50 protein-coding genes are annotated in these 51,368 nt (G+C 67.5%); 16 read left to right on the top strand and 34 right to left on the bottom strand.

Annotated elements, in window-relative coordinates; genetic code table 11:
* Positions 1–259: 259 nt before the first annotated feature.
* From GVL03_RS12170 to GVL03_RS12140, 7 genes are all read right to left on the bottom strand, one after another.
* Entirely contained in the window at positions 260–655 is a 396-nt protein-coding gene (locus tag GVL03_RS12170; protein ID WP_159501269.1) for a type II toxin-antitoxin system VapC family toxin, read from the bottom strand.
* Complete coding sequence (locus GVL03_RS12165; RefSeq protein WP_159501268.1) at positions 652–903, bottom strand: type II toxin-antitoxin system VapB family antitoxin; 252 nt, start codon at positions 901–903, stop codon at positions 652–654. Before GVL03_RS12165 ends, GVL03_RS12170 begins: the two co-directional genes overlap by 4 nt.
* 111 nt (positions 904–1,014) lie before the next feature.
* On the bottom strand, positions 1,015–2,685 hold the full coding sequence (locus GVL03_RS12160) for a hydantoinase B/oxoprolinase family protein (protein ID WP_159501267.1): 1,671 nt from the start codon (positions 2,683–2,685) through the stop codon (positions 1,015–1,017).
* Positions 2,682–4,691 (bottom strand): hydantoinase/oxoprolinase family protein, encoded by a 2,010-nt coding sequence (locus tag GVL03_RS12155; protein ID WP_159501266.1) that lies wholly within the window; start codon positions 4,689–4,691, stop codon positions 2,682–2,684. Before GVL03_RS12155 ends, GVL03_RS12160 begins: the two co-directional genes overlap by 4 nt.
* A 119-nt stretch (positions 4,692–4,810) precedes the next feature.
* On the bottom strand, positions 4,811–5,347 hold the full coding sequence (locus GVL03_RS12150) for an Lrp/AsnC family transcriptional regulator (RefSeq protein ID WP_306770334.1): 537 nt from the start codon (positions 5,345–5,347) through the stop codon (positions 4,811–4,813).
* Between the two features lie 43 nt (positions 5,348–5,390).
* Entirely contained in the window at positions 5,391–6,104 is a 714-nt protein-coding gene (locus tag GVL03_RS12145; RefSeq protein ID WP_159501264.1) for an LLM class flavin-dependent oxidoreductase, read from the bottom strand.
* On the bottom strand, positions 6,101–7,075 hold the full coding sequence (locus GVL03_RS12140) for an LLM class flavin-dependent oxidoreductase (RefSeq protein WP_159501263.1): 975 nt from the start codon (positions 7,073–7,075) through the stop codon (positions 6,101–6,103). Before GVL03_RS12140 ends, GVL03_RS12145 begins: the two co-directional genes overlap by 4 nt.
* A 144-nt stretch (positions 7,076–7,219) precedes the next feature.
* Between GVL03_RS12140 and GVL03_RS12135 the strand changes: the two genes are divergently transcribed.
* Positions 7,220–7,981: an SDR family NAD(P)-dependent oxidoreductase gene (locus tag GVL03_RS12135; protein WP_159501262.1), complete on the top strand. Its 762-nt coding sequence runs from the start codon at positions 7,220–7,222 to the stop codon at positions 7,979–7,981.
* Positions 7,978–8,724, top strand: coding sequence for an SDR family NAD(P)-dependent oxidoreductase (locus GVL03_RS12130; RefSeq protein ID WP_159501261.1), 747 nt, complete (start codon positions 7,978–7,980; stop codon positions 8,722–8,724). The genes GVL03_RS12135 and GVL03_RS12130 overlap by 4 nt, the downstream gene beginning before the upstream one ends.
* Positions 8,725–8,766: 42 nt before the next feature.
* Here the strand turns inward: GVL03_RS12130 and GVL03_RS12125 are convergent, their stop codons facing one another.
* The 9 genes from GVL03_RS12125 to GVL03_RS12085 are packed head-to-tail and all read right to left on the bottom strand — an operon-like array spanning position 8,767 to position 17,767.
* Entirely contained in the window at positions 8,767–10,011 is a 1,245-nt protein-coding gene (locus GVL03_RS12125) for a Xaa-Pro peptidase family protein (RefSeq protein ID WP_159501260.1), read from the bottom strand.
* Positions 10,008–10,472, bottom strand: a complete 465-nt coding sequence (locus tag GVL03_RS12120) for a DUF4440 domain-containing protein (RefSeq protein WP_159501259.1) — start codon at positions 10,470–10,472, stop codon at positions 10,008–10,010. Before GVL03_RS12120 ends, GVL03_RS12125 begins: the two co-directional genes overlap by 4 nt.
* A gap of 37 nt (positions 10,473–10,509) precedes the next feature.
* Complete coding sequence (locus tag GVL03_RS12115) at positions 10,510–11,370, bottom strand: TIGR03619 family F420-dependent LLM class oxidoreductase (RefSeq protein ID WP_235038145.1); 861 nt, start codon at positions 11,368–11,370, stop codon at positions 10,510–10,512.
* A gap of 28 nt (positions 11,371–11,398) precedes the next feature.
* Positions 11,399–12,154, bottom strand: a complete 756-nt coding sequence (locus GVL03_RS12110; protein ID WP_159501257.1) for an ATP-binding cassette domain-containing protein — start codon at positions 12,152–12,154, stop codon at positions 11,399–11,401.
* Positions 12,154–13,005 carry an ABC transporter ATP-binding protein gene (locus GVL03_RS12105; RefSeq protein ID WP_159501256.1) on the bottom strand — a complete coding sequence of 284 codons (852 nt, stop codon included), beginning with the start codon at positions 13,003–13,005 and terminating at the stop codon, positions 12,154–12,156. Before GVL03_RS12105 ends, GVL03_RS12110 begins: the two co-directional genes overlap by 1 nt.
* On the bottom strand, positions 13,002–13,862 hold the full coding sequence (locus GVL03_RS12100) for an ABC transporter permease (RefSeq protein WP_159501255.1): 861 nt from the start codon (positions 13,860–13,862) through the stop codon (positions 13,002–13,004). Before GVL03_RS12100 ends, GVL03_RS12105 begins: the two co-directional genes overlap by 4 nt.
* Positions 13,859–14,935, bottom strand: coding sequence for an ABC transporter permease (locus tag GVL03_RS12095; RefSeq protein ID WP_159501254.1), 1,077 nt, complete (start codon positions 14,933–14,935; stop codon positions 13,859–13,861). Before GVL03_RS12095 ends, GVL03_RS12100 begins: the two co-directional genes overlap by 4 nt.
* Positions 14,932–16,518, bottom strand: coding sequence for an ABC transporter substrate-binding protein (locus tag GVL03_RS12090; RefSeq protein WP_159501253.1), 1,587 nt, complete (start codon positions 16,516–16,518; stop codon positions 14,932–14,934). The genes GVL03_RS12095 and GVL03_RS12090 overlap by 4 nt, the downstream gene beginning before the upstream one ends.
* A gap of 37 nt (positions 16,519–16,555) precedes the next feature.
* A complete protein-coding gene (locus tag GVL03_RS12085; protein ID WP_159501252.1) occupies positions 16,556–17,767 on the bottom strand; it encodes a pyridoxal phosphate-dependent aminotransferase in 1,212 nt (403 codons plus the stop codon).
* Between the two features lie 143 nt (positions 17,768–17,910).
* On the opposite strand from GVL03_RS12085, the gene GVL03_RS12080 reads away from it, so the two are divergent.
* The 3 genes from GVL03_RS12080 to GVL03_RS12070 are packed head-to-tail and all read left to right on the top strand — an operon-like array spanning position 17,911 to position 20,841.
* Complete coding sequence (locus GVL03_RS12080; protein WP_159501251.1) at positions 17,911–18,648, top strand: HpcH/HpaI aldolase/citrate lyase family protein; 738 nt, start codon at positions 17,911–17,913, stop codon at positions 18,646–18,648.
* Between the two features lie 19 nt (positions 18,649–18,667).
* Positions 18,668–19,870, top strand: a complete 1,203-nt coding sequence (locus GVL03_RS12075) for an amidohydrolase family protein (protein WP_159501250.1) — start codon at positions 18,668–18,670, stop codon at positions 19,868–19,870.
* Positions 19,867–20,841, top strand: a complete 975-nt coding sequence (locus GVL03_RS12070) for an ornithine cyclodeaminase family protein (protein WP_200847161.1) — start codon at positions 19,867–19,869, stop codon at positions 20,839–20,841. The genes GVL03_RS12075 and GVL03_RS12070 overlap by 4 nt, the downstream gene beginning before the upstream one ends.
* Before the next feature lie 145 nt (positions 20,842–20,986).
* Here the strand turns inward: GVL03_RS12070 and GVL03_RS12065 are convergent, their stop codons facing one another.
* The 5 genes from GVL03_RS12065 to GVL03_RS22040 all read right to left on the bottom strand — a co-directional run bounded on the left by GVL03_RS12065 (position 20,987) and on the right by GVL03_RS22040 (position 26,223).
* Positions 20,987–22,147, bottom strand: coding sequence for an LLM class flavin-dependent oxidoreductase (locus tag GVL03_RS12065; protein WP_159501249.1), 1,161 nt, complete (start codon positions 22,145–22,147; stop codon positions 20,987–20,989).
* Positions 22,148–22,232: 85 nt separating this feature from the next.
* Positions 22,233–23,468, bottom strand: coding sequence for an acyl-CoA dehydrogenase family protein (locus GVL03_RS12060; protein WP_159501248.1), 1,236 nt, complete (start codon positions 23,466–23,468; stop codon positions 22,233–22,235).
* Positions 23,469–23,481: 13 nt separating this feature from the next.
* The gene (locus tag GVL03_RS12055; RefSeq protein ID WP_159501247.1) at positions 23,482–24,522 is read right to left on the bottom strand and encodes an ABC transporter substrate-binding protein; all 1,041 of its coding nucleotides are present in this window, start codon (positions 24,520–24,522) and stop codon (positions 23,482–23,484) included.
* A gap of 82 nt (positions 24,523–24,604) precedes the next feature.
* A complete protein-coding gene (locus tag GVL03_RS12050; RefSeq protein ID WP_235038143.1) occupies positions 24,605–25,369 on the bottom strand; it encodes an ABC transporter ATP-binding protein in 765 nt (254 codons plus the stop codon).
* The gene (locus tag GVL03_RS22040) at positions 25,366–26,223 is read right to left on the bottom strand and encodes an ABC transporter permease (RefSeq protein ID WP_200847160.1); all 858 of its coding nucleotides are present in this window, start codon (positions 26,221–26,223) and stop codon (positions 25,366–25,368) included. Before GVL03_RS22040 ends, GVL03_RS12050 begins: the two co-directional genes overlap by 4 nt.
* A 372-nt stretch (positions 26,224–26,595) precedes the next feature.
* Here GVL03_RS22040 and GVL03_RS12045 point away from each other — a divergent pair, with 372 nt between their 5' ends.
* A complete protein-coding gene (locus GVL03_RS12045) occupies positions 26,596–27,990 on the top strand; it encodes a hypothetical protein (RefSeq protein ID WP_159501245.1) in 1,395 nt (464 codons plus the stop codon).
* A 180-nt stretch (positions 27,991–28,170) separates the two neighbouring features.
* Positions 28,171–28,596, top strand: a complete 426-nt coding sequence (locus tag GVL03_RS12040) for an FAD-dependent oxidoreductase (RefSeq protein WP_200847159.1) — start codon at positions 28,171–28,173, stop codon at positions 28,594–28,596.
* Here the strand turns inward: GVL03_RS12040 and GVL03_RS12035 are convergent.
* A complete protein-coding gene (locus GVL03_RS12035) occupies positions 28,523–29,029 on the bottom strand; it encodes an acyl-CoA dehydrogenase family protein (RefSeq protein WP_159501244.1) in 507 nt (168 codons plus the stop codon). The genes GVL03_RS12040 and GVL03_RS12035 overlap by 74 nt on opposite strands.
* A complete protein-coding gene (locus tag GVL03_RS12030) occupies positions 29,026–30,402 on the bottom strand; it encodes an NtaA/DmoA family FMN-dependent monooxygenase (protein ID WP_159501243.1) in 1,377 nt (458 codons plus the stop codon). Before GVL03_RS12030 ends, GVL03_RS12035 begins: the two co-directional genes overlap by 4 nt.
* On the opposite strand from GVL03_RS12030, the gene GVL03_RS12025 reads away from it, so the two are divergent.
* The gene (locus GVL03_RS12025; RefSeq protein ID WP_235038142.1) at positions 30,360–30,710 is read left to right on the top strand and encodes a PLP-dependent transferase; all 351 of its coding nucleotides are present in this window, start codon (positions 30,360–30,362) and stop codon (positions 30,708–30,710) included. The genes GVL03_RS12030 and GVL03_RS12025 overlap by 43 nt on opposite strands.
* Before the next feature lie 77 nt (positions 30,711–30,787).
* On the opposite strand, the gene GVL03_RS12020 is transcribed toward GVL03_RS12025, so the two are convergent.
* From GVL03_RS12020 to GVL03_RS12005, 4 genes are all read right to left on the bottom strand, one after another.
* Complete coding sequence (locus GVL03_RS12020; protein WP_159501241.1) at positions 30,788–32,044, bottom strand: HipA domain-containing protein; 1,257 nt, start codon at positions 32,042–32,044, stop codon at positions 30,788–30,790.
* A complete protein-coding gene (locus GVL03_RS22725) occupies positions 32,037–32,276 on the bottom strand; it encodes a helix-turn-helix domain-containing protein (RefSeq protein WP_373683842.1) in 240 nt (79 codons plus the stop codon). Before GVL03_RS22725 ends, GVL03_RS12020 begins: the two co-directional genes overlap by 8 nt.
* Before the next feature lie 417 nt (positions 32,277–32,693).
* Positions 32,694–33,134 carry a MarR family winged helix-turn-helix transcriptional regulator gene (locus GVL03_RS12010; protein WP_159501239.1) on the bottom strand — a complete coding sequence of 147 codons (441 nt, stop codon included), beginning with the start codon at positions 33,132–33,134 and terminating at the stop codon, positions 32,694–32,696.
* The gene (locus tag GVL03_RS12005; protein ID WP_159501238.1) at positions 33,131–33,415 is read right to left on the bottom strand and encodes a hypothetical protein; all 285 of its coding nucleotides are present in this window, start codon (positions 33,413–33,415) and stop codon (positions 33,131–33,133) included. Before GVL03_RS12005 ends, GVL03_RS12010 begins: the two co-directional genes overlap by 4 nt.
* 538 nt (positions 33,416–33,953) lie before the next feature.
* On the opposite strand from GVL03_RS12005, the gene GVL03_RS12000 reads away from it, so the two are divergent.
* From GVL03_RS12000 to GVL03_RS11990, 3 genes are all read left to right on the top strand, one after another.
* Positions 33,954–34,445 (top strand): flavin reductase family protein, encoded by a 492-nt coding sequence (locus GVL03_RS12000; RefSeq protein WP_159501237.1) that lies wholly within the window; start codon positions 33,954–33,956, stop codon positions 34,443–34,445.
* Between the two features lie 27 nt (positions 34,446–34,472).
* Positions 34,473–34,967, top strand: a complete 495-nt coding sequence (locus tag GVL03_RS11995; protein ID WP_159501236.1) for an NADPH-dependent FMN reductase — start codon at positions 34,473–34,475, stop codon at positions 34,965–34,967.
* 191 nt (positions 34,968–35,158) lie between these two features.
* A complete protein-coding gene (locus tag GVL03_RS11990; protein WP_159501235.1) occupies positions 35,159–35,899 on the top strand; it encodes a GntR family transcriptional regulator in 741 nt (246 codons plus the stop codon).
* On the opposite strand, the gene GVL03_RS11985 is transcribed toward GVL03_RS11990, so the two are convergent.
* The 7 genes from GVL03_RS11985 to GVL03_RS11955 all read right to left on the bottom strand — a co-directional run bounded on the left by GVL03_RS11985 (position 35,838) and on the right by GVL03_RS11955 (position 43,947).
* A complete protein-coding gene (locus tag GVL03_RS11985) occupies positions 35,838–37,127 on the bottom strand; it encodes a CynX/NimT family MFS transporter (RefSeq protein WP_159501234.1) in 1,290 nt (429 codons plus the stop codon). The genes GVL03_RS11990 and GVL03_RS11985 overlap by 62 nt on opposite strands.
* A gap of 18 nt (positions 37,128–37,145) precedes the next feature.
* The gene (locus GVL03_RS11980; RefSeq protein WP_159501233.1) at positions 37,146–38,480 is read right to left on the bottom strand and encodes an NtaA/DmoA family FMN-dependent monooxygenase; all 1,335 of its coding nucleotides are present in this window, start codon (positions 38,478–38,480) and stop codon (positions 37,146–37,148) included.
* Positions 38,481–38,547: 67 nt separating this feature from the next.
* Positions 38,548–39,318, bottom strand: coding sequence for an ABC transporter ATP-binding protein (locus GVL03_RS11975; protein WP_159501232.1), 771 nt, complete (start codon positions 39,316–39,318; stop codon positions 38,548–38,550).
* A gap of 1 nt (position 39,319) precedes the next feature.
* Positions 39,320–40,186, bottom strand: a complete 867-nt coding sequence (locus tag GVL03_RS11970; RefSeq protein ID WP_159501231.1) for an ABC transporter ATP-binding protein — start codon at positions 40,184–40,186, stop codon at positions 39,320–39,322.
* 60 nt (positions 40,187–40,246) lie between these two features.
* A complete protein-coding gene (locus GVL03_RS11965; protein ID WP_159501230.1) occupies positions 40,247–41,878 on the bottom strand; it encodes an ABC transporter substrate-binding protein in 1,632 nt (543 codons plus the stop codon).
* Positions 41,879–41,941: 63 nt separating this feature from the next.
* Positions 41,942–42,814, bottom strand: coding sequence for an ABC transporter permease (locus GVL03_RS11960; RefSeq protein WP_159501229.1), 873 nt, complete (start codon positions 42,812–42,814; stop codon positions 41,942–41,944).
* Positions 42,811–43,947 (bottom strand): ABC transporter permease, encoded by a 1,137-nt coding sequence (locus tag GVL03_RS11955; protein ID WP_200847158.1) that lies wholly within the window; start codon positions 43,945–43,947, stop codon positions 42,811–42,813. Before GVL03_RS11955 ends, GVL03_RS11960 begins: the two co-directional genes overlap by 4 nt.
* A 378-nt stretch (positions 43,948–44,325) precedes the next feature.
* On the opposite strand from GVL03_RS11955, the gene GVL03_RS11950 reads away from it, so the two are divergent.
* The 5 genes from GVL03_RS11950 to GVL03_RS11930 all read left to right on the top strand — a co-directional run bounded on the left by GVL03_RS11950 (position 44,326) and on the right by GVL03_RS11930 (position 51,054).
* Positions 44,326–44,514, top strand: a complete 189-nt coding sequence (locus tag GVL03_RS11950) for an SDR family oxidoreductase (protein ID WP_159501271.1) — start codon at positions 44,326–44,328, stop codon at positions 44,512–44,514.
* 97 nt (positions 44,515–44,611) lie between these two features.
* The gene (locus GVL03_RS11945) at positions 44,612–45,382 is read left to right on the top strand and encodes an SDR family NAD(P)-dependent oxidoreductase (protein WP_159501228.1); all 771 of its coding nucleotides are present in this window, start codon (positions 44,612–44,614) and stop codon (positions 45,380–45,382) included.
* Between the two features lie 810 nt (positions 45,383–46,192).
* Positions 46,193–46,885: a hypothetical protein gene (locus GVL03_RS11940; protein ID WP_159501227.1), complete on the top strand. Its 693-nt coding sequence runs from the start codon at positions 46,193–46,195 to the stop codon at positions 46,883–46,885.
* Positions 46,886–47,251: 366 nt separating this feature from the next.
* Entirely contained in the window at positions 47,252–48,826 is a 1,575-nt protein-coding gene (locus GVL03_RS11935; RefSeq protein WP_373683841.1) for a sugar transferase, read from the top strand.
* A 605-nt stretch (positions 48,827–49,431) separates the two neighbouring features.
* The gene (locus GVL03_RS11930) at positions 49,432–51,054 is read left to right on the top strand and encodes a hypothetical protein (protein ID WP_159501226.1); all 1,623 of its coding nucleotides are present in this window, start codon (positions 49,432–49,434) and stop codon (positions 51,052–51,054) included.
* Positions 51,055–51,368: the final 314 nt, after the last annotated feature.

The raw sequence follows: 51,368 nt of genomic DNA, 5'->3' as shown, positions 1-51,368 counted from the left end.
CGCCAATCAGGGTCGTCAAGGCAGACTGGTTGTGGGTCATCGTGGGATCACTTCTTTGCTTCTTGCCGGAAACAACTGGGGCTCCCACGATGGCTCCTCTACGTCAACGACGACGAGAGCCCCGCGGGAAGTAACACCACGCTATGAGACTCACCCACCAGTTCACGCTCGATCCCCGACAGGTGCCGTTCATCTCAGACTCGAACTGACCTCGTCGCGGGGACGCGGGTCGATCCGCGGAGATCACGCCCAGGCGCGTTCAGCCGAGCGCGGATCGGACGTCGGTCTCGGCGAAGTCGTCGCCGACGTAGAGCAGCGTGTCCCTGGTGACGGTCGCCAGAGCGTAGCTGTAGCAGTCACCCAGGTTGAGGCGGGCAGGATGACCGGAACCGCGGCCGTAGTCGCGATACGCCTGCTGCGCGACACGCGCCTGCTCTGCATCGAACGGCACGATCTCGACTCCCCAGTCGTGCAGCTTCCGATCCACGATCGCGTGCGCCTCCGGCCGTCCATACCTCATCAGCACCGCGGTGAGCTCCACGACCGTCGACGCGGATATGGCGACCTTCGACGCCGAGGCGATCCGGTCTGCGACACCGTCGGCATACTCTTCGTCATCGATCACCGCGACGATCGCGGACGTATCGAGGATCATCGGGGAAGCCCCCACTCGTCATACAGATCGTCGTCGATCTGCTGCCGCGTGGGGCCGCCCCGCAGCCTCTCTCGAATCTCGACCAGATCACGCCGGATCTGCTCGCGCCGCACATCATCGCCCGCCTGCTCGCGCGCGAGCTTCTCACGCAACGCGACCTCCAGCGCGCCCACCTGCGAGGTACCCAGCAGCCGCGCCAGGTCACGGGTGAGCTCCAGTACCGCAGGATTCTTGATGTTCAGGCTCATGGCACCATGGTACCGCCCGGCAGCCACCCTTATACCTACCGCTGCAGGCGCCGCGCCCAAGCCCATCGGTGAATCCAGGCTCTGGGACCGATGTGTGGCGAGGCTCTCACATCACGCCGTGTAGCCGTGGGAGCGGTCGTGCTCCGCGAGCCGCGGGTCCCTCTCCTCGGCCGGTCCGTATCCTCCCCCGCCACCTGTCTTGATCGTGACGCGTGAGCCTTTCGGCAGAGGCAGCTGGTTCACTTTCAGGATGCGCTCGGGGCCATCGCCCCGATCCAGCTCCACATCGGTCGGCGCGCCGGCCCCACCGCCGAAGAGACCCCAGGCAGGGGTGTTGCCGCGCTCGAACCACAGCGAGACCGTGATGCGTTCGGCGAGCGTCTCATACTCGCGCCACACGCCGAGCCCACCCCGGTGTTTGCCTACGCCGCCCGATCCCTCGCGCAGCCCGTAGCCGTGGATCCGGATGGGGTATTTGGCCTCGAGCACCTCGATCGGAAGGTTCTTGAGGTCGCCTCCGCCATAGTTGATCTCTCCGTCCGCTCCGTCCAGACCGCTCATCGCGCCCCATCCGACGGCAGTCGCCTCACCATAGAAGAAGCGTTCATCACTGTCATCGGGCATGCCCGTGAAGAAGATGTTCATCGAGTCGGCCGGCTGGCCTGCCGCCACGGCATCGGGCAGGGCAGGCGCGAGAGCCTTCAGAATCAGGTCGATCATCATGCCCAGATGCGGATAGTAGAACTGGCAGGCGGCGGGCTCGCGCGCATCGAAGACGGAGGCCGCATCGGTCTTGATCGACAGGTAGCGGAATGTGCCGTCGGTCGCCGCGAGGTCCGGCCGGATGAGGAACTTGAACGCCAGACGGGCCGCCGACACGGTCTGCGGATAGCCGCAGTTCATCGAGCCGGGGGTCTGCGGGCTCGATCCGCGCAGATCCAGCTCGATGGTCTCGTCCGCGACCGTGATCTTCACCTTGACCGGCACCGGGTCACCGCCGGGTCCCCAGGAGTCGAGTGCGCCCTCCGCTTCATAGACACCGTTCGGGATCGTCCGTACCGCCTCGATGTCGAGCTGCTCGCACTGACGGAAGATCTCCTCCGCGGCAGCCTCGATCCTCTGCTTTCCGAAGCGGTCGTACAGCTTCGCCATCAGCACCTCACCGGTGTGCGCGGCCACGACCTGGGCGTGCAGGTCGCCGTGGACTGACCGCGGCATCCGGCTGTTTCGCAGCAACAGGTCGATGATGCCGTCTTGACGCACCCCCTCGCGGTAGATGTGCGTGGGTCCGAGTCGATAACCCTCTTGATAGATGCTCCGCGAGTCCACGGCCTGACTCGGGTCCTTGGCGCCGATGTCGATCCAGTGCGCCTTCGAGGCCCCGAAGCCGACGAGCTCACCGTCGTAGAACAGCGGCGAGAACACGGACACGTCGTTGAGGTGGCTGCCGACCAGATAGCTGTCGTTCACGGCATACACGTCGCCCGGTTTGAAGATGTCGTAGCCGATGCCGAAGTGCGCGATGGTCGCGTCTATGGCGGCATTGAGCGCGCCGAGGAAGATGGGCAGGCCGGTCGACTGCCCGAGCAGCCTGCCCTTCGCGTCGTACAGAGCGACGGCGCAGTCCTTCATCTCGTAGATGAGGGGCGTGTAGGCCGAGCGGATGAGGTTGTTGTTCATCTGCGCCGCGATCGACTCGAAGGCGTTGCGGATGACCTCGACGCTGACCGGGTCGACGGTCTCGGTCGCAGCGGATGAGGTGACGATGGCGGCGCTGTTCAACTCGCGTTCCTTTCGAGGATGAGGTGGCCGGCGGCGGACGGCGTCGCGGCCCAACCGGGCGGCACAAGGATGGTGCATCCGGACTCGAGCACGATGGCCGGTCCGACGACGACGCGGCCGGCGGGGATGGTGCCCCGATCCACCACCGGTGTCATGACGCTCGAACCGGCGAAACGCACCTCTTGCTCGCCGAGCACGACCGGCTCGGCCTCCGCCGCGACGGCGGCTGCGGCGGGACGCGCCGTCACACCCGTTGCGACCAGTCGCACGGCCACCATCTCGACGTCCTCTGACGGGTTGTTGTGCCCGAAACGTTCCTGGTGCTCGTCGTCGAACGCCGCCCGTGCGGCATCCACGTCGTGCGCTGCGCCCAGCGGAACCGACAGGGTGTATTCCTGACCCGCGTAGCGGAGGTCGAGCACGGGCAGCAGGCTCATCTCGTCGACGGCGAATCCATCGTCGGCCAGAAGCTCGCGTCCGCGCTGCTCAAGGCCCTCGATGGCGGCTTCGAGCTCGCCCGCGTCGAGCCGGCTCAGCTCCGACCAGAGCGAGCGCACCAGGTCGTAGCGCGTGTCGGTGTGCACCATGCCCCACGCCGACAGCACACCGGGGTTGGCGGGCACGATCACCCGCTCGATCTCCAGCTCGTCTGCGAGGCTCGTAGCGTGCAGGGGCCCTGCGCCGCCGAAGGCGACAAGGGCGAAGTCGCGCGGATCGATGCCGCGCGCGACCGTGATCTCACGGATCGCATTGGCCATCGCAGCGTCGGCGACCTCGATGACTCCGAGCGCCGTGCGCTCGACGCTCAGTCCCAGAGCGTCGCCGACCGCCGCGAGCGCCGACGCGGCAGCGGCCTCATCGAGGGTGAGCGAGCCTCCGAGAAGCGCGACACGCGGCAGCCGTCCGAGCGACACGTTCGCGTCCGTCACGGTCGGCTCGATCCCCCCGCGGCCGTACGAAGCGGGGCCGGGCACGGAGCCCGCCGAACGCGGGCCGACGCGCAGAGCGCCGCCCATCACATGGGCGACGGAACCGCCACCGGCCCCGATGGTGTGCATGACGACGCTCGGCGACAGGAGCGGGTGCCCCTCGATCTCCGAATGAACGGCGATGTCGGCCATGTGGTCGATGACGAGGCTCACGTCGAACGACGTGCCACCCATGTCCACGCAGATGAGCCGGTCGATGCCGAGGTCGTCCGCGATCGCGACACCGGCCATCGTGCCGCCGACCGGCCCCGAGAAGAGCGTCTGAATCGCGTTGCCCCGAGCCTGAGAGATGGGCATGGTGCCGCCGTTGGACTGCATGACCTTCACATCGCCTTCGAAGCCGACGCCGCGCAGTCTGCCCTCGAGCTCGTCGAGGTAGCCGCGAACGATCGGGGCGACGTACCCGGAGATGGCCGTGGTGCTCGTCCTCTCGTACTCCCGCCACTCGGGTGCAGTCTCGTTTGAGATCACGACCGCCAGATCGGGGGCCACGTCGGCGAGGATGTCGCGCACCGCCCGCTCATGCACCGGATTCCGATAGGCATGCAGGAGGACGACGGCGACGGCCTCGTATTCGGCAGCGAGCCTCACCGCGAGCTCGCGTACGGCGCCAGCATCGAGCGGCTGCACGACGCGGCCGTCCGCTCCGAGCCGTTCGTCGATCTCGAAGACGTCACGCCGGGCGATCAGCGGCGCGGGCGCCACGTAGCGGAGGTTGTACATGTCGGGCCGGCTCGCGCGCCCCAGCTCGTACACATCGCGGAAGCCGCGCGTGGTCACCAGAGCCATGCGAGCGCCTCGACGCTCGAGAAAGGCGTTCAGTCCGGCGGTCGTCCCGTGGATGAATGCCTCGATTCCGTCGGGCGGCACCCCGAGCAACCCCACCGCGTTGAGCACGCCGTCAGCCAGCGCGCCCGGCGTCGAGAGAGCCTTCGCCGTGCGCACCTCGCCTTCGGACGAGACCGCGACCGCATCGGTGTATGTGCCGCCGATGTCCACGCCCACCCGGAACTTCATGTGACTCTCCCGCCTCGTACGGATACCACCTATTAGGCAATGTACGAGCCTGCTGTGTCACGCGTTAGTCCGTAGTGTTACAAGAATGCTAAGTGTAAAGAAATCACGAACAATACTTATCAGTCGTTCGCAAGCTTCTCGTTCGAGTCGCTCATCGACAGTACTCGGCGCGTATAGCTCTCGGACACGAGGCTTCCGAGGCTCAGCATCGTTTCGATCCGTTTGACGTTCGGGATCTGCCAGAGGCGATCCAGCAAGAGCTCGCGCAGATGCCCGTGGCCGCTCAGCCGGAACCTGGCGAGCAGGTCGTATTGCCCGGTCGTGACAGTCAGCTCCTCGAGCTCCGCGATCTGCCGAAAGCCCTCGAGGGTGGGCGCGAGGTCGCTGCCCGAGTCCAGCGTGATCGGCATGTACACGACCACGTCGAATCCGAGCCGATCCCAATCGACCTCGACGCTGTACCCCTTGATCACACCCAGTCGCTCGAGGCGCGCGATGCGCTCGGCCACCGCGGGCGCCGACATATTGATCTGTCGCGCCAGTGCCCGTTGAGACAGACGCGAGTCCGCGGCCAGCTCACGCAGCAGTGCCATGTCGGTCTCATCGAGGGTGATCGGGTCTTGGGGGCGATCAAGGGCGCCGACCAATGCGGCCATTGGACTGCGTTTGGGCACGATCAGGGTTCCTTCGACTCGTCGTTCAGAGCACCGGCGGGTGCTCTGGGATGGGACCTGCGGACGGCCAGGCCGACTCCGCGACGATACGCGGGAAACCGGGCATGGCGGCCTCCGGAATAAGGTAGCGCGCGACAAAGCGCTCCACGGCCAGGCCGCGAGGAATCGTCACGATGGCGAGTCCGACACCCGTTGCGGCGAGGCGCACGATCTCGCCTCGGTCGCGCTCGAGGTCTCCGCTGATCGTGAGGCGAACGGCGTCCGCCGTGGCGAGCCGACCTTTCTCGGAGTCGGCGGCGACGATGGTGTCCCAGATCGGCAGCACCAGCTGCGCAGGAGCCGGCGTCACCGCGACCCGCACGGGGTCACCGATGCGCCAGCGCGCGGGCAGATCCACCCACCGACCCGACCACGCCGCCTCGAGCACGCTGCGGTCCTCAGCCGCTGCATCCTCGTCCAGCCCGCCATTCGTGACGACCGCGACGACGCGTCCGCCCGAGATGTGGTCGACCACCGAGAGCTCTTCAGCGAGGGTGGTGGGATTGTCACTGCCGAGTACGACCGGAACGAGGATGCGCACGTCGCGCGTCACCGCCGCGATGGCTGCCGCGAAGGCAGCCTCCCCTCCGGCGAGCGCGGGGATCGCCACCGCAGCGACACCCGCCCGATCGGCCTCGGCCGCAACGTCGAAGGCGTCGGTGCTTTCGTCAGACGCATCCAGAGCGATCGCGATCCTCATGCGGCGACGAGCCCTTCGGCGGCCGGCAACACGGTGTCGGACATGCGCGCGAGCATGGCGCGCACGACGGGCGCCGGCGCGCCCTCGATCGCGCAACGGAACACCACGTCGTCGACCCCTGCGTCCGAGACCTCGTGGAGCGCGTCGACGACCGCGGCGGCCGAGCCCACCACAGAGGTAGCCACCGCGTCCGCGAGAGCCTGGTCGGCGTTCGCGACGAAGTCCATGCTGCGCGTCGAGTCCCGCTCGGAAACGCTCCAGCCGAGCCCTGCGTAGAGCACGTAGCTCGCGCGTTGCCAGTCGAGCACGGCCTCGCGCTCACGCAGATCGTCGGTCACCCAGAAGTTTCGAAGGGCCGCGACGCGAGGTCGTTCGCCGCCGGGGCGTCCCGCCGATTCCCATCCGGCACGGTGCGCGGAGGCGAGCTCGCGGACGAGCGGGAGAGGGTTCGCCCCGGAGAGAAGGATGCCGTGTCCCCGGGCGCCCGCCCGCGCGACTCCTTTGGGTGTGGCCGAGCCCGCCCACACCATGGCCCCTTCGGGGACGGCACGCTCGACCATCAGGCGGGTACCCTCCCGGTGAAGCTTCACGCGATCGGTCATCGCGATGCCCTTTCCCTCGAATTCGATCTGCCGGTATCCGAGCCCGAGTCCGATGTCGAGGCGGCCCTCGTAGCGACGGGCGATCTGAGCGGCGACGCGTGAGGCGCGGTCCGCTTGGTGCAACGGCATCAGCATCATCCCGGTGCCCAGACGCAGAGTGCGGGTCGCCGAGAGGGCCGCCGCGGCCGCGGGCAGCAGCGCCGGGCAGTAGCCGTCGTAGAAGAAATGGTGTTCGCTCAGCCAGAGGGACGAGTAGCCGTACGATTCGATCGCCCGCGCGTCTTCGAGGAAGTCCCGGTAGGTACGACTGTGATGTCGCGGCGCAGTCGCCGTGGCCTGCAGGCACCATAGGCCGGCTCCGAATCTCACGTTGCGACTCCTCCCGCCGCCCGCGCGGCCGTTCTTTCAGGCGATATGCACGATACGCATGATCCGTTACATTCATGTAAACACAGGGGGCATTCGACCTATCGAACGCAAGGTTCTTCCGAGTCGACGTGTCAAGATCGGCACATGGCAGAGATGGATGCGCCCGTCCGCGGCACCGCCCTGGTCACCGGTGGCGCCGGCGGCCTCGGCTTCGCGATCGCTCGCCGACTCGCCGTCGGAGGAGACCGCGTCGTGATCGCCGACATCGACGAGACGGCGGCGGCAGCAGCAGCCGCCGCGCTCGCAGAGAACGGCACGGAGGCGACGGGGGTGCGGCTCGATGTCACCGACGAGGCGGACGTGGTCGAGGTCATCGCGCGAGTCGATGCCCGATGGCCGCTCACCACGGTCGTCAACAATGCGGGTGTGGCTTTCAGCGAGCCGCTCGTCGAGACGACCGCAGCACAGTTCGAGCGGCTCTTCGCCGTCAACGTGACGGGCACTTTTCTCGTTCTGCGCGAGGCCGTGCGCCTTATGACGCCCCGCGCGGCGGGCGCGATCGTGAACATCTGCTCGACATCTTCGTTCACCGCCTCGACCGGCCCTATGGCCGCTTACGACGCCTCCAAGGGCGCCCTCGCGATGCTCACCCGCGCGACGGCGCGCGAGTGCGCGCGCACCGGCATCCGGATCAACGGCGTCGCGCCGGGCACGATGGACACCGCGCTCGTACGTGGACTCGGCGAGAGCACCGAGCTGCTCGCCCGACTCGCCGAGACCCGCATCCCGGTGGGCCGGCTGGGCGAGACCGACGAGGTCGCCGCCGCCGTCGAATGGCTGGCCTCTCCGGCTTCGAGCTATGTGCTCGGTCATATCCTCGTCGTCGACGGCGGATGGCTCGCATGAGCGGCGCGGCTCTCGTCACGGGTGCAGGTGCCGGCATCGGCCGGGCGACTGCGCTGCGGCTCGCCGAGTCCGGCTGGGCCGTCGCCTGCGTCGATCGCGATCCTGACGCAGCGGATGCGACTGCGCGATTCATCGCCGAGCAGGGGGGCCGAGCATCCACGCACGGGGCCGACGTATCGGATGCCGACGCCATCGACGCCGCCGTGCGCGATGCGACCTCGAGGCTCGGCGCCCTGACCGGGTGCGTCGCCTGCGCCGGCATTGAGCTGACCGGACCTGCACACGAGCTGTCGGCCGACACGGTGCGCCGCGTCGTGGAGGTCAACCTGCTCGGGGCGTTCTTCACGGCAGCCGCGGTTGCCCGGCCTGCGATCGAGGAGGGCACGACGGCGTCCATCGTGCTCGTCGCGAGCGTGAACGGCCGCACGGCTTTTCCCGGACAGTCCGCGTACACCGCGTCCAAGGGCGGAGTCATCGCGCTCGCGACGGCCCTCGCCGTCGACTGGGCCGCGCACGGCATCCGAGTGAATGCCGTTGCGCCGGGCGTCACCGACACATCGATGTCTGCGAGTTCTCTGGGTGACGACACCAAGCGGCGGACGCTGCTCGCCCGTGTCCCGCTCGGTCGCCCCGCCCAGCCCGAGGAGATCGCCGACGCCACGGTCTTCCTGCTTTCCCGCGCGGCGAGCTACATCACCGGACAGACCCTGAACGTCGACGGCGGGTGGTCGTCGCTGGGCTGACGCTCGGCGCGACCACCCGCCCCGCGAAGGGCTACTCTGCGGTCAGTCGTTGGCCACCATGTCGTTCGAGAGCTCGTTGATCTTCACCGTCGCCCCCGCGTCCGTGAGCAGGAACACGTCCTCGACCCGCACGCCGACGCGTCCTGGCCAGAAGACGCTCGGCTCGATCGTGAACATCATCCCGGGTTCGAGCGGAGTCTCGTCTTCGTCGGAGAGATACGGCAGCTCGTGCACGTCGAGTCCGATGCAGTGACCCGTACGGTGCCGGAACCAGTCGCCGTATCCGGCTTCCTCGATGACGGCCCTCGTGGCACGGTGGACCTCGCCACCCGTGGCGCCCGGGACCGCGGCCGTGCGGCCGGCCTCCTGCGCAGCCATGACGATCTCGTACACGCGCTCGTACTCGTCGCTGGGCTGCCCGATGTGGATGGTCCGCCCGAAATCCGAGCAGTAGCCGTCGACGATGGCCCCGAAGTCGAAGTTGACTCCCGCGCCGCCGGGCAGCCGCTGCAGCGACAGACGCATGCTCGCGTCGCGGTCGAGGCCGTGGCCCATGGCCCAGACGGCCGTGTCGAAGCTGGCGCCGGGCGAGCCGAGCTTGCGGATCCTCAGGTCGATCTCGGCCGCCAGGTCGAGCTCGGTGACACCGGCCTGCACATGCGGAGTGACCTCCGACATGACCTGGTCGACCACGAGTGCGGCGCGCCGCATGCGCTCCACCTCGTCGTCGTCCTTGATCCGGCGGATGCGGTTGATCAACCGGTCGGCGACCACGAGGTCGGCGTCGGGCCGGTGAGAGCGCAGCTGCACGGTCGTCTCGGCCCAGGTACGACCGCTGACGGCGATGCGCTCGATCGCGTCGCTCTCGTGCGCGCACGACTCGGCCACCGGCCGCGCACCGATGGCGATGCGCGCGGGGCGCTGGGCGAACGCGTCAAAGGCGCGCCGGAAGACCTCCTGTCCGTCGTCGTGCTCGGTCGCCGTGATGATCTCTCCGACGACGCCACCAGGAAGATGGAACTCCTGATGGTGCTTCGTCAGCACGAACAACGGCTCCTTGCCGGGCGCGAAGAAGGCGCCCGAGATCCAGTGGTTCGTGTACCCCACGTTGCCGAAGGTCGGGATCGGCCTGCTCAAACCGGTGAAGTACTCGAGGTCCGTCTGCGACGCCGGCAGGAAGAGCACATCGACACCCGCGGAATCCAGCTGTTCGTTGAGCTGGGCGCGGCGCCCCGCGTAGTCCGGCGCACCGGTCAGACCGAGCTCACCGGGAAGATCGCGGGTCACGCGGCCACCTCGACGTCCCGCTCGCGGATGATGTCCTCGTGGCTGTGGACGATCCACCACTCGCCGTCCTTCTTCTGCCATTGGAGGGTGCAGCGCAACGTCCTTGCCACGCGGCGGCCGTCGGGCAGCTCGTACACAACGGTCACCCGGTGCCGGCCGAGCGCGATGTCGCCATGGATGGTGATGATCGGGTCCTCGGTCACCATCGACAGGGCGCGCGGCACGTCGATCCCCGCCGGGCGGGCGGCGCGCACCAGGGCGAATTCCTCGTGGCCGTTGGCGATCTTCTCGGTCTCCCAGTCCCAGATCGTCGCCTCGGGCGCGATGCGGTGGTCGACGCGATCGGGGTTCCCCGCGAGAAAGCCCGCGTAGATCGCCTTCTGCTCGTCCCAGATCTCCTGCTGGTCGGGATCGAACTCGGATGTGTCGGCCAGGTCGGTGATGCCTTCGTTCGCGGTCATGCGACTTCCTTCCTTGTCTTCACGCGGTGAGTCGTTCTCACACGTCGGAATGGCTTCCCGCGGAGGGAAGCGCAAGCGCTGCGGCGGCGTCTGCCAGGCGGGCCGGGTCGAGGTCGGTGGGGGGATCGACGATGAGCTCGTCCACCCCGAGTGCGGCGAGATCCGGCATGATCTCGGCCACGGCATCGAGAGCGTTCGCGGTGCCGACCAGCCGCAGCAGGATGCGCGGATGCCGCCCGCCCGCGTGCCGGCGCAGTTCGTCGATCGAGCGTCCGAGGTCGGCGAGGTCCAGGCGCGCGAACGCCTCGTGCGCCATCCATCCGTCGCCGAGCGTTGCGGCGCGTCGGAGCGCGGCCCCGCTCGTGCCGCCGATGACGATCTCGATGTCGTTCACGGGAACGGGTCTGCTGTGCATCGGCACCTTTGCGGGATACGACCTGTTCACCCCCGCAGGGACGCTGCCGCTCCACGCGGTGCGCACGGCGCGAACCCAGTCATCGGTGAGCGCACCCCGGCGACGGAAGTCGACACCCATGGCGTCGAACTCCTCTGCGAGCCACCCCGCACCGATCCCCAGCACCAGGCGACCGGGGAAGAGCCGGTCAAGACTCGCGAACTGTCTCGCCACGACATACGGGTGCCGGATGGGCGCGATGAGGATGGCGGTGCCGAGCACGATCTGCTCGGTGGAGGCAGCGACGAGCGCCAACTGAACGACTGGGTCGTACCAGTCCCCGTCCATGGACCAGTCGGCGCGGCCGTCGGCGCTGAACGGATACGCGCTCTGCGACTGGGCGGGAAGCATGATGTGATCGCTCACCCAGAGCGATCCGAAGCCGGCGTCTTCGGCCGCGCGCGCCCACGATCGTAGCTTCCGATGACCGCTCGGGGTGGGCATCCGCACGCCGACCCTCATGAGCGGCGCCTCATGAGGACGCCTCGATGAGCACCCTCGCGTGCTCCGACCGCGGATTGCCGCATACCTGATCCGTGTCGCCCCGTTCCACGATGTCGCCCCGGTACATGACGACCATCGAGTCGGAGATGTGCCGGACCACGGCGATGTCGTGGCTGATGAACAGCATCGCGATGCCCAGACGCTCCTGCAGTTCGAGAAGGAGGTTCAGCACCTGGGCCTGCACAGATACGTCGAGCGCCGATACCGCCTCGTCGCACACGAGAAGGCGCGGCTCGAGAGCGAGCGCGCGCGCGATGTTCACACGCTGCAGCTGGCCACCCGACAACTGGTGGGGCAGACGCTCCGCGATCTCGGGCGAGAGCCCGACGTGGTCGAGAAGCTCGAGGACGCGAGCGCGTCGGGTGTCGACGTCGCCGATGCGGTGGATGACGAGGGGCTCCGCCACCGACCATCCGATGACGCGTCGGCTGTCGAGCGCGAGCAGCGGCTGCTGGAACACCGCCTGCACCTGACGTCGCAGGCCTCGCTGGTCGCGTCGGAGCCAGTCCTGCACATCGCGCCCCGCGAACGACACGGTTCCCGAGTCCGGCTTCTGCAGCCCCAGGACGAGGTTGGCGATCGTCGACTTACCCGATCCCGACTCGCCGACCAGGCCTACGATCTCGCCCTCGCCGACGGCCATCGTGACGCGATTGGCCGCAACCGTGCGACGGTCTCCCGAGCCGAACGTCTTCTCCACATCCGTCAGCTGCAGCAGCGCCATCACGAGCCTCCCACCGGAGACGATCCCAGCACGATCTCGGGATCCCACGCGACGTTCGTGGCGAGGGGCACCTTGCGCGGACCGGTCATACCGATCGATGCGGCGAGGAGTGAGGTCGTATAGGGGTGTGTGGGCGACCCCGTCACCTCGGCTGCCGGGCCCTGTTCCACGACCTTGCCACGGAACATGACGACGATCGTGTCGGCGAGTCGCGCAACGACATGCAGGTCGTGGCTGACCAGCAGCAGGCCGAGGTCACGCTCCCGCCGCAGCTCGTCGAGCAACGCGATGAGCTCGAGTTGAACCGACGCGTCGAGCGCGCTCGTGGGCTCGTCCGCCACCATGATCCGCGGATCGTGCAAAAGCGCGCCGGCGATCATGAACCGCTGCAGTTGGCCGCCGGAGAGCTGATGAGGGTACCGGTCGACACGGTCGCCCGGCGCGGTGATGCCGACGCGGTCGCACAGGGCGATGAGCCGTTCCCTCGCGGCGGCGCGCGCCGCCCGGGGCGTCGTCTCGAGCAGCTGGGCGCTGATGCGGCGCGTCGGATTCCAGGAGGCGGTCGGATCCTGGAATACGACGCCCAGCGCGCGGCGGCGCATCAGACGCAGCTGCAGAGGGGACGAGTGCAGCAGCGACTGCCCCTCCAATTGGAGTCGCTCGGCCCGCACGTCCGCCGTCTCGAGAAGCCCCACAGACGCCATCACCGAGCTGGTCTTGCCGGATCCCGTCTCGCCCACGAAGGCGACGCACTGCCCGGCGGCGAGACGGAAGGAGACGCCCGAGACGGCATCCGTCTCCTGCCCCGGATAGCGGACGGCGAGTTGCGCCACGTCGAGCAGCACGTTCATGAGCTCCCCCTCGAAGAGCGCGGCGAACGCGAGAAGCCGTCGCCGAGCCACACGCAGACCGCGACCACCGCGAGGATGAGGAACCCCGGCAGGACGGGATACCACCATGCCGACAGCGCATAGTTCTTCGCGGTGGCGATGATGAGTCCCCACTCCGCGTCCGGCGGCTGAGTCCCGAGTCCCAGGAACGACAGACCGGTGAACGCGACGAGCACGTAGCCGACGTCCAGCGTCATGCGCACGAGCAGCTGCGGATAGCTGTGCGGGACCACGTGCCATCGCAACAGCTGCAGCGACGACGCACCCAGGGTGCGAGCCGCCGTCACCGACAGCTCGTTGCGCTGCGTACGCACGATGGTTCGGACCAGCCGGGCATAGGAGGGCCACCAGACGATGATGAGAGCGAGAACAGCCGACCAGGTGCCACGGCCGACAGCCGACGAGATCGCCATGGCGAGCACGAGATACGGAAAGGCCAGGAAGACGTCGGTGAACTTGCTGAGAACGGTGTCGATCCATCCCCCGAACCACCCGCCGACCGCTCCGAGCAAGACGCCGATCGCGGTGGCAGAGAGCACGACGACGAGCGCTGCGCCGATGGAGACCCGAGCACCGAGCATCATGCGCGAGAAGATGTCACGCCCGGCCTCATCGGTCCCGAACCAGTGCGTGGGCGACGGAGGCTGGAAGCGGCCGCCCACGTCGACGGCGTTCGGCTCGGCGATCACGAGAAGATCCGGCCAGACGAGGAGAACGAGCAGGATCACGCCGATGACGGATCCGACGATCATGCGCGCGGTCAGGGGTCGGCGACCGCGGCGCGTGTCGGGTGCGGGCAGTACGGCTGCTGCGGTCATCGGGCCTGCCCCACTCTCGGATCGAGCCATCGGTTCACGACATCGGTCAGCTCGTTGACGATCACGAACACCGCGGTGATGATCAGGGTTATCGCAAGGATCGAGTTGTAGTCGAACGTGCGGAACGCGTTGTAGGCGAACAGGCCCAGACCCGGCCACGAGAAGATGACCTCGACGATGATGGTGCCGCCCAGGAGCCACCCGAACTGCAGGCCGAGCATCGTGACGACAGGCGCCAGCGAGTTTCGCAGGACGTCCGCCAGGAGCACGTGCCGCTCGGTGTTGCCCCGCGCCCGCGACGTGCGCACGTAGGGCCGTTCGAGCTGTTCCGACACCGTCGATCGGGTGAGGCGCATCGCGACGCCGAGCTGCGACAGCACGAGCACGGTGACCGGCAGGACGAGGCGCGTCGCCGCGTCCGCGAGCGCGTACGAGTTGCCGCCGAGCAACGAGTCGAGCAGCGTGAACCCGGTGAGGCGCTGCAACCCGTATGCCCCGTAGTCGAGGGATCCCGAGACGGGCAGCCAACCGAGCCCGGATGCCAGGGACAGTTGCAGGACGAGAGCGACCCAGAAGACCGGCAGACCGGCGCCGAGTACCGAGAGGACGTTGAGGCACGACGAACGGACGCCAGGCGGGAGCGTGGCCCAGACGACTCCGAGCCCGACGCCGACGAGCGCGTACACGAGCATGGCCAGGAGGACGAGCTCGAGGGTCGCGGGGAGGAATCGCACCACGTCGTCGATCACGGGCTGACGTGACTGAATCGAGTCGCCCAGATCGAGACGCACGATTCCCGCGATGTAGGTGACGTACTGCTCCCAGACCGGCAGGTCGAGGCCGAGCTGCCGGCGCACCTCGGCGACCTGCTCCGGCCCGGCGTCCAGGCCTGCGGCCAGCCGGGCGGGGTCGGCGGGGATGACGCGACTGAGCAGGAAGGTCAGGCTCACGGCTGCCCACACCACGACCAGGATCCAGCCGATCCTCGTCGCGATCCCGCGGAGGATCGTACGCGCGCGATGGGGCACCTCCCCGGCGCGCTGCACACCCTCCTGCTCAGTCGCAACGGTCATGACCCGGTGGACCTCGCGTAGAAGAACCGCACGACGTAGTTGTAGTCCATCGGCTCGTAGGCGACCTTCCACGTGTCGAGCACCGGCTGAGCGAGCGACGGCTGCGTGCCGTAGATCGCGAGGAACTCGCTGTTGATGAGGTCGACGGTGTCGAGCACCGCCTGCTGGCGCTCGCCTTCATCGGTGATCGATGACAGCGCCTGTATCGCCGCGTCCACCTCGGGGTTCTGGTAGTACGACCAGTTGTAGCCGCCGTTGGGTGCGATGTTCGTCGAGAGGTAGGACTGGGCGAGCATCGCCGAAGGATCGTCCGAGACGGCAGACATGTCCAGGAAGGTGATGTCGGCAGCGGACTCGGGGTTCGACTGGATCTCCACCATCTGCGGCCACGGGACCATGTTCAGCTCGAGGTCGATGCCGATCTCTCCGAGATTCTGCTCGAGCAGCGTCGCAGCGAACTCCTCGTACGACAGACCCGAGATGCCCATGAAGGTGAGTGAGAGGCCGTCGCCGTATCCGGCCTCTTCGAGCAGCTGGGTCGCCCGCTCCACGTCGCGTTCCTTCGGTGCGAGGTCTTCGAGACCACCGCCGAAACCGGAGGGCAGTGGACCGACTGCTGTCTGCGCGAAGCCCTGGTAGTACTCGTCGAACGCCTCGTAGTCGAAGGCGAGCGTGATCGCCTCGCGGACGCGGACGTCTTGGAGCGCCTCGTTGGCTGTGTTGAGGGGAAGGACCTTGACGCTCAACGCCGACTGCTCGACCAGCTTGACACCGTCCATCGCCGAGGCGGCCATCGAGTCGTCCGGACCGACAGCGCCCATCATGTCGATCTCGCCCTGCTGCATGAGCTGAAGCGCCGTCTGCACGTCGGGGTCGGTCCGCAGGGTCACCCGCGTCGGCGCGCCGTCCTCCCAGGGGAGGCGGTAGTCCTCGAACGCGCTCAGCTCGATGGCGGTGCCTCGGTTCCATTCGTCGAGCACGTACGGGCCGGAGCCCGCCTCGTTCGCCGCGAACCAGTCGGTGGCCCAAGGATCCTCTGTCGTCGCGTTCTCCTCCACCGCGTCGCCCGAGACGATGGCGATCTTCTGCAGTCTGCCCGGCAGATAGACGTCCGGCGCCGAGAGCGAGACCACGACGGTGAGATCGTCGGATGCCGTGACCGACTCGATGCCGGTGATGAGCGTCGCGGGGCCCTGGTTGATGGCCTTGACTCGCTCGATCGAGCTCACGACGTCGTCTGCGGTGAGGCCGGTGCCGTCGTGGAAGGTGATGCCTTCTTCCAGCGTGAACGTGTACTCGGTCGCGTCGTCGTTCATCTCCCACTCGGATGCGATCGAGGGGCCGATCGTGACTCCGCCGACGTCGTATGCGGTGAGCGAGTCGTAGACGTTCCGGACGAACTCCAGACCGTCCGACGAGAATGCGATGGCGGGATCGAGGGTCTGTGTCTCGGCGATGTTGGAGAAGGAGACGGAGACATCCCCCGCCTCGGAGGGCGTCTCGGCCTGCTGTCCGCAGGCCGAGAGCCCAAGGACGGCGAGCATGAGGATGGCGCCCGTGCTTGCAGCGCGTTTCGGGATCATGGGTGGTGCGCTCCTTGCTGTCGTCGGTGCTGTGACATCACCCGCGGTTCGCGGTGATGCTTCGGCGATGGCTCGCCGAATCCTGGTGGAGCGCGCCCATGGCGAGGCCCCGGTCGGTGCTCGCCATCCATGCGACCAGTCGCTCGATCCCGGTGACGAGCACGTCGTCCGGGCTTGCGAGAGAGATCCGAATCTGATCGCTGGCCTCGTCTCCGAATGCGCTGCCGGGGGCGACGGAGACCCCGGCTTCGACGAGGTCCAGAGCCGCGAGACGGCTGTCCACGCCGGGCGCGAGCGCGACCATCGCATAGAAGGCACCATCTGGCCGGCGGAAGGGAACGACGGGCTCGAGCATCGCCGTCGCGATCTCGCGTCGCACGCGGTAGGCGCTCCGCATGGAAGCCACGTCGTCCTGCGGTCCACTGACGGCGGCGAGAGCTGCCGCCTGCGACACCGCCGAGATGCACGACAGGAGGGGTTCCTGGATGTGGGCGAGGGTGGGCGCGAGCCATCGCGGCGCCACTACGTAGCCGACTCGCCATCCGGTCATCGCGTACGTCTTCGAGAACGAGAAGACGGATACGACGTTGTCGGTGCCGAAGCCGGCGGCGTGCGCAGGCTCGCCGTCGAAGATGAGCTCGTCGTAGACCTCGTCCGAGATGACGAGCACGTCCCGTGCGGCGGCGAGCTCGACGATTCGCCGCACCAGTTCCCGAGGAAAGACGGCGCCGGTGGGGTTGCTCGGAGAGTTCAGCACGATCGCTCGGGTACGAGGCGTGATGAGCGCGGCGATGCGGTCGATGTCGGGAAGGAAGCCATCCTCGGCGCGTAGCCGGTAGGGCACGGGGACTGCCCCGAACAGCCGAGTGAGCATTCGATAGTTCGGCCAGGCGGGGTCGGGGATGAGCACCTGGTCGCCGGGCTGCACGAGCGCGCTCAGCACCGCCGAGATCCCCTGGCCGGCCCCCTGCGCGACGATGACGTCCTCGGGCGCCACCGACCAGTCGTACCGCCGGAGGAGTCCTGCGGCGATCGCTTCGCGCAGCTCGAGCACACCCGCACTGTGCGTGTATCCGGTGCTGCGGGTCGCGGCGACCCGACCGGCGTCCAGGATGTGCGAGGCGGCCCGGAACCCGGGCTCGCCGATCTCGAGACGCGCGATGTCGCGCGAACTCGCCTCGGCGAGGTTGACGATCTCCCGGATTCCTGAGGATCCGAGATCCCGAACGTGCGGTGCGACCTCGAGCACTGGTCCGCCTTTCTGTGGTGACCGTGTCGAAGGTACGTACCGGATGTGTCAATCGATAGTGCGGATTGTTACACGCTTGCTAAATGAAAGGTTTTCTATGGATTCATCCTTTCGAACATCCATCATCTGGGTAGGCTGCAGGAATGGCAGACCCTGTGAATCGCGGCATCTGGATGCTCGGCACCGATCCGGGAGCTGCGCGTACGATCGCCGTCGCCGGCATCGACTGGATCGCCTTCGACCTGCAGCACGGACGGATCGACGACGCGCGCATGCACGACCTCCTGCTCGCGACGGCCGGCACCGTTCCACGCTGGGTGCGTGTGGGGGCGGCGGACGCTGCCCGCATCGGTCGCGCTCTCGATTCGGGTGCGGACGGCATCCTGGCCCCGCAGGTGTCGTCCCGCGACGAGGCCGAGGCCGTCGTTCGCGGCGCTCTCTACCCGCCCGACGGCGCGCGCAGCTGGGGGCCACTAGCCGGATACGGCGCAAAAGCCGTGCCGGCGACACCGCGTGTGGGCGTGATGATCGAGTCCGAGGCGGGCTTGCGCGCCGTCGACGAGATCGCCGCCGTGCCGGGGATCGACCTGGTCTTCGTCGGCCCCTTCGATCTAGCGCTCAGCCTCGGCACGACCGTCGAGGACCTGCTGGACGCCGCGGACGATCCCGCGAGCCCGCTCGCCCGGATTCGTGACGCCGCACGTGCGGTCGGAGTGCGGCTCGGCGCATTCGCGGGCACTCCGCGGAGCGCGCGCCGGTTCGCTCGCATCGGGTATCGGCAGCTCACGGTCGCCACCGACATCCTGCTGCTCACAGAGGGCGTCGAGCGCGTGACCGCCGACTCCGGCGCTCTCCGAGCGCCGGCCGAAGACGCCGAATAGTTCCAAGAAGGAGTACGAGATGTATCGACGGCCCGCGCCGGATCTGCTCATCTCGCGCGGGCACGTGCTCGATGTCGCGACTGGCGAACACATACGCCGCGATGTCGGCGTGCGAGACGGACGGGTCGTGCCGGCCGCGGCGCTGCGCGACCCGCGGATCGTGGATGCATCGGAGCGCACGGTGCTGTTCGGCCTGTGGGACTGCCACGCGCATCCGGGCAGCCTCATGCATGACCCGACCGGTGATGGCTATTTCGAGGGAACACCGGCGCGCACCCTGCGCGCGCTCGCGAACATGAGCGACGCCCTGCAGGCGGGTGTCGTGGGGATGCGGATTCTCGGCGAGACCGACGAGATAGACATCGCCATCGCGCGCGCGACGGCATCCGGCCACCTCATCGGCCCCAGAGTGCTGCCCTCCGGGTTGGCCCTGCACACCACCGGAGGTCATGGCCACGCCTACCCGCGCGACTACCTGCGCATGATGTACTTCGACAAGGTCGACGGACCTGACGCCATCCGCCGATCGATCCGGTCGCACGTCGAGCACGGCGCCCAGTGGATCAAGGTGTGTCTCACCGGCGGCCTGTTCAGCGAGCACGAGGCGGTGGATGACGCACAGCTCGACGCGGAGGAGCTCGAAGTTCTCATGCGCACCGCCGCCGCCCGAAACATCCCGGTCGCCGCACACTGCGGATCGCCACGTGTGGCCGAGCGGTTCGCCCAGCTGGGCGGTCGCTCGATCGAGCACGGCTACGCGCTGGACGAAGCGGCTGCTGCGTCGATGGCCGCGAACGGAACCTGGCTCGTGCCGACCATCAGCGTCAGCCACGACGAGGAGATGATGCGCGCCGACGGTTGGCCGGCGCACGCGATCGCACGCGCGAAGGACGCCGCGCGTGCTCATGGAGAGGCACTGCGGGCTTGCGTCGCGGCCGGGGTGCGGATCGCCATCGGGGCGGATCTGAATCCGATCTCAGTTCGCCTGCATCGCGAACTGGAGCTGCTCGAGGCCGCGGGCATGTCTCGTCTCGCGGTGCTGCATGCCGCCACGGCGGGCGGGCGCATGCTCAACGGCGTCGGATCGAGCACCGCTCCGACCGAAGGAGACTCCGCGGACCTCATCGTGGTCGACGGCAATCCGTTGGACAGGATGGCGGTACTGCGCGAGCCGAGCGCCGTCATCGTGCACGGCCGGATCGCCACGGCCGGCATCGCGTGACCGAGAACAGCTCGGGTGCCGCCGTCGGGGGTGACGTGGTCCTCGCGCAATGGTCCGCGAGCGAGGTCGAGTCTCTCGGCACGCGCAGGGCCGTCGCGGCGCTGGAGGAAGTGCTGCGGCAGGGATTCGACCCGGCGGACGACATCGCGCGGACGACGACCCCGCTCGCTCGCGGGGAGTTCCTCGTCATGCCGTCGCAATCGGCCCAGTGGGTGGGGCTGAAGCTGATCACAGTCGCCCCGGGCAATGGGAGACTCGGACTGCCACGCATTCAGGGCGTCTATACGCTCTTCGATGCCGATACCCTCTCTCCCCGCGCGATCATCGACGGAGCAGCTCTCACCGCGCTGCGGACACCGGCCGTCTCGATGCTCGCTCTGCGCCCGCTGGCGGCACGCGCCGTCGCTCCGCTTCATGTCGTCGTCATCGGTGCCGGACCACAGGCCCGCCGACACGCGAGCGCGATCGATGCGATAGCGGGCGACGCTCCCGGCATCGCCGAGATCTCGCTCGTGTCGCGGCGCCCAGGATCGCCCGAGCTGATGAACGACGGCCTGCGCGGAGTCAGGGTCGTAGGGAGCGACGCTCTCGGCGGATTGCTGCCGCGTGCCGATGTCGTGGTCTGCGCGACGACGGCGCGCGAGCCGATCTTCGATGGACGCCTCATTGCCGACGGAGCTTTGGTGATCGCCGTCGGCTCTCATGAGCCGGACTCTCGCGAACTGGACTCAGCGCTGATGGCTCGGGCACAGATCCTGGTGGAGGACCGGACCACCGCGCTTCGCGAAGCCGGCGACGTGATGATCCCCGTGGCCGAGGGCGTGCTCGTGCCCGACTCGCTCGTGCGGATCGCCGACATCGTGACCGACCGTGTCGAGCTTGCACGTCGCGTTCCGATCGTGTTCAAGACGACCGGCATGTCGTGGGAAGACCTTGCGCTCGCTACCGCGCTGTTCGCGGCCAGATCCTGATGAGCACCTGCTGGGCGGCAGCATCCGATGCTGCACGCTGTTCGCAGGCCATGCAACCATGATGTGCTCATCAGGATCGCATGCACAACGTCTGCCTCCGCCCGAGAACACGTCGCACTGCGGTACACGGCGCGCCCGAGCCCCCTCACGCGGCGGGCGGCCGCCATCCCAAGGCCGGCGCGATACGCGTGGCGAACAGCTCGAGGCGCTCGATGTCGAGGTCGGCGCCAGGGGTGCTGTTGCCGGCGGCCGGGTACAGCCCCACGGTCGGCAGGAAGTCGGTCACGTACCCGAGCAGCGCCGGGTCGTCGCGCAGGTCCGCGATCACGTCTTCGACCGTGCCGTAGCGCGTCACCCGGCGCAGGTAGCCCTCGGTGTCGAGCGGTGCGAGATCGGGCTTGTACTGGTGCGCGAACTGGCGGAAGACGTTCAGCTCGCGCTCGACCCGCTCCTCGATGCTCGCCCGGCTCTCGCCCACGTAGGTGAAGCGCAGCGCGCCGATCCGTGGCCGCGACTGCGCGGGCTGGGTGCGGCCCCACGCGGCGAGATAGGCGTCGATCTTCGCTTTTTGGTCGTGCAGCGGATGGTCGGCGAACGTCCCGATCAGAAGGCCGTCTCCCGCCTCGCCGGCCGCGGTCGCACGCTCGGGCGTGCCGACCGAATGCCAGACGCGGTCGCGCAGGCCGGGTGCCGCGGGTCCAAGCCGACGGGGGTCGTCCTCTCCGGTCAAGGACCCACCGGAGAACAGCGTGTGCAGGGTCGCGAGCTTGCTGTCGAACAGCCCGCGCCGGTCGTCGTAGTCGAGCCCGAAGGCGCCGAACGCCGCCCGGTCTCCCCCGCCGGCGCCGATGCCGAGCTCGACCCTGCCTCCGCTGATCGCATCCAGCATCGCCGCATCCTCGGCGAGACGGATGGGGTCCTCCAGCGGCAGTGTCGTGATCGCCGTGCCGAGTCGGATGCGCCTGGTCTTCGCAGCCACCGCGGCCAGCAGCACGAGCGGCGAAGAGACCCGACCGCTCCCCAGCGCGAAGTGATGCTGCCCGACCCAGACGCTCTCGTAGCCGAGTTCCTCGGCGGCGACGATCGTGTCGACGATCCTGGCGAACAGGTCGGCATCGCTCTGCCCGGCGACACCCGCGGCCTGGGTGAAGAACCCGAGATGGAAGGGGTTCGCCGCCGGCTCCTCGCCCGAAGACCGTTCGCTCGCCGCCGGTGCCGCACCCGAAGGTGCGACGCCCCCGCCATCCGGCCCCGGTGACCGCGGCGCAGTGAGCTGGCCTGCCGCGTCTTTCACGACCTCTGACATCTCTCTCCTTCTTCGTCCCGGCCACGCCCACAGCGCGACCTTCTCGTTCCCGCCACGCCGGTGCCCCAGCGGCGCTGCCCCACGCCTACGGCGCGACGGCTCCGACGGTCCAGAACGGATCCAACCGCCCGTTGACCAACCAGTCCCCCGCCAGTCGCGAGCGGTACACGATCGGGTTGTGGCTCGCGACGGTGCGGGCGTTGCGCCAGTGCCGGTCGAGTCCCAGCTCGAGGTCGGTGGCGGATGCACCGAGCGCGTCGAACGCCTGCGTCACCGCTCCGAGCACCAGGCGCGGCACGATCGTCTGCGCCCGGTAGACAGCCGCGATCAGGCCCTGCCGATCCGCATCCACGCTGTCCCGGAGCTCCTTCTCCACCCGGTCATGACGGCGCGCGAGCTCGACGACGAGCGTCTCGGCCGCTTCGGTCGCGGCAGAGACCTCGCCCACGACCTGCAGGATCTGCGGGTCGTCCTGCGGGGTCGCCGCGGCGCCGTGCGCATACACCCGGCGGCGTGACCGCACGAGGGCGACGAGATCGTCGGCGAGCCGTCGGCCGATGCCCGCGGTCACCGCGAGCAGGATGAGCTGCAGCAGATCTCCGACGTGCGCCTTCGCGACCGGCGGCGCGAACTGCCACGGCTCCAACGGCACCCGGTCGAAGCTCGTCGAGCCGCTGGCCGTGAGTCGCTGTCCGAATCCGTTCCAGGAGTCGTCGCGTCGCACACCCGGCGCATCAGCGGGCACGAAGATGCTCTGCGGCGGCGCTTCGGGCCCCTTGGCGACCAGCACCAGGATCCACTCGGCATACAGGTTGCCGGTCGAGTAGTCCTTCTGGCCGCTGATCAGCGTGGTCGAGCCTTCCTGCACGACCTCGACCGACGAGCGCCCGACGAGAGTGTCGGCAGTATCGGTGACCCCGTTGGCGAAGACGCGTCCCGCGGTCACCTCGCCGAGCCAGCGTTCCCGGAAGTCCCGGTGGGCTGGGGTGTCGACCGGGTGGGACACGAGGTCGTGCACGGTATGGAAATGACCGCGGAAGGCCTGTGCGACGTTGGGATCGGCGGCGGCGAGATCGATGAGCAACCGCACGAGGTCTTCGATGCCTCCGCCCGCGCCGCCCTCCTCGACCGGCACGAGCACGGCCCCGAACCCTGCGGCCTTCAGCCGCGCGACGTCGTCGAAGGGCAGCACGCGCTTCCGGTCGCGGCTCGGAGCCGCCTCCGCGATGTCGCGGAGGATCGGACCGAACCGGTCCGCGAGCCGCGCGTAGTCGGCAGACCCGGTCGCCGTCGTGGTGTCGCCGAGAAGCTGGGAACTCATCAGGCCAGGCCGCTCAGCCGACGAGGATGGCGTTGAACCGGTCGTCGTAGATCTCCTCGAACCCGTCGGGGAAGCTCTCGAACGCCCCGCTCTGCACGAAGAAGTCCACGAGCGCCCGTTCCTTCTCGACGAATGCGGAGTCGATGGGGATCCACTCGTTGCTGACCTTCTCACCGGCGGCGACCGCCACCTCGAGGGAGACCCCGTTGAGAGCGGCGACGGCCTCGGCCTCTTTCTGGGCGTTGGCCTCGCTGGCATCCGCCCACTCGAAGTGCTCGCGCAGCGCGGCAAGGTAGATCTCGAGCGCCGCGCTCTTGTCGGGATCGTCCAGCACCGCCTGGTTGGTGATCAACGGGTAGTGGTTGTCGACCCGCCCTTCGCCGTTGGTGAGCTCACGCAGGCCCTTGGTCTCGACGAGCGAGCTCGAGACCGGCTCGATGGAGATGATGAAGTCGACCTGTCCCGAGAGCAGAGCGGCGGTGGCGTCGGGCACCGACTCGATGATGGTGAAGTCGTCTTCCTGCAGACCCGCCTCCTCGATGGCGGTAAGGAACTGGATGTAGGAGTTGGTGCTGCGCGAGAACACCGTGGTGCCGCCCTCGAGGTCCGCGATCGTCTGCGCGTCGTTGTCGGGGCCGACGAGGATGGTGTGCGCTCCCCCGTTGGCGTCGGTCGTGCCGATGACCCGGATGTCGGTGCCGCCGTTGTAGTAGCTGGTGACCGGGCCGACCTCGCCCCACTGGGCCACGTCGAACGCGCCGGTGGTCAGGCCCTGGCCGACGTCGATCCCCGCGCCGTCGATGTAGTTGACGGTGAGGCCCTCGGGCTGCAGATCGACGGCGGCCGCGCGGTTGAGGGGGCCGTTGAAGACTGAGTACTGCACGTTCAGCTCGAGGTCCTCGGCCGAGGCGCCGGCTGCCGTGTCCGATGGGGCGGCCTCGCTGGAGCCTGCGCACGCGGTCAACGCAAGCGCGGCCGCCGCGGTGACCGCGAGGGCGGCGAGCCTGGTACGGGCGAGTCGGCCGTGCGGGCGCGAGACGGATGTCGGGTTCATACTTCTCCTTCGTGCGTGACCCCGGCGCCGGTGGGCGGGGGCGGGGAAACTGCCCGGCGATGCGGGAAGCGGGATGGATCGGTCAGGTGACGATGTCGATGCCGAGCCGGGCGAGGATCTCGGCCTTGTAGTCGACGACTCGGTGATCGGCGTGGGAGCGGGGACGGGGCAGATCGATGGCGACCTCGTGCGCGATCCCGCCGTCGGCGATGACGATCACCCGGTCGGCGAGGATCACGGCCTCCTCGACGTCGTGGGTGACGAGCATGACCGCGAACCCGTGCTGCGCCCACAGCCGCGAGACGAGTGCCTGCGCGTTCAGGCGGGTGAGCGCATCGAGCGCCCCGAAGGGCTCGTCGAGCAGCAGCAGGCGCGGATCGAGGGTGAGTGCGCGGGCGAGCGAGACGCGCTGCGCCTGTCCTCCCGACAGCGTGTGCGGCCAGACGTCCTCGTAGTCGCTGAGGCCCACCTCGGCGAGCACGGCGCGCGCCTGCTGCCTCAGCTCGGCGCGGGGTGCGCGGATGCCGAACACGACGTTGCGCCACACTCTCTGCCAGGGCACGAGCCGCGAGTCCTGAAAGCCGACGGCGACGGGGTCCGCATGCTCGACCGTGCCCGCGCTGGGCTGCTCGATGCCGGCGATGACCCGCAGGAGCGTGCTCTTGCCGCATCCGCTGTGCCCGACCACGGCGACGAACTCACCCGCGCGGATGTCGAGGTCGACGCCGTCGAGCACGATGCTGTCGCCGAACTGCTTGACGAGACCTCGCACGTGGACGGCCTGGCCGGCGCCCACGGCGGCGTCCGTCGCGGGCGAAGCGCCCCGGCGGGCTGCCGACTCGCTCACGAGGTGAACCCCCGGCGCCACGGCAGCAATACCCGCTCGAGCAGGGTGACCAGGGCGCTGATCACCAGCCCGATGATCGCGTACAGCACGGCGACGAGGATGATCGCGTCGGTCTGACTCAGCTGCGCGGCCCGCCAGAGGATGTAGCCGAGTCCCTCCTCGGGGGCGATCTCTTCGGCGAAGACGAGAGCGAGAAAGCTGATGACCAGTGCGAGGCGCAGGCCGACGAGGAACTGCGGCAGGGCGCCGGGCAGCACGATGGTGACGATGAGCCGCCATCCCCGCACCCCTCGTGTGGCGGCGAGCTCCCGCAGCTTCGGATCGATGCCGACGATGCCCCCGACGGTGTTCAGGTAGATCGCGAAGGTTGCGGCGAGCACGAGAATGCCGATCCGCAGGGCCTCGCCGATCCCGAGCCAGATCAGCAGCAGCGGGATGAGCGCGGGGAACGGCACCGCCTTGATCGCGTGCAGGGTGCCGTCGAGGATGCGGTGACCCCACCGTGAGAGCCCGGAGATGAGCCCGAGCACGACGCCGATGAGGATGCTGAGTCCGAGACCGGCGAGCACGCGACGGAACGAGACCGCCACGTCGCGCACGAGGGTGCCGTCGGCGAGACGCGAGGTGAACTGCTCCCACACCTGGCCCGGGGAGGCGAGCAACAGCTCGCTGATCCATCCGTTCGAGGTGGAGACGAACCACAGCACCACGGCGACGACGGGAATGAGCAAGGTGGCGCCGAGGGTCAGCAGCCGCGATGAGCCCGGGTCCCGCTTCGCGCGCCGGTGCGCGCGGACGTCGGTGCGCGGAACCCGGCGTGGTGGCTGCGGCGCGGAGGGTGCATCGGCGGTCACGGGCGGCAGAACAGCCGTGGATCGCTCACTGTGCATGGGAGGGCGCCTCTCGGGCGTGAAACGGCGTCACGGGCGAGCTCGAGGGAGCTGCGGAGACGACTGCGGGCATCGAGTACCTATCCATGTAGGTACACGCGACATCCCGCGGGCAAGAGCGTGACGGGTGATGACGCCGCGCTAAGGAAGATGACGGGACGCCCGCTGCCGATTGACCGCGGCGGCGCGGAGTGCAATATTTTTCGCCCATCGGCAGCCCGGGATGGCGCGTTTCGGACATCCTGCGGGTAGGCACATCCGCCCGGGACCCGCCGCCCCACGAGCGTGAGACGGCTCTTGACCGTCCACCGTGTGACCGTCTGCGAGGATCACCGCATGTGCGATCAGGAGCGAGTGCCGACGTACGCCATGGTCTGCGTGCACGGCATCGGCAGACAGGAACGGGGGCAGACCGCGCGCGAGGTCGCCCATGCATTCGCGTTGGGGGCAGCAGAGCTCGCTGGCAAGTGCACGTTCTCCGCCACGACGGACGACGTCGATACCGTGCGCGCACACGTGGTCCTTCCTCACCATCCGCCCTTCGACGTGGTCTTCCACGACGCATGGTGGGACGCTCGCGTCGAACCGGCGGCATCCCGGCGGACGCTGGGGTGGATGCTGCGCGTCGCTCCGTTCGTCTTGGCCGCCACCGTCGCGCTATGGGTGTATGACATCGGCGAGGCGTTCCCCGATCGGCGCCGGCTGGGCGAGGCGCGGCGCACCCTCCTGGCGTGCGTCGCGATCGCGCTGTGCCTGGTGGCCGCGCCGCTGGCGCTCGCGCTCGCGGTGCTTCTCCTGCCGTTCGTTCTCGTCCGCCGCCGTGCACGGCGCCGGATCGGCGAGATCATCGGCGTGTGGTTCGGCGACGCATGGAGCTATCGTTCGGATCTGCTGGACGGGTCGGCGATCGCCTATGTCCTGGAGGTGATGCGCGGTGCGCGGGAGAACGCCGATGCGACCGTCCTGGTGGGTCACTCCCAGGGAGCGGAGCTCTGCCGGCGCGTTGCGTTGCTCGAACCGCCGGAAGGATGCGTGTGGGTGGGGTCGGGCGAGGCGCAACTGGGGATGCTGCGCACGCTACGCCACAGTCCACTGCTGCCGCTGGTGCTGTGGGCGCATGCGCTCGTCGCTTCCGCCACGTTCGGCATCCTCGTCGCGTCGGGCTGGCGGCTGCTGAGCACCGCCTCCATCGCACTGTGGGAGACGGGACAGCGACTGGTCGAGGCGGCGCGGACGGGTTCACCCGTCGCCGTGTCGGATGCGGTCGTCGCAGCCGAAGCCGCGTCGGATGCGCTGTTCCGCGCGGCGTTCGAGTTCCTGCCGGGGGGTTTGGCTCTGGTCGCCGTCCTCTCTGTGACGCTCGTGCTGGTCAGTCTGACCAGGCGCTGGCCGGAGGACATCCCTCGTCAGCCGGAGTGCGAGGTCATGGTCGTGAAGTCTCTGCTCGACCCGGTCTGCCTCGGTCCCGTCAAGCCGGGCTCACCGGTGCGGTACGTGCCTGCAGCCCCGCTGCGCCGCTGGCACCTGGAGCACATCCGGTACTTCGAGAAGGCGCACACGGGCGTCGCGCTCATCGAGGCGCTGATCGGCACGGAGCAGCTGCGACTGGCGCCGCACACGCCGCGCGTCCCCCCTCGGCTCTACCTCGTCGGCGCGCTCGCGGCTGTCGCCTGCTGCGCGGGCATGGGGGCCGTGGGAACCGCCCTGCTGCGCGCCGCCGGGCTCGGCTGACGCTACGACCTCGGCGGCGCCGCCGCGGCCGGCATCGGCGCCGCCGCCGTCAGAAACCACATCCCGCACGAGAAACCACGGCATTCGTGGTTTCCCGGGCCAAAAGTGGTTTCTCGCGCACCGACCTTGCGGGGACGGGCGGGCACACTGGCCGGGAACAGATCAGGATGATGAAGGATCGTGTCCACTTCGATCGATCGTCGTGACGTCGTGGTGATCGGTGGCGGCGTGATGGGGTCGGCCGCGGCCTGGCAACTCGCTCGCCGAGGGATCGACGTGCTGCTCGTGGAGCGTTTCCCGTCCGGAACGTCACCGGGTGCATCGTTCGGCGGGCGCAGGAACCTCAACCTCGGCTACTGGGACGACACCTCCCTCGATCTCCTGGCGCAGGCGCTCCCCCTCTGGGAGCGCGTCGAGGAGGAGTCCGGACTGCGGGTCATGCATCGCACGGACATCGTGATCCACGGCGACGAGCTGCCGGGCGTGGTCGCGGACATGATCCGGCACCATGGCTTCACGGTCGAAGAGAGTCTCAGCGAGGAGTCCGCCGAACGCGGGCCCTGGTTCGGGTTCGGGTTCGGGACCAGGCGGGCGAGAGCGACGTGAACACCTTGCGGCCGGTGAAGCGGTATCCGCCATCGACCGGCACGGCCTTCGTCGTGGAATCGTCGATGACGGCGTCGTTCCCCCGCTCGCCGTGACCGGCGGCGATCACCCTGCCCTCGCGGAGCAGCCAGTCGAACGTGGCGTCGCCGCGCCGATGCGCATCGGCGGCCGAGCCCGTCCAGTACAGGTGCATGTTCAGCGCCAGCGCGGTCGCCGGGGTCCAGTACGCGAGGCGCCGCTGCTCGGCGAGCACCTCCTGGATGGTGAGACCGAGCCCGCCGAGCTCCTCCGGCACGGCGGCCCGGAGGTATCCGACCTCACGGAGGTCGTCGAGGTCTTCGGCGAAGAACGCGTTCTCCTCGTCGTAGCGCGGCGCTCGTTCGTGGAACGTCGCGAGCAGATCGTCGGTCAGGACTCTACGCAGTGCGGTCATGACACCGCTCCTTGTCTCTCGGGTGTTCGTTCTGGGGTTCGGGTGGACGCCGGCCCGCTTCGTTCGGGTCGCGCGAGTCCGAGACGGTCGCGCAGCGTCGTGCCCTCGTACGAGGTGCGGAAGAGCCCGCGCTCCTGCAGGATCGGGACGACGTTCTCGGCGAACAGCCGCATCTGGGTGAAGCTGTTGCCGCCGGGGAACAGCACGAATCCGTCCGCCGCGCCCTCTTCGAACCGCTGCTGCACGAGGTCCGCCGCCTGCGTGTACGTGCCGATGCTGCGCGCGAAGTACCCCGTGAGGGCGGTCTCCTGCAGGAACCGGCGGATGGTGACGGGGCCGAGGCGCTCGGCGATCCGCCGGTAGCGGGCGAGGCCCGTCTGATGCCGTTCGGTGCCCTCGGGAAGCGGCGGGAGCGGGTCGTCGAGCGACAGGCCGCTGAAGTCGATCCCGATCTCCTTCAGTCCGCCGAGCTTCACCTGCAGCACGAGCGAGTCGAGGATCGCGTTCAGGTTGCGTTCCACCTCGTCGTCGTCGCGCCCGACGATCGTGTACAGCCCCGGGAGCACGAGCGGCGGCGACTCGCGCCCGGCCGCATCCGCGAGCTCGATGATCCGCTCACGGAACCTCCGCGCATCGGCGAGCTCCCGATGGCCGGAGAAGACCACATCCGCATGACGCGCGGCGAACCGCGCCCCCGCCTCCGAGGAGCCCGCCTGGAAGAGCACGGGGCGCCCCTGCACCGACCGTTGCATGCCGAGAAGACCGTCGAGCCGGAAGTACGGACCGTCATGATCGACCGTGCGGATCTCCGAGACCTCGTTGATCCTGCCGTCCACGCGGGCGGGCAACGAGGTGGCGTCGCCGAATCCGTCCCACAGTCCCGTGATCACCTCGAGTGCTTCCTCGGCGATCGCGTAGCGGGCGGCGTGGGACGGCAGTGGCTCTCGCGTGAAGTTCACCGCCGTCTCGTCGCCCGCCGATGTGACGATGTTCAGACCGGCGCGGCCGCTGCTGAGGTGATCGAGGCCGAGCGTCTGGCGGGCGATCGTGAACGGCGGCTCGAACGTCGTCGTCGCGGTGACGACGATGCCCACGCGCTCGGTCGCCGCAGCGATCGCTCCCCCGAGGGTGAACGGCTCGTCGTTCTTGGTGGCCGCGTACGGCCATGCCACCCGGGGGCCGAAGGTGTGGGTGTCGGCGAAGAAGAACGCGTCGTACAGCGCCCGCTCGGCATCGCCGTCGACTACGTCTGGGACTGGCAGGACGAGGAGGAACGGGCGGCCCGCATCCGCCCGGAGACAAAGGCGATCTTCACGGAGGCCATCCCGTCGTGGAGGCGGTGGACTACGCCGGTCTCCCCGGCCATCCGTCATCGGGCCTTGCCGAGCGCCTGTACGGCGGCCGCACCGGCTCGATCTTCGCGTTCACCGTGCCCGGCGGCGCCGACGGCGCCCGCACGTTCATCGACCGCCTGCAGCTCTTCTCGCGGATGACGAACATCGGCGACACGCGGTCGCTCGTGCTCCATCCGGCTACCACGACACACCGCCCGTTCTCCGAGGAGACGCGCCGCGGGCTCGGGATCACCCCCGGCCTCGTAAGACTGTCGATCGGGCTGGAAGGAGTCGACGACCTGATCCAGGGCCTCGACAACGGTCTCCGCGCGCTCGTCCGCGGCTGAGCGCGGCTCCGAAGCTCAGCAAGGACCACGGCGTCCGTCCGCTTGCCTCGCATGCCGGCGGGATCCGGGATCGAACGTCACCGCGGACGTTCGCCGATCTCCGCCCCTTCACGCAATCGAGACAGATTCCACCGCAGCGCTGCCGGCACCATCGGTGATCCCGCGTGCGGGAACGTCACGCCATCCAGCGCCTCGGCGAAGCGCTCGAAGAGATCGTCGAGCACCTTGCGCGCCCGGATCGGGCGCACTCCCCACGACGCGGCTTCGCGCTCGAGATGACCACGTGTGAGGTTGCGGTGGTCGAACACCCCGTCGATGGCGAGGGCGAGATCCCAGTTGATCCGTTCCTCTTGGAACAGGTTCGGGACGGCGTCATAGAGGTCCGCGACACGGTCCTCGCCAGGAAGATGCAGGATGGAGACGTTCTTCGCGTGGCCGTCGTTGTCGCCGATGAGCACGCGGAACGCGAGGTGCTCCAGCCAGGTCGTCAACGGATCGCCGTCGACCCCGGCGAGCACCTCTGCGATGGCGTACGCCGATGCCCGCGACGGGTCACGTGGGCGATGAGGATCCTGGAACTTGGCGACATCCGACGTCCAGTCGAGCCCTATCGCCTGAGCCGCGTCCTCCTGATGAACGACCTCGACGAGGTCGCCTGTCACGCGACGGTCGTACCGCTCGATTGCGAGATACGGCGCCTTGTCGAAGCGCCGCATCTCGCTCCTGAACGACGCGAGGCCCACAGCTCGCGCCAGCAGATGCCCGTAGTACTCGTCGTACAGTCGCGCGGTCGCATTCGTCCGCGGCGGCTTGAGAATGTGGGTCGAATGGGCGCTCCCGTGTGGCTGATACCAGTTGCCGTCGCCGAAACCCGCAACCAGCACCTTCGCTTGGAAGCCGGGGATCATCGACCGGCTGTCATCGCGCGCACCCTGGTTGTGTCGGCTCGTCGCCTCGGCGAAGGCTCGGCGCAGCATCCCCGAGGTCATCCGGTCGTACCGGGCGGTGTCGACGGCGGGGCGAAAGCTGAGCGCACCCGCCAGTGAGCCGCCGTACTCGCGGAGGAAGCCGAAGAGGTCGTCCGAAGCGATGCCGCGAGCGACGGCCATCGCGTTGCGCTGGTTGCCCTCAGGCAGATATCCGCCGAGAAACCGTGACAGCCTCGTACGGTCAGGATCGAGCCCGGGGATGACAGCGAAGCTCTCGGTAAGGCGGACACCCGCCATATCGGGCTCGTCGTTCCAGCTGAGCTCGACGGTGCGCCGGCTTCGCCCGCCCGCCGTGAGGGTTCCGATCGGTCGCCCCGCCAGCGACACCTCCAGCAGCTCAGGCACGCGTGACTTCGTCGGTCTGCGCCATCGGGCGATCGAACGAGACTGTGACGCGGATCCCGAGACGACGCAGCACGCGGAAGACTCGCTCGAGCTGGATGACCGGCTTCCCCGATTCGAGGCCGGCGAGGTATGTTCGCGAGAATCCCAGTGACGCGGACAGATCCGCCTGCCGAATCCCCTGAGCTTCTCGTACCTGGGCGATGATCGGGCCGAGGTCCGACGCTCTTCGCACTTCCGTCTCGATGCGTGCTCCCACGATTCCCCCTCTTGTGCGCCGTCAAGAATTCCGCACATCCCGACGCGTCCGGATTTCAAGACATTAGCAGATGTCTTGATTTTCGGACATAGACGGGTGTCCGAGAATTCGGACATCATCGCCTCGGATGTGGGGCGGGGAGCGGTGTGATCCTGCACGCACCTCACGAACTACCCGTGCCCCAGATGGGGAGGCCCGCGTAGGGAAGCGAGCTGTCGATGGCCGCGCGCGGAGATCACGAAGAAGTACACCCGTGCTTATGCGAAAGCATCGAAGAAGGAACGCGGCCGTCTCCTCGACGAGGTCGTCGCGGTGACCGGCTGGTCCCAGGACAACGCCCACAGGCGCCTGGGCGATGCGGCCAAGCTCGTGCCGGCAGGCCGCAGGCACGCCTCATCCGCCGATCGCGTAGGACCGTGCGATGAGGTCGGCCATCGCCTTCCGGAAGTCGTCGCGTCGTCGCCGGCTCCAGCCCGCGGTCAACTCGTCGAACACCCGCTCCTGCCACACGTGGGCCTGCCGCAGGACAGCGCGCGCGCTGGGCGTGACAGCGACCTCGCGTCTGCGGCCATCGGATGGCGCGGTGGCCAACGTCAGGTAGCCGGCATCGACCGCGCTCTCGATCAGACGCGACGCACCGCTCTGATCGATGCCGATCTCATCCGCGACCGCGTTCACTGTCGCAGGCTCCTCACGGTCGACCAGTGCAGCCACGGCCTCCGTCGCCAGGACCAGCCGCCCCCGCTCGACGACGGAGGCGTCGCCCGCGGTGGAACGACGCGACCAATGCCGCACGAAGCCGAACAGGAGCTGCCCCGGTCCCGGCGCACTCATTCCGTCGCGGCCATCTCGCGACAGATGTATGCCAAGTCCAGCGCCGACTCCAGATCGGGCAACCGCAGCACGGCCGTGACCTTCGCGCCCGCGACGCGGAACACCGTCGCCAGGCGAGTCGGCGTCTGATCCTCGGGCCACGTCGCGTCCTCTTCGACCACCATCAGCCGCCCACTGATCGGATGCCACGAGCGCGGCACCAGCCGGATGCCGGATCGCTCCACCCAGTCGGCGAACTGCTCCGGCGAGATCGGCCCTGCGCTCTTCGGCCCGAGCACCACGACCGGATCGCCGACCGCCGACGCAGATCGCCGGAGTTCACGGCCTCATGCCACTCGGCTGCGCCGTCAGAAACCAGATCCCTCGCGGGAAACCACGGCATTCATGGTTTCTCGGGCTGCAAGTGGTTTCTCAGGGACACGTCCTCGCCGAATGCGCCTCGGATCTCGTCGGCTCGATGCTTCCTGGGCCTCTTGCGGTCGCCGCCTGCTGCGCGGGGATGCGGGCCGCCGGAACCGCCCTCATGCACGCCCTCGGACTCGGCTGACACACGACGTCCGCTGATCCCGGAACAAGTCACCCCACCTGCGAACACTTCTGGTCCCATCGCCTCGCGAACCGACCTCCTCGCCGACCGCCGAGCGAGCCCCGCCCGTCGAGCACCGCGTAATCGCTCGAAGTCCCCCGGAATCTCAAGGGTCGCAGTCGCGCAATCGACCGTTACGCGCGGGTCCGGTGGCGAAATACCCGGGTAACCGGGCCTCGTGATGATGGGCACACGCGCTGGTCACCAGTCGTACGGGCTGAAAGGAGCCAGGGATGACGGTTCTCACCTACAGCGGAGACACCAAGCTGCTACGACGAGTGTTCTCCGGATTCCCGTGCGGTGTGGCCGCACTCGCCGCAGTGGTCGACGGATCACCCCAGGTACTGGTCGCATCGTCCTTCACCGTCGGCGTGTCGCAGGATCCTCCGATGGCGCTGTTCGCGGTGCAGAGATCGTCTACGACCTGGCCGGACCTTGCGAGCGTCGAGCGCATCGGCGTCTCCGTTCTCGGCACGACACACGGCCAGGTCTGCCGCCAGCTCGCCTCTCGAGACAAGGCGATCCGCCTAAAAGGCATCGCCTACGTGGAGACCGAGACCGGCGCGGTCCTGCTCGAACAGGCCGCTGCCTGGATGGAGTGCTCGGTCGAGCACATCTACCCCGCCGGCGACCACGACATCATCGTCCTGAGACTGCACGGGCTGATGGAGCACGACCATCTGCCTCTCGTCTTCCACCGCTCGGAGTTCCGCAATCTCGCCTGAACGAGCACACCGCCCAGAAGGGACAACATGATCGGCATCGCCGTCGTCGGAAACCCCAAGATCGCCTCGCGCACAAAGGATGCGGCGGCCCGCGTGCTCGACGGACTCGGCGCTGACGACGTCCGAGTCCTCGAGCTCGCCAAGCTCGGCCCGGCGCTGCTCGGCTGGGGCGATCCGGCGGTGAAGGATGCCGTCGCCTCGGTCCAGAACGCAGACGTCGCCGTCTTCGCGAGCCCCACGTTCAAGGCCTCCTACACCGGACTGCTCAAGCTCTTCGTCGACCAGTTCGCCGGACAGACCGGACTCGCGGGCACCATCGCGGTTCCGTTGATGCTCGCCGCGGCCCCGGGACACGCACTCGTTGCCGAATACACGCTGCGCCCCGTCCTCTCCGAGCTCGGCGCCACCCTTCCGACCGCGCCGCTGAGCCTGATCGACTCGGCATACACGGAGGACGGCGTGCTGGAGGCCTGGGTGCACCGTTGGTCCCCCGCCATCCACGCGCTGATGGGGAGACGGTGACGGGCACACAGTTAATCTCGTCTTTACCCACGATGACCGGCGAGGGAACACAGGCCGCCTACGGTGTGAGGCAGGGGCCGACCGATGCGCGGCACTCCTGATGGAGACGAGGGGCAGACGTGCAGAGCCTGGCCGAAGATTCCAGTGAGTCCCGCCGACACCCGCGCGCGGCGGGAGGGTCTGCGCGCGGCATGCAGACCCAGGTCAATCGCGTCCGCGACCTCATCGACGCCGCGCTGAAAAGCGGCGTCTACGAGGTCGGCGAGCCCCTCATCGAGGATCGGCTCATGGTCGCTCTCGGTGCCAGCCGCACCGCCGTGCGCACCGCGCTGCGTATGCTCGCCGATCAGGGCCGCCTCATCCGCAAGCCGCGCGTGGGCACGTTGCCCGTGCCATCCGGCGTGCGGGTTGCGATCGACGACATCTCCTATCTCGATCCCATCGATCCGAGCCACACCCTTGCAGTCACGATCCGGGTGACCGACCGGCGACCCGTTCCGACATCGGCGCTGCTCGCCGCCGTGCTCGAGACGGACGATCCCTATGTGCGTCTCACCGAGAACGTCTACGTGCACGACGGCGAGGTCTTCGGCATGCGCACCGCCTACTACCGGCTCGCTGCGGGCCTCGAGCCGCGCGTCGTGCAGATCGCGGACATGCCGCAGATCGCGCGCGATGTCTTCCAGGTCGACCAGCTGATCGTCGACTCCACCGAGATCGGCACCGCCGAGGCGGACGCAGCGTCCGCCCGCGTCCTGGGCGTGGAGCCGCATACGCGGGTGCTCACGAGGCGCCAGGTGTTCGTCGACCGCGATGCGCATCCCGTCCAAGTCGCCTTCGACCAGTACCGCCCCGACGAGGTGACGTTCGTCAGTATGAACGCGATGATCCGCGCCCGTCCGTCCGGCGCATGCGAGACGTCCGGCGCATGAGAAGGGCTGCCGAGACGGCGCATCCGCCGAACAGCACCGTGACACACACGAGGATCAACAGCACCGGCGCCCACGAGCCGCCCCACTGCGATACCGCCCCGATGAGCACCGGCCCGGCGGACGCCACCGCGTAGCCCGTGCCCTGCACGATCGCCGACATGGCCGCAGGGCCGCCGGCTCCGTGGCCGTGATACTGGATGATCGCGCCGAAGATCACCACGAACGCACCGGCATGCGCAACACCCCCGAACATCAACCACAGCGGGGCCAGGGCGGGGGCGAGAAGAAGCCCGGCCGTCATCGCCGACCATGCGATCGACACGACGAGGGTCGCGGTCAGGTTGCCGAAGCGACGAACGACGATCGGGATCCCCAGCGCCCCGGCGATGCCGACGATCTGGAAGACGGATGCGGTCGCCGCGGCCGTGCCCGACGAATGACCGCCGTGCTCGGTGAGGATCGTCGGGAGCCAGGCGGTGATCGAGAAGTAGAGGAGCGCCTGGGCGCTGAACGCGCACGAGAGCAGGACGGTGACGCGGCGCCATCGACGATCACGTCCGCCACCGCGCGATGTCGCCTCAGCGGCATCGCGCGGCGAGCCGGCCTCCGCTGCCCCGGCGTCGCCGGCGGCACGGAGGGCACGAGCCGATCGACGCGACCACCACCGCCACCCCACCAGGGCGATGACGACCACGGGCGCGGATGCGACCAGCGCCGCCTGCCACCCCGCGAGCCCCGCCACAGCGGCTGTTCCCACTGTTCCCGACATCGACCCGATCGACGCGCTCGCGACGTACGCACCAGTGAAGGCCGATTGACGATCGGGGCGGATGCGGGCGCCCGCGAACACCGGCATCGCGACATTCCCGAGGGTGATCGCGATCCCGACGATCAACGTTCCCACGACGAGCAGCTCGTAGGTGCCGAGGGCGCGGAGGACGAGCCCCAAGGCGATCGCCGAGAGCGTGATCGTCAACGCCCGATCGATGCCGACGCGGGTGACGACATAGGCGGCGAGAGGGGTCGCCGCGGCGAAGCAGAGGAGAGGAAGACTGGACACGAGACCGACCGAGGACGGTGGCACCTCGAGCCCCGCTTCGATCTCTCGTGCGACGACCGCGGGTGCCGCCAGCGGTCCTCTCATCGCGAATCCGACGAGCAGGAGCACGAGCGCCCCGGCCGCGAACCGCCACGCGACAGCCCTCGGCCGGGGACTCGTTACTTGCATGAGGGACGCGCTCCGGTATCAGAACGCGAGGATGTTCTCTTTCAGGGTCGCCCCCTGATATTCGTCGCGGATCAGCCCACGGCGCCTGAGCGCGGGCCCCAGGCCGTCAGAGACCTCGGCGATGCTGCGACGTGTCATCGGCAGGTAGATCAGGAAGCCGTCGCCTCCCACCTCGTCCATGATGTCTCCCATCTGCTCGGCCACCGTGTCCGGACTTCCCACCAGTCCGAGGTCCGTGATCTGGTACGAGGACGCCACGACCTGACGGAGCGTCTTCCCTTCGGTGTGCTGGAAGAGGTTTGCGATCGAGCTGTTCTCGCCGTTCTGCTTCGAGAGGTCGATCTGGTCCACGGGCGTGTCCGGGTCGATGGCCCCGAAGTCGATCCGGCCGCCGCTCGTGTACGACATGTTCCAGAGGTTGTACTCGATCGCCGCGTCCGAGCTACGTGCGGCCTCGATCCGGCGCTTCTTCTCCTGCGCGTCCTCATCGGTGTCGGCGATGACGGGAGAGGCGAGGAACAGGAGCTTGATGTCGTCGGTGCTGCGACCGAACGACCGTGCTCGGCGGTGGATGTCCTCTCGATACTCCTTCATGTCCTCGACGGTCTTGCACATCGCCATCTGCGTGACGTCGAAACGTGCCGCGAGCTCGCGCCCGGGCGCCGAGCCGCCCGCGGACACGACCGGGACGACGCCCTGCGGCCCCGGGATGGTGTTGAGCGGCCCCCGGGATGAGAAGTACTGGCCCACGAAGTCGATCGGCTGCACGAAACGGTGGTCCGCATAGCGCCCGTTCTCCGCGTCCGCGAGCACGGCGCCAGGCTTCCACGTGGACTGCAGCTGCTGGACGACGTCGATCCACTCCATGGCCATCTTGTATCGCTCATCGTGCGGAAAGTGCTCCGTGTACCCGAAGTTCTGCGCAACGCGATCGGTCACTGACGTGACCACGTTCATGCCGACCCGGCCTTCGGTGAGGTGATCAAGAGTCGTGTACAGACGCGCCGCGAGGTAGGGGTGGTACTGGATCGTCGAGACGGTGGGCACGACGCCGATGTGCTCGGTGGCGCGCGCGATGAGCGGCACCAGCGGCATCGGATCGTTCTTGGGCGTCATCAGTCCGCGACGCAGCGAGACCTCGGCCGAGCCGTTGTAGGAGTCCTCGACCATCGCCGTGTCCTCGATGAGGATGTAGTCGAAGCCGGCCCGTTCCAGGTTCTGAGCCAGGTCGATGTACAGATCCGGCTTCATCCAGTCGACGACGTTCGTCCCCGTCCACGGCCCGTGCCCGTTGTGCGCACTCCACTCCTGGATCCCGAATCCGTTGCCGAGAAACCATCCGAGGTGAAACATGGCGGTCGTTCCTTTCTTTGTTGACTGTTCGCAGGCGACGTCCGGCTCTGCGAGCCGCGACGTCGGGTCAGGGGGCGGCGAGATTCCGATATGCCTCGACGAGGCCACGCGCGTAGTCGCTCGCGGGGGCGGTCAACAGCCGATCGGTCTCCCCTCGTTCCACGACATCGCCGTGGTACATGACCAGCAACTCGTCGGTGATGAAGGCGGTGGCGGGCAGCTGGTGCGAGATGAAGACGAGCCCCATACCGTGGTCGCGGACGTATCGCTTGAGAAGATTGAGGATGCGGGCCTGCACCGACACGTCGAGAGCGCTGATCACCTCGTCGCACACGACCAGACGCGGCCGGACCACGAGTGCTCGGAGGATCGCCATCCGCTGGCGCTGTCCGCCCGACAGCTCGGTCGGCATGCGATCGATCAGTTCGGGCGCGATCCCCATCTCCGGTGCGAGCGCCTCGATGCACTCGTCGGCACGAGCGCGATCCAGGCCGCCGAGCACCTGCGCCGGGATGCGCAACGACTGCCGGATCGTCAAGCACGGGTCGAAGCTTGCCGAGGTGTCCTGCTGGATCATCTGCACGTCCCGCCGGAACTGCAGCGCCGACCTACGGCCCGCCAGCACCTCGCGCAACGGCCGCTCGTCGTAGAGCACGTCGCCTCCGCTCGGGCGGCTGAGCCCCAGCAGCATCCTTCCAAGCGTCGACTTGCCCGACCCCGACTCGCCGACGATGCCCACCGTATCGCCGTCGGTCAGCGTGATCGACACGTCGTTCACCGCGATCTTGTCTCCGTAGACCTTGCGTGCACGTTCCGCGCGCAACAGCGTCGCCGTCATGTCATCCTCCGATCGCCGCGATCACGGGTTCTTCCGTCGTCGCGCCGCTGTCGAACACCGGAAGCTCATCGAGATCCGCCGAGTCCAGACGTGGCACGCTCGAGAGCAGACCGAGAGTGTACGGATGCTGCGCCCGGCTCAGGTCTCGAGCTGGCAGGTTCTCGACGATCTCGCCCCGATACATCACCACCACGTAGTCGGCGAACCGCGCGCACAACTCGATGTCGTGCGTGATGAACAGCAGCGCAGCTCTGCCCTCGTCGGCCATGCCGGTGAGCGTTCGCATCGTGGCGAGGCCGATGTTGACGTCGAGCGCGCTCGTCGGCTCGTCGGCGATGAGCAGCGCGGGATCACCTGCCGTGGCGATCGCGACCATGACGCGCTGCCGCATCCCGCCCGACAGCTCACCGGGCCGTGAGGCCATCACGAACTCGGCGTCCCTCACTCCCAGCGCATCGAGCCTCCGGATCGCCTCTGCGGAGGCAGCGCGCCTGCTCAGCGCATGCGTCTTGCGAAGGACACCGGTGATCTGGCTGCCGACCGTCGAGACCGGGTCGAGCGAGGTCATGGCGTCCTGGAACACCATCGAGATACCGGGCACCGACCGGGGAATGCGGGTGTGCGGCTGCGTCAAGGGCATACCTCGATAGGCCAGCCGTTCCGCGGTGACCGTGCCGAGGCGTGTGTCGATGAAGCCGCCCAAGGCGAGACCGAGGGTCGTCTTCCCCGATCCTGATTCGCCGACGATCGCCACCCGTTCGCCCTCGTAGACGCGCAGCGATGCGTCCTTCACCGCGTGGAAACCGCCGTAGTGCACATCGAGATGGTCGACCTCGAGGAGGGGCTGCGTGCTGTTCTCAACGTTCACTGGGGCTCCTGCGTAGGGGGATACCGGTGCGGGGCGGCGTTCGCACGCCCCGCACCACGCTCAACCGATGGACAGCTGCGAGTAGTCGATGACGTTGTCGGTACGGAAGACGTATCCGTCCAGTTGGTTCGCGAAGGCGTTCAACGGCTGCACGCTGCCGAACCAGATCGTCGGCACGTCCTCCTGGATGCGCAGCTGCGCCTGGTTCCAGTGGAGGCCCGCCTCGTCCGACAACGGGTCGCCCGCGGCGTTGCCGTCGACGAGCGCCTGGTTGAACTCCGCGTCGTCCCAGTCCGGCCAGTTGATGACCGAGCCGGGCGTGTAGAACAGCCCGAGCACGTAGGGCGGCGACTGGACGATCGCGTAGTCGCGGCCCATGCTCGCCTGGAACGTCTTCGACGCGAGGCCTTCCTGGAACGTCGCGTTGTTGACGGTGTCGATGGTGACGTCGAAGCCCGCGTCGGCCGCCGCAGACTGGATCTGCACCGCCGTCTCCTGAAGGTCCGGGTAGGAGTTGTTCACGGTGAGCGTGAACGCGACGGGCTCGGTGTACCCCGCGTCCTCGAGGATCTCCTTCGCTGTGTCCGGGTCGTAGGTCCACGGCTCGAGCCCGTCGCCGACGTAGCCGGGGGCGGTCGAGTCCAGGATGCCGGTGAGCGCCGACATCCGCCCGCGATACACGTCCTCGAAGATCGCCTCGTACGGGATGGCGTGGCTCAGCGCCTGCCTCACCGCGACGTCGTCGAAAGGCGCCAGGGTGGTCGTGAGCGGTACGTAGACCATGGCGTTGGAGTGCACGTCGAAGATCTGACCGGTGCCGTCCTCCTCGATCGTCTGCTGGTCGGCGGGCCGCAGCTGGGTGGCGATGTCGGCGTCCCCGTTGCCGAGGAGATTCGCCCGCTGACCCGCATCGGCGACAACCCTCTGCACGACCCGCGTCACCGCCGGCTCCCCGCCGACGAAGCCCGGGTTCGCCTCGAACACGATCTGCTCGCCCGCGGTGTAGTCGGTGACCTCGTACGCGCCGAAGCCCCAGTTGTGGTTGGACGCCGACCATTCCACGGCCCACGGGTCATCGTCGGTCGCGTGCTCGAGCAGCACGTCGGAGTCGTAGACCGCGTACATCCAATTGGCCAGGAGCGACAGCAGCGTGAAACCGTAGCCGGGCTCTGCGACCGTCACGGCGACGGTCATGTCGTCGATCTTCTCGAACTGATCGGCCGAGGTGATGATCGGAGAGCTGATGAACTCCACGAACGCTGTCGGCGCGAGGAACTTGCGCTCCATGGAGAAGAGGACATCGTCTGCGTCGAGGCTGTTGCCGGCGGTGCTCAGCGCATCGGGATCGAGGTGGAACGTGTAGGTCAGTCCGTCGTCGCTGGCCTCATAGCTCTCCGCGAGGAGCGGCTCGAAGTCGTAGAGGTCCTGATGGGCGGCGAGCCCGTCGGAGCCCTCCACATAGGGGTTACGGATGAGTGTCGCCCCCGTGTTCATGAAGTACTCGGCGGCCTCATAGCCAGTGCCCGACCAGTCGTTCGCGAACGACTGGGTCTGCGCCGCGGTCACGATCGTCACTGCGGCGCCGGAGGCCGACTCGTCACCCCCTCCCCCGGAGCAGGCGGCGAGGACGAGCGATGCGGTGAGAACGGCGCTGACCCCCGCTGTTCGGGTGCGCCAAGACCTGGATGACATGAGGTTCTCCTGGGTATCTGTCGGGTGGAACAGGGATGGAGGGTGAGCCGGGGACGCGGAAGCTCAGCGACGTCTGTCGAAGAGTGCGGCTGCGAACGCCGAGGCCGCCCACACCGCGAAGCACAGCGCCAGCGCCGGGAAGAAGGCGGGCCACCACCGCCCGACTGCGGCGTCGGCAGCCCCGATCGCGAGCATGCTGCCCCATTCGGGTGTCGGCAGGGGGATGCCGACACCCAGGAAGCCGAGGCCCGCACTGAAGATAATCGCCATGCCGAACACCGCTGAGGTGTTCTCGAGCGCCGGACTCGCGGAGTTCGGGAGCACGTGGCCCCAGAGCAGCCGTAGGCTGCTCTCACCGGAGATGCGTGCTGCGTCGATGTAGGCCTCGGAACGCACCCTCAGCACCTCTGTGCGCACAAGACGAGCCTGGAACGGCATCAGCACGGCGGCCAGCGCCAGCGCGATGACGACGACGTTGCGGCCGAAGAACGAGACGGCGACCAGCCCGCCGATCAGCACCGGGATCGCTTGGAACAGATCGAGCGCACGAGCGAGGACGCGCGCGACGGTGCGCGGCACACGGGCGTGAGATGCTTCGAACATCCCCACGAACATGCCCAGCAGGATCCCGGTGACCGTGGCGAGCATCGTCACTGCGAGCGAGAGCAGGATGTCGAGTCTCGTCGCGGAGACGACGCGTGAGAAGACGTCGAGACCGTTCGAGTCGGTGCCGAACCAGAACTGAGCGCTCGGCGGGGCGGACGTGGGTCCGACGACCCGTGTGGGATCGTGCGGCACGATCACGGGCCCGAGAAGCGCGACGATCAGCAGGACGAGGAAGGGCAGCGCCGCCAGCAGCCGTTGAGAGGGAACGGCTCGTCTGCGCCGCGAGAGGACGGGCGGGCGCCCCGTGCGCATCGTGAGCGCTGCCATCATGCCTCCGTCTTTCTCCCGGTCCGCCGTCGCGGATCGAGGACGCCGTTGACGATGTCGATGAGCAGGTACACGGCCAGGCACACCGCCGCGATCACCACGAGCACCGAGCGCAACGCGTAGACGTCGGATCCGTTGACGGCGTCCACCGCGTACTGGCCGGTGCCGCCGAGGCCGAAGAGCGCTTCGAGCACGACCGCTCCTCCGACGAAGAGGCCGAAGAGCATGCCGAGCATCGTGATCATGGATGGCAGTGCGCTGCGGTAGATGCCGATGTACACGGCGCGGCGCGATGCGCCCGATGCGATCCGGAAACGCGTCGACGGTGCATCGATCGCCGCATCCAGACTCGGGATCATCGTCTTCATGAGGATCGCGGTGTGCGCGACGATCATCACGAGCACCGGGAGGGTCAGGTGCTCCGCATAGGATCCGAACGCTCTCAGGTCGCCGGCGATCAGCGCGTCGAGCAGACTGAAGCCGGTCGTCGTGGGCGGGGCGATGAGCATCGGCGAGAGGCGGCCGGTCGGCGCCGGCGCGAGGCGCAGCGTCGTGTAGAAGACGAAGATGAAGGCGATGCCGAGCACGTATTCGGGAAGTGCTCCCGCGGAACGCGCGTACGCGATGAGCGGGCGCGTCCACCACGAGCCCTTGTGCGTGACCACGAGGTGAGAGAGAAGCAGTGCCGCGATCACGCCTCCGGCGAGACCGAGCGTGATGAGCTCGAGCGTCGCGGGCACCCTCACGGCGAGGTCCTCGGCGACGGGACGCCCGGTCACGATCGACGTGCCGAGATCGAGACGCAGCAACTGCATCAGATACTCACCGAACTGCTGCCACAGCGGCAGATCCAGCCCGAGCTCGGCCCGCGCCCGCTCGTAGTCCTCACCGCTGAGACGGCCGCCTGAGGCGACGAGCACGGGGTCGCCGGGAACGAGCTTCACGAGAAAGAAGGCGAGAACGGCGAAGGCGATCACCGACGCGATCCACGTCAAGAGGATGCGGACAAGCCACGCGGCGGTCTCTGCCAGAACGCGGCGACGGCGCAGAGCGACCAGGTCGCGCACTGGTCCGGACGGCTGCACAGCCGAAGGCGCCATCTGCGGCGCTGGTTCAGTCGTGGTGTCGATCAGCACGATGCGCCCTCCGGATCAGGTTCGGCTCCTTGGTCCCTTCATCGTGGGAGTTCGATGTTTCTTTGGCGTGCGTATGCCGTGACAAGACAATTGCGCGACTTGCAACCTCCACGCGCCGTGAAAAAAGACCAGACGAGTAGCCCAATTCGCGATCCCGGTCGCACCACTGCGCGTTCTGCCCGCAGACGCGAGGATCCCGCCATCAGAAACCAGATCCCTCGCGGGAAACCACGGCATTCATGGTTTCTCGGGCTGAAAGTGGTTTCTTAGGGACACGTCCTCGTCGAATGCGTCTCGGATCTCGTCGATGGAGCGTGCCGTGCTCAGAAGAAGGATCAGGAGCATCCGCGCCTTGGGGAGTACCTCGCCTCCGGCGCGATCGACGCGGCGACGGAGTTCTCCCTCAGCCGCACGCCCTTCCCCCGTCTGGGGCGACCGGAGGATGTCGCGGGGTCCATCCTGTTCCTCGCCTCGGACGACTGCACGTTCGTCAGCGGACATGTGCTCGCCGTCGACGGGGGCTGGACTGCCTACTCACCCGCCAACCGCCCCGGAACCGGTCCCTGAGCAAGGAGCGAAGCGACGAGACGAAAGGTCGCGGCACCCGTCCCGCGTGAGTGCACGAGGGACGGAAACACACTCCCAATGAGAAGAGGACTCCACAATGCTCGATCTGTCGGGCCGCGTCGCCATCATCACCGGGGCGGCATCGGGAATCGGTGCCGCGACCGCGCTCGCGTTCGCTGATGCCGGCGCCTCGCTCGTGCTCGCCGACTACGCGCCGGACGGTCACGACATCGCCGGTGTCATCGAGACGGCCGCAGCGAAGGGGGTGACGGCGATCTCGCAGGCGGTGGATGTTCGTCGCTCCGAGGATGTCGATGCCCTGGTGTCCACGGCGCTGCACCGCTTCGGTCGGCTCGACATCGTGCTCGCGAACGCGGCGATCGCCCGCAAGGTTGCCGCCGCACAGTTGGACGATGCGGCCTGGAGCGATCTGATCGATGTCGATCTCACCGGGGTGTGGCGCCTGTTCCGTGCCGCCCTCGGGCCCATGCGCGCGGCCGGGCACGGGCGGCTGCTCGCGACGTCGTCCACGGTGGGAAACCAGGAGTCCTGGACAGAGCACGTGCACTACTCCGCCGCCAAAGCGGGCGTCGTCGGTCTCGTGCGCAGCCTCGCCGCCGAAGTGGGGCCCGACGGCATCACCGTCAACGCCATCGCGCCGGGGATCATCGAGACGCCGCAGACTCTCGACGCCGCGAACTCGCTCGGGGCTCTCGGGATCGGCGCGACGGCAGAGTCGCAGCCGATACGCCGCGTCGGACGCCCCGACGACATCGCGAACGGCTTCCGCTACCTCGCCAGCGACGAGGCCTCTTTCGTCACGGGCCAGCTCCTGGTCATCGACGGAGGACGCACTCTCGTCAGGTGACCCGCCCGCGGCACGCTCGCTGAGGAAGTCGAAGGCGAGACGAAGCGATCCACGTGCCCGCCACGGCTCTTGACCGTCCATGGTCCGGCATCTGCGAGGATCGCCCCATGTCCGAGCAGGAGCGTGTGCCGACGTACGCGCTGGTGTGCGTGCACGGCATCGGCACGCAGGCGCGGGGGCAGACCGCGCGCGAGGTCGCCCATGCGTTCGCGTTGGGCACAGCAGAGCTCGGCGGCAGGTTCATCCCCTTGGCGGCGGCGGAAGACGTCGACACCGTCCGCGCACGCGTGGCACTTCCCGACCATCCGCCGTTCGATGTGGTCTTCCGCGACGCGTGGTGGGACGCCCGCGTCGAGCCGGTGTCACATCGACGGACGCTGGGATGGATGCTGCGCGTCGCTCCGTTCGTCCTGTGGGCCACCGTGGCGCTGTGGTGGCACGACATCGGCGAGGCGTTCCCCCGCCGGCGCCGCGTGGACGAGCTACGGCACACCCTGCTGGCGTGCCTCGCGATCGTGCTGTGCCTGGTGGTCGCGCCGCTCGTGCTCGTGATCGCGCTGGTCCTGCTGCCCTTCGCTCTCGTCCATCCCTGCACACGGCGGCGGATCGGCGAGGTGATCAGCGTATGGTTCGGCGATGCGTGGAGCTATCGTTCCGATCTGCTGGACGAGTCGGCGATCTCCTACGTCCTCGAGATGATGCGCGAGGCGCGTGCGAAGGCCGATGCGACCGTCCTTGTGGGGCCACTCGCAGGGAGCGGAGCTCTGTCGCCGGGTCGCGCTGCTCGAACCGCCGGACGGATGCGTGTGGGTGGGGTCGGGCGAGACGCAGCTGGGGATGCTGCGCACCCTGCGCCGCAGTCCGCTTCTGCCGGTGGCGCTCTGGGCGCATGCGCTCATCGCTCCCGCACTGTTCGGGATCCTCGTGGCGTCGTGCTGGCGGCTGCTGAGCACGGCCTGCATCACGCTGTGGGAGATGGGACAGCAGCTGGTCGCGGCGGCGTGGACGGGCTCGGCCTCCGCCGCGTCGGATGCCGCCGTCACAGCCGAAGCCTCCTCGGATGCGCTGTTCCGCGCCGCGTTCGAGTTCCTCCCGGGCGGCATCGCCCTGCTCGCCGTGCTCTCCGTGACGCTCGTGCTGGTCGTCTTGACCAGGCGTTGGCCGGCAGATGTCCCCCGTCAGCCGGAGTGCGAGGTGATGATCGTGAAGTCTCTGCTCGACCCCGTCTGCCTCGGCCCCGTCAAGCCGGGCTCGCCGGTGCGATACGTGCCGACCGCGCCTCTACGCCACTGGCATCGGGAGCACATGCGGTACTTCAAGAAGGCCCACACAGGAATCGCTCTCGTCGAGGCGCTGGTCGGCACCGAGCAGTTGTGCCTGGCCCCATACGCGCCACGCGTCGCCCGGCGACTCTATCTGGCGGGCGCGCTCGCGGCCGCCGCCTGCTGCGCGGGGATGTGGGCCGCCGGAACCGCTCTGATGCGTGCCTTCGGACTCGGTTGATCCACTCGCCTCGCGAACCAACCTCCTCTTCGGCCGCTGCGCGAGCTGAGCATACGACCTCCCGGCCGCCGAGCGAGCCCACCCCACCCCGGTCGCTGAGCGAGCCGAAGGCGAGACGAAGCGCCCCACCCCGGTCGCTGAACGAGCCACTCCACCCCGGTCGCTGAGCGAGCCGAAGGCGAGACGAAGCGCCCCACCCGCACCTCGTCCACCGAACGGCGGACAGCGCTCGCGGGCCATCCCCGCTACGCTCCTCTGAGGAGCCTTCGAATCGTGACAGCAGATTTTCGACCGGACACACCGCCGACACAATCGGCTGCTAGTGTTCCCGGCGTCAGCCGCTCGCCAGATACTCAGGGGGATGATGTGTCGACCGATAGCCAGGTCGATGCGACGACGGAGTCGCTGGAGCCATCGCAACAGTCAGACGAGCAGCATGCAGCGCAGGGGACATCAACCTCGACGCCGATCACCAGTTCAACGCCTCTTCCCCACAAGCCTTCAGTGAGAAACTGGCGCCGCAGCTACCAACGCAGACTCTTGATCACCGACTTCCTCGCTCTCGTCTGGGTCGTGTTCGGTACACAGATCGCGTGGTTCGGTCTCGGCAATGCACAGCTGTCGATCATGCAAGACAGCCGCATCAATGATGTCTCTTACTGGCTCTTCTCAGCCGGACTCGTCTTGGCGTGGCTCGCGGCGCTTTCGTGGAGCGACTCGCGAAGCGATCGCGTGATCGGTACCGGGTCAGCAGAGTATGTCCGTGTCGCCGATGCGAGTCTTCGTCTCTTCGGAGCGATCGCGATCGTCGCGTTCCTTACGCGGATCGATGTGGCACGTGGATTCCTCCTGATCAGCCTGCCTCTCGGCGTGGCCGTGCTCCTCCTCACCCGATGGCTGTGGCGACAGTGGCTCATTGCGAAACGAGCATCTGGCGAGTTCTCTGCCCGTGTACTGCTCGTCGGCTCAGTGGATTCCGTCGCCCAGATCGCTCGCGAACTGCAACGCAACCCGAGCGCGGGGTACGACGTGGTCGGCGCCTGCACTCCAAGCGGCACGGTGGCGGGCACCGTGCCCGGTACGAGCATCCCGATGATGGGCTCCGTCAACTCCGTGGAGCGGGCGATGTATCTGACGAACGCCGACACGGTCGCGGTCACCAGCACGGACGAGCTGCCGCCCGACAAGGTGAAGCAAATCTCGTGGAACCTGCAGGCCGGCCGTCAGCACCTCGTGCTCGCGCCGAGCATCGTCGATATCGCAGGCCCGCGGCTACACACCCGGCCGGTCGCAGGCCTTCCGCTGATTCACGTCGAGACGCCTCGCTTCTCGAAAGGGCAGGCCTTCGTCAAGCGGACATTTGATGTCCTTGGTGCGACCACGTTCATCATATTGCTCTCTCCGATCCTGCTTGCCGTCACGATGGCTGTGGCGTTCACGAGCAATGGTCCGCTGCTCTACAAGCAAGAGCGCGTCGGACACCACGGGCGTCCTTTCTACATGCTGAAGTTCCGGTCAATGCGTGTAGGAGCCGATAAGGAGCTCAAAGCGCTTCTCGAGGCTCAGGGTACGAGCGAGAAGCCACTCTTCAAGATCAAGGACGATCCGCGGGTCACACCCGTCGGACGATTCATCCGCAAGTATTCGCTCGACGAACTTCCCCAGTTGTTCAACGTGCTGGGTGGTTCGATGAGCCTCGTCGGCCCCCGCCCACAGATTGCCGCCGAAGTGGCGCTCTACTCGGATGCCGCACGACGCCGATTGCTTACGCGTCCCGGTCTCACGGGTCTCTGGCAAGTCAGCGGGCGGTCCATTCTTGAGTGGGAGGATGCGGTACGTCTCGATCTTTTCTACGTGGAGAACTGGTCCCTCGTCGGGGATCTGGCGATCTTGGCAAAGACAGCTAAAGCCGTCATAGCTCCCGGGGATAGTGCTCATTGAGCTGAACCCCGAGTACTTATGTTGGACGTAGATAGTCGCCCCGCGTAGCATCGTTTGCAGAGAAATTGATCAGAGACTCGCACCCCTCGACCCAAGCGTCGCGGATGTGAGAACTATTCGCGCCCCAATGAGAAATGTGGCACTACCCAGCCCCCTTCTTCCGAGTACCCCGCGAAAGCCCCGAATCGTCGGTAACGGCGAAAGTGAGACCATTTTGGACGAACGCAAAGAGCACGAGGAAACGCCGCATATACGCCGAGTGACGCGCCGTAAACTCCTTAGCGTCGCCGCCGCCGGGGGAATAGCCGCGCTCGGAGGGCTGGGACTCGCGACTTTGATTCGCTCGGACGAAAGCGACCGTTTCGTGATGCCGCCAACACCTACTGAAGGCACAAACCAATCGACTGAGCTTCCGAAGGTCGCAGCATTATCAATGCAAAGCCCTCCAGCGGCAGCAATTTGCACCGCGAGAACAAATACTCGCCGAATTTCTTCTCGCGGTCGCCCCACTAGCCAATAGCATAGTGGATGATCGGTCACCGCTGCGCGGATGGATAGGTGACGGATGGTGTCGAGAACCATGCAATCCAGAAAATGCGCGGATCATGGAGCAGGTGGCGTCGCTCACCTGGTTCTACGCCAATGAACGGTCGTGGAATCCCTATTACCACGACGACACGCTACTCGCACGAATCGAAATTGCACTGAACTTCTATATGAGGCTACAAGCCACAGACGGAGGATTCCCTGAAGGCGAGGAGGGACTTAGCCGACTCGCACCCACAGCCTTCGGGACGGTCGCCCTGACTTCAGTTCTCGCCGATCTTAGATCGTCACAAGCACTGCCGCACCAACTCTCCGAATTGGAACACACACTAGCCGCGAGCAGCGAATGGATCATGTCGTCCGAGCGTGGGTATTGGTCCTCGCCGCGAGTGCCTTCCAACCAAGTCGTTGCGGGGCTGGTGGGTGTTTCGCGGGTCGCCGATGCACTCCAAGACCAAACCATTGCTTCCGATGTGCCCAGGCGGATCGCCTGGCTTGAAGATAATGGGCAATCTGCGGCCGGGTACTTCCTCGAAGAGGGGGGAACCGACCTCGGGTACGGTCTCGCCGTCACCCTCCCCTATCTCGCTGAGCTCTATCAGCAAACCCACGATCCTCGATTGATTCATATGGTGCGCAAGTGGGTAGGCTTTACCAGCCTCATGGCGTTGCCTGAATTTGACGGCTCTGGCTTCGTCGTTTTCGATGCACTTAACACACGCACGACGCTCCCGGAGCTTACGGGAACCCCGGAGGATTCTCGAGATGCTCGCGCTTTCGGTCGGCAGTTTATCGACTTTGTTCCAAGCATCTCAGTCTTCTTCGAAACGCGAGCCGAGAAGATGGAAGCACGCTCGTCTTGGGCTCAGAGCTCCTCGGACATATCTCCTCGCGAGAGAGGAGATATTCGACCTCGCCTGATGCACCAGATTCCAGCCGCACGCTTGGGTGCCGACGCAAGCGAACGCGAAGCGCAGATCAACAATATGACGCCCTTGAAGGAGAGTCGATTTACCCGTTCCTTCAACTCGCCCGGCGAGCAAAGCTTTCTGTTTGTGCGACGCCCCGGGTATTATTTCGCGGGATCAACCGGTAAGCGTGCAACTGATCGCGTCCGCTCAGGCCCTGGGCTCCTATGGGGCCCGAGATTCGGAACGCTGGTCGCATCACGAGGTGGGTCTTCGGAAGGGTACTGGACGTCCACCTCGGACGGAATGGATAGCGCGCGGATCGATTCGATTGGCACCTATTTTAAGGGGAACTCTATTTCGGATCCCGAAATAGACCCGGAAGATCTCGTGTCAGTTTCCGGCTTGTTCACGGCCAGTTTTTCCGACGACGAGAAGATGGTGTCCAAGTTTGTGACCTTCGAAGATAACAAACTGTCAATGCGCATACGCGCAAAGACTACCACGCAGGAGGTTATCCCCTTCCTTCTTCGCGTCGATGACGCAATAAAAATTGACGATCAAGAACGTTTTAACCCTCGGAGCATTGAGTCCACAAGAGCGAGATCTCTATCAATATTTAGAGGCGATGCCGGCGTTAGTGTCACATGGGACCAGAATCTTCAGATACGGCTGAAAAGGAGCACCTACACCTACTTCAAAGAAGGGTTAATACGACACACGCTCTATATCTACCACGATGGAAATATCAACCTCGCTTTCAAATTCTCGTAGCGTAGCGTTTAGAATTCTTGCGGCGAGAGGCCGGTTCGAGGAGAGCGGGGCGAGCGGTACGCGGAGATCATCCAGCTCTGGCGTGGCAGCTGGACGGAGTTTGCGCTCTTCCTTGAATAGGGAGCCTGTCGCAGTATGCCGATGACCCGAGGTGGACGGGTCTGGTGCAGTGGCGTCTCGATTTGTCTGAATCGGCCTGACTTTTGTTCCTATCGGGAGCCTTGGCCAGCGGGTGCTGGTTCGGCGGATTCTTGGTCAGCGTAGTACGCGTCCTCGATCTCGATCGGGGTGCGCATGTCGAGCTCGCCGTGGAG

The sequence above is a fragment of the Microbacterium sp. 18062 genome, from assembly GCF_902706225.1.
Lineage (GTDB): Bacteria > Actinomycetota > Actinomycetes > Actinomycetales > Microbacteriaceae > Microbacterium.
The sequence above is the reverse complement of the archived record's forward strand: the minus strand, read 5'-3'. Positions and strand labels throughout refer to the sequence as shown.

Coding starts and splice junctions, on each gene's coding strand:
- GVL03_RS12090 (WP_159501253.1), bottom strand. CDS start 16,518: ATGATCCCGAAACGCGCTGCAAGCACGGGCGCCATCCTCATGCTCGCC.
- GVL03_RS11980 (WP_159501233.1), bottom strand. CDS start 38,480: ATGTTTCACCTCGGATGGTTTCTCGGCAACGGATTCGGGATCCAGGAG.
- GVL03_RS12130 (WP_159501261.1), top strand. CDS start 7,978: ATGAGCGGCGCGGCTCTCGTCACGGGTGCAGGTGCCGGCATCGGCCGG.
- GVL03_RS12080 (WP_159501251.1), top strand. CDS start 17,911: ATGGCAGACCCTGTGAATCGCGGCATCTGGATGCTCGGCACCGATCCG.
- GVL03_RS12010 (WP_159501239.1), bottom strand. CDS start 33,134: ATGAGTGCGCCGGGACCGGGGCAGCTCCTGTTCGGCTTCGTGCGGCAT.
- GVL03_RS11945 (WP_159501228.1), top strand. CDS start 44,612: ATGCTCGATCTGTCGGGCCGCGTCGCCATCATCACCGGGGCGGCATCG.
- GVL03_RS12045 (WP_159501245.1), top strand. CDS start 26,596: ATGTGCGATCAGGAGCGAGTGCCGACGTACGCCATGGTCTGCGTGCAC.
- GVL03_RS12095 (WP_159501254.1), bottom strand. CDS start 14,935: ATGACCGTTGCGACTGAGCAGGAGGGTGTGCAGCGCGCCGGGGAGGTG.
- GVL03_RS12120 (WP_159501259.1), bottom strand. CDS start 10,472: ATGACCGCGAACGAAGGCATCACCGACCTGGCCGACACATCCGAGTTC.
- GVL03_RS12135 (WP_159501262.1), top strand. CDS start 7,220: ATGGCAGAGATGGATGCGCCCGTCCGCGGCACCGCCCTGGTCACCGGT.
- GVL03_RS12110 (WP_159501257.1), bottom strand. CDS start 12,154: ATGGCGCTGCTGCAGCTGACGGATGTGGAGAAGACGTTCGGCTCGGGA.
- GVL03_RS12145 (WP_159501264.1), bottom strand. CDS start 6,104: ATGAGGATCGCGATCGCTCTGGATGCGTCTGACGAAAGCACCGACGCC.
- GVL03_RS12155 (WP_159501266.1), bottom strand. CDS start 4,691: ATGAAGTTCCGGGTGGGCGTGGACATCGGCGGCACATACACCGATGCG.
- GVL03_RS12075 (WP_159501250.1), top strand. CDS start 18,668: ATGTATCGACGGCCCGCGCCGGATCTGCTCATCTCGCGCGGGCACGTG.
- GVL03_RS12100 (WP_159501255.1), bottom strand. CDS start 13,862: ATGACCGCAGCAGCCGTACTGCCCGCACCCGACACGCGCCGCGGTCGC.
- GVL03_RS12060 (WP_159501248.1), bottom strand. CDS start 23,468: ATGAGTTCCCAGCTTCTCGGCGACACCACGACGGCGACCGGGTCTGCC.
- GVL03_RS12000 (WP_159501237.1), top strand. CDS start 33,954: ATGACGGTTCTCACCTACAGCGGAGACACCAAGCTGCTACGACGAGTG.
- GVL03_RS11960 (WP_159501229.1), bottom strand. CDS start 42,814: ATGATGGCAGCGCTCACGATGCGCACGGGGCGCCCGCCCGTCCTCTCG.
- GVL03_RS11985 (WP_159501234.1), bottom strand. CDS start 37,127: ATGCAAGTAACGAGTCCCCGGCCGAGGGCTGTCGCGTGGCGGTTCGCG.
- GVL03_RS12035 (WP_159501244.1), bottom strand. CDS start 29,029: ATGACCGCACTGCGTAGAGTCCTGACCGACGATCTGCTCGCGACGTTC.
- GVL03_RS12115 (WP_235038145.1), bottom strand. CDS start 11,370: ATGCCCACCCCGAGCGGTCATCGGAAGCTACGATCGTGGGCGCGCGCG.
- GVL03_RS12150 (WP_306770334.1), bottom strand. CDS start 5,347: ATGGCCGCATTGGTCGGCGCCCTTGATCGCCCCCAAGACCCGATCACC.
- GVL03_RS11975 (WP_159501232.1), bottom strand. CDS start 39,318: ATGACGGCGACGCTGTTGCGCGCGGAACGTGCACGCAAGGTCTACGGA.
- GVL03_RS12065 (WP_159501249.1), bottom strand. CDS start 22,147: ATGTCAGAGGTCGTGAAAGACGCGGCAGGCCAGCTCACTGCGCCGCGG.
- GVL03_RS11995 (WP_159501236.1), top strand. CDS start 34,473: ATGATCGGCATCGCCGTCGTCGGAAACCCCAAGATCGCCTCGCGCACA.
- GVL03_RS12170 (WP_159501269.1), bottom strand. CDS start 655: ATGATCCTCGATACGTCCGCGATCGTCGCGGTGATCGATGACGAAGAG.
- GVL03_RS12105 (WP_159501256.1), bottom strand. CDS start 13,005: ATGAACGTGCTGCTCGACGTGGCGCAACTCGCCGTCCGCTATCCGGGG.
- GVL03_RS11930 (WP_159501226.1), top strand. CDS start 49,432: ATGGAGCAGGTGGCGTCGCTCACCTGGTTCTACGCCAATGAACGGTCG.
- GVL03_RS11990 (WP_159501235.1), top strand. CDS start 35,159: ATGCAGACCCAGGTCAATCGCGTCCGCGACCTCATCGACGCCGCGCTG.
- GVL03_RS11965 (WP_159501230.1), bottom strand. CDS start 41,878: ATGTCATCCAGGTCTTGGCGCACCCGAACAGCGGGGGTCAGCGCCGTT.
- GVL03_RS12055 (WP_159501247.1), bottom strand. CDS start 24,522: ATGAACCCGACATCCGTCTCGCGCCCGCACGGCCGACTCGCCCGTACC.
- GVL03_RS12030 (WP_159501243.1), bottom strand. CDS start 30,402: ATGACGGATGGCCGGGGAGACCGGCGTAGTCCACCGCCTCCACGACGG.
- GVL03_RS12165 (WP_159501268.1), bottom strand. CDS start 903: ATGAGCCTGAACATCAAGAATCCTGCGGTACTGGAGCTCACCCGTGAC.